Below are 56,497 nucleotides of genomic sequence, written 5' to 3'. Positions count from 1 at the left end.
GACCGCGTCCCGCTTATTCGTTGGGAATACGAGCGAGACGCACACAGCAAGCCGTGTGCTCATATACAGGTGCACGCTCACCGTGGTGCGCTGTCGCACATGTTGTCGATGGCTGGGCACGCGACGCCGCACAGTATGGAGTCGCTGCATCTCCCTGTGGGTGGTGCACGATTCAGGCCGTGTCTCGAAGACATCGTTGAGTTCCTGATTCGTGACTGCAAGCTGCACGCCAAGGAAGGTTGGCGCGATGCAGTTCTGCAGGGGCGTGAACGGTGGAGGCGTTACCAAGCGCGAACCGTCGTTCGGGATATGGCGTTAGATGCTGCCGAGGTACTGCGAGGCTTGGGCTACACCGTTATCCCACCTGAAGGTGGCGATCGGCCGGATTCGATAAAGGCTTTGCAGGGCTGGTGACTGGGATTTTCTAGCTGCGAACAAGGCGAAGATCTGGCCGGGTAGAAATCGACGTCTCGCCGCCGCCAGACATCCCAACTGGGATCAGTCCGAACACGTAGCCGTTGAGTTCTTCCGGGAAGATGTCCATATGCTTCGCAATGTCTGCTCCTGATAGACCTTGCGTGCGCAGTGCTTCAAATACTTTAGCTAGCAACTTGCTGCTCTCTCGCACCATGGATGAGTTCGGCTCGCCTGACCTGTAGCCCATTTGTGCAAGCTGCTTTGCTGTTTGGTTGTAGCGCCACTCCGAGAGCAGTCCAAGGCTCCGCAGTCGATAAGTTAGCGCAATTGCTGAAACGCCCCAGCGCCTCTTTGCGCTTAAAATTCGCTCTACCGATGCATTATTGAGCTTTTGCGCAAAGATGCCTGCCTTTGGCATCAAGAACGCAGAAGCAAACCTGTTTGCCTCTGCTTCGGAGTCAGGGCCGTGGGGAATTCTGTGTTCGCAATGTAGAACTAGATGGCCAAGCTCGTGAGCGCCGTCGAAACGCCCACGCTCACCACTCTTTCGGGTATTGAGGAATATGTACGGAGTGCCTGAAGTGATCGTGGAGAAGGCGTCCGCTTCTAGACAATCTGGAGCCAGCGAAAAAACCCTGACTCCGTTAGCTTCTAGTAGGTGCACAATATTAGGTGCGGGATCCTCGCCCAAGCCCCAGAGTGCTCGAACCCGCTCAGCCGCTTCCTCTGGTGAAAGATGCGGGTACGTTGGCACATTGGGCCGCGGCAGCTTGAATCGTGCCTCCATCCAGGAGTTGAGCAGCGCGGCTACTGAGCCGGAGCTCAGTGTGCTGTCGCGCTCTAGTGCACTCATCTTGGACGGTGCCCGGAAGCTCACCGCGTCCGGCTGCATCTCGACGGGTTTGGGAGCTTGGAAAAAGGTGACCGGAAAATTGAGTGCATCTGCGAGAGATGCGATCGACTCCCCGGAAGGAACCTTTCGATGGTTCTCGAAAGCGGTGATGCTTTGTGCCGATACACCCGATTTTCGAGCAAGAGCCGCTAGAGTCATCCTTCTGCGCTTGCGCGCCAAAACTAGTCGCTCCGGCGTGAACACCTACCGCTCCCCACTTTTTGGTTGAAGTTATTCTACCCTTCCAGGAATTCTACCGTAACCTCCGGGTCGGTAATGTCCAGCGGGTCGTCAAGCAGCGCGATTCCTGCGCCAGGATCGCCAAGGTCGGGCAGAGGTAGAGGGATGCGTTCCTGCCACTCGTCGATGAACTTTCCATTCATCTTTACTGGAAGTGAAAGCTCCGCGACTACCGTTCCCTTTTCGCGCTTGTACAGGAGGCACCAGGTAGGGATGTCTTCGAGCTGCTTTCCGTAAATCGCCTCATCAGACGTGAACAGCACGAACTGCCCGTTCTTCTCAACCAGGCGGGCCATCGCGGCGCCCTTGGGGTTCTTCGACCTCACCTTGGAGTCGAGATCCCCGACTCCGCCCTGAGCGCTGATGGCGGTGATCGCGTGGCTTCGCGTCGGGTGGATCATGCGGAGGATGCTGTCGCGCGACGTGTGCGCCCACTTTCGAGGGTGAAGCGCTTCCGCCAGGTACCGGTTCGCGCGGCTCCAGAACATGGTGCCGCGCATGCCGGGCGCGTCGAAGTCGGTGCAGCCGCGGACGTCTGCGACCGTCACGGCTAGCACCTCGTGGAAGAGGTCGACCGAGAAGTCGAGTTCGGCGAGGCGCTCGACGTGCTCCCGAGGGGTCTTGTGCTGCACGGTCCCTCCAGTCATCTAGGTTTCAAAAATCCTACCTCATCTGAGGTCTGGTTTATGAAACCCGGGGCCCATCTCGCACACGTGTTCGACGATGCGCCAGCGTAACCCGATCTTGCTCACCGCGCACGGGTCGATCGCTCGACTCCAGTAGGTGAGGTCAGAACGCAAGGCGCCGTCGTGTTCTCCGGTGCGGGACAGTCACGGGACGCGACACAGCTCGTTGGGTGTGCTCGCAGGTCACTGGGCGTGAAGGCCGAGCCTCCAAACGCCGCATGATGGAGCTCGCCGTCAGGTGCCCAGTTCTGTCTGAACTGCCACCAGGATCGCTAGGCCGTTAGTGGATCTCGCTTGGCGGATGTGCGTGGCACGTTGTCGGTGGTCACGTCGGCGCTGTATGACGCTGGCATGCGACTCCGCCGCCGTCCTAACGACCGTGCCCGGTCCCGCATGTCGTTGGGGCTCAATATCGTGTTGGTTCTTGGTGTGGCGGTTGCTGCTACCGCCGTGTTCGGCGCCGGGTTGTGGCTGGTGTTGGGCCGTCCGCCGATCCGCCAGGTAAGCGGCTGGACCACCGCGAACAGCTTCGAGTTCGCCAAGGTTGTGCTCGCACTCGTCGGTGGAGCGGGTGCCGTGGTGGCGCTCGTTGTCGCCTACCGGAAACAACGGTTAGGCGAAGTCGCCGATCAGCGCGAGGACATCAAGCTGTTCGCCGAGCGATTCACCAAAGCCGCAGACCAGCTCGGATCAGACAAAGCGCCGGTCCGGCTTGCCGGCATGTACGCATTGAAAGACCTCGGCCAGGGCACACCCAGCCAACGACAGACCATCGTCAACGTGCTCTGCGCCTACCTAAGGATGCCGTACCTACCTCCGGTTCCGCGGGACCTGATTGGTACGGGCGATGTGTCCGGTGAGTCTGAGACACCTTCAAGCGCTGGTGATCAGGTGTTTGTAGCTGCCATGCCGACGTCACCTGTGGATCGACCGGAGAACGAACGCCGTCACCAGGAGCGTCAGGTTCGTTTGACAGCCCAACGCATCCTGGCCGCACATCTACGCCCTGGAGAGGTACCGGAGCATCCCGTAGATACGTATTGGAAGGGTATCGACCTCGACTTAACCGGTGCGACGCTGCTTGAGTTTGATCTCAGCAAGTGTCAGATTCAGGCGGCCCGGTTCGGCCAGGCCGAGTTCGGCGGGAACGCCAGACTCGACGGCGCCGTCTTTTTCGGGGACGTTGGGCTCGACAGGGCCGTATTTGGTGAGGACGTCTCGTTCAACGGAGCCGTGTTCGGCGGGCTCGCCTTGTGCGACGGAGCCGAGTTCGGCGGTTCCGCCTCGTTCGACGGGGCCACGTTCAAAGGCGACGTCAAGCTCGACGCGGCTGGGTTCGGCGGCGAGGTCAGGTTTGACCGGGCCGTGTTCGGCGGGGATGTCTCGTTCGACGCGGTCGCGTTCGGTGGGTTCGTCTCGTTCGACGGAGCCGAGTTCGGCGGTTCCGCCTCGTTCGACGGGGCCACGTTCAACGGTGATATCAGGTTTGGCCGTGCCGTGTTCGGCGGGGATGTCTCGTTCGACGGAGCCGAGTTCGGTGGATTTGCTTTATTCGGTGAGGCCAAATTCGATGAGTTTGCATCCTTTGAGGGGACGGGGTTTAACGGGGACGCCAAATTCGACGGAGCGGAGTTCGGCGGGTTTGCTTTGTTCGGCGGAATCAGGCTTGGCGGAGCTAGGTTCGGCGGGAATGTCTCGTTCGCTGAAGCCAAATTCCAGGATGCCTCGTTTGATGGGGTACGCGTTCGCCTGGACATACGCCCACGACACGAACAGGTCTGGCCTGAGGGTCTGGGTGTCGTTGAACCGCCCGCCGGAGACGTGGGTCAGCTACCGGATCGAGAAGGTAGATGGGGTTACCTGACAAGCACGAACACCAGCGAGGATTCGCCGACCGCCGAGCCGGAGGCATAGCGCCTTTCAGGGCGTTGCCGTACAGTAAAATAGAACAACCGTCCCGACCGGAAATGACCGTGACCGGCCTGTATCGACCGTCTGACCTTCGCGAAAGATCGAAGATTATCTCGCCGCCGGTAGCACGCATCGAGAAGGTCAGCAGTGTTCAGGAGGCTTCGTTGCTCGCGGGTGACGGAATGGTGATCTCCATCGGTAGAACCCAAGGAGAGTGGTCTTTTCTAGTGCACGTCAACGTAAGTCGGACCGGTTGGTCGGCGTATTGCTGGCGCCAGAAGTCCTGGCTGGGCACCCAGTGCGGGGTAAGGCTCAGTTCGAGCGTCCGGTAAAGGACCTCGCCGCGGTCGAGAGGCACGGCAGGTGTACAACGCCCCATTCGATCCGCACGATCAACGCCAGGCCGAAGCCGGTAAGGGCTCCAGATGACTGACGCTATGTCCTCAGCAGTCGGAGGCCCCGCGGTCACGGGGCGACGATCTGGGCGATCGTTGCGTACGGCCACTTCGACGCTGTCCAGCCGATCCAGGCCGAGAGGACCAACGAAGGCGAGGCAGAGCGTGACGACATCCGAACTTCCAGAGCGTCGGTAGGTGATGTCGAATTGGGGAGTGAGTTCGTCGTGCCGACGCTGCTGTTCGAGGGCTTCGTTCGGTGACTGCGGCGGTTCCGACTGGCGGATGCGGCGTACGGCCAGGGCGGCAACAACCGCCGAAACCAGAAGTAGTGCGGGCCAAGCCACCTGCGGTTCCGTTAGAGGCTCGGGCAACAGGCCGCTCGTTACGTTGATCAGCAAGCCGACCGCGACGACGCCGGCAATCACGTCAGCAACGGCCCAGAGCACTAGTGACGCCTTGCGCCCCATGGCTTCTCCCGTCGACGAGGATCGCAAGTTATCAGGCTAACCGTGTTCGGTACGTGTCCCCTTGCCTGCGCCCACCCGTGTCGAGATCCAAGAACGACGCCGCTGGTTCGCATCGAATGTCAGGGGGTGAGGCTAGCGTCGCAGTGTGACACTTGCTGCCCTCACGCGAGAGCGTGTGCTCGCTGCCATCGCCGAGTTCGATGAACTGGGCAGGCAAGCGTTCCTCAAGAAGTACAAGTTCAGCAAGGCCAAGTCGTACTACCTGGAGTACAACGAGCGGCTCTACGACTCGAAAGCGATCGTTGGATGCGCACTCGGCCTAGCAGCCAAGGACTTCACCGGTGGCGACAAGTCGGTAGCCCACCGGCTTGAGCAGCCTGATCTTGGCTTTACGGTCCGGTACTTCCCCGTACTGGATTGGACGCGAGACGAGATCGTGCTGGCGTGCGCTGTCGTAGAGGCGAACGGATGGCGGCAGCCCACACGTCACGAGCATGACTGGCAGGTCATCGAACTCTCTGAGCTGCTGCAAGCACCGCTGTTCTACCCGCTGGATCAGCACGGTCCTGACTTTCGAAGCCCAGCCAGCGTCGGACGCAAGACGGCCGACATTGCGACGAGCCACCCCGACTACCGGGGAACAAAGACCAGGGGTGGTGAGCTCACGGTCGAGGTAGTCCGCGACTTTCTCGCCAGGCCCGACGAGATGCGAGCCGAAGCGGTTCGGGTGCGCGCGAAGCTCCTCGGTCACGAACCGGCCATCGCGACGGTCGAGCCTGGCCCGGCTGCAGCTGGTGACCCGAAGGTGTTCGACGTTCCTGTCGAGGCGCATCGTGCGGTGAGCTTCATGACGAGGCCGCGAGCCGATGAGCGGACCGCCGTCCGGCGGGAAGCCCAACTGATGGAGCGATACAGGAAGTGGCGGCGCAAGGACGGATGCGAGGTCACCGGCAAGGTGATCGTCCTGCCCGAGCGCACCATCCAGCTTCGCATCGACCTGTTCGATCTCGATCGAGCTGAACTCATCGAGGCCAAGGGTTCCGCGGGACGTGACTACGTGCGGACTGCCCTGGGGCAGGTCCTCGACTACGGCCGCTACGTCGACCACAAGAGACTCGCCGTGATGTTGCCCGAGCATCCCGGCAGCGACATGGTCGAGCTGCTGTTGAGCTGCCGGATCGGTTGCATCTATGAAACGTCGAAGGGCAAGTTCGAGCGGGTTGAGCCGCCGGCCGAGGTCTGAGGCACAGATTGTGGAACATGTGTGGAACGCCGACAGCTGATCAAGGTCGGTTGAAGCCTCCACCGCAGATCAGAACCACGTCTTCGCGGATGTGGAAGCTCCGCACGATGGAACTCCGGGGCTAAATAGTCACTCTGGGTAGTTCTTGATCTGCGCTGGTAGAGGCTCGAAACGGGCCTTCACCCGCGAAGACACGTGTTCGAGGTCGAGCGAGTCTCCGTCACTGTCCGGCACTGAATGGCGGGTCTTGTCACGCTCCACGGGACAGTCACGGGACAAGAAGGACCCCCGGCGTGATCACCGAGGGTCCTTTGACCTGCAAGAACACTATACCGCTACTCATCCAACGTGCCGTCGATCTTGTCGTTCGAGCTGCCACGCTGACCATCGAGCACCTTCGCGTAAACCTTCAACAGGACGTCGACCGTGTGGCCTGCCCGTTCGGCAACCTCGGCAGCAGGCACGCCTGCGGTCAGCCAGGTGGAGACGGCAGCGTGCCGGAGGTCATAGGGGTCCTCACCGAGCGGGGAGGAGTACTGCACCGGGCTCAGGCCGAGCTTGCGCGCCCGGTCCCAAGCGTCGGTGTAGACCGTGGCGTTGATCGGCCCGCCGCTGATCGTTCCCCGGAACAGCCGCCCGTCCTCGGTGACGCCGAACCGCTCGATGCGCGCCCGGAGGATCGCCACCAGCGACGGCGGGATCGGCACCGAGCGGATCGAGCCCTCGGCACGCCGCTTGAGGTTGCGCACCTCCCAGGTCTCCCCTGAGTCGGTGTAGCGGGCGTTCGCGCGTGAGGCCGACTTCTCCAACAGCAGCTCGCCCCAACCGGCGTCAGGCAACTTGCAGTCTTGCTCCCGCAGGCGGTTGACCTCGGCAGGCCGCAACGCGCCGTAGTACATGGTCGCGAAGAACGCGTAGAGGTAGTCGTACTGGCCGGTGATCGTGCCTGCGTAGGTCAACGCGGCGAGCATCTGCCGGGCCTGCTTCGGGTTGAGCACCACGCGCGGGTCAACCTCGCTGTTGCCGCGTTCCACGGCCACCTTCGTGCGGGAGACGAGGTTGATGTCGAGTGCCCCAGTGTCGAGCGCGAAATCAAGGCGGCCCCTGCGGGGCCGCTCGGTCGCACTGGCTCATCCCGTCCGGCAGGTGCTTAACGGCCCCGCCCCTGTGTCGCTCGGGCAAGCGGGCGGGGCCCGGCCTTCGGCCACCCACCCGCGCCCGGCGACGGGAGGTAGGGCCTACACCGACCGGACGGGACAGCGACCGACCGACCCCACAGGAACCGCGAACAGGTGGAAATCGGCCTGGCATAGCTCCGGGACGGGACAGCCGAGGTGGGCTCCCCCGCCACCCTTATGCCGGCCATCGTTTAACACCAGGAGACCTGCACCAAGAGCGCTTCGCGTCGCTACGCGATGGCCTACGGCCACTCTTGACACAGGTCTCCTGGAGCTAAGCGCAGCAGGGACGAGAGGGACGGGGGAGATGTGGTCGGCTCCGTAGATGAGTCACATCGCCCTTTCCTCGATACCCGCGCACCCTCCTGACAGCTCGACGACGCCTTACCCTTTGGCGCTGTCGGGACCTGCGACGTTTCCCGTTGCGCACGGTCGAAGGAAACCGGAAACCCTATTCGTTGCCGCGGATCGCCAGCGCGACGAGGGCACCTCCGGCGTTCAGGAAACCGTCAGTCAGTCTGGCCAATGTCGCCGTCGGTGGCAGGCGTCCATTCTCCACCTTGGACAGGTATCCCTTCGAGTAATGCACCACGTTCGCCATTCGGCCCAGCGACACCCCTGCCTCCACCCGCCTCCTGCGCAGCTCAGCGCCGAACTCAGCGCCCGGACCTGCGAGGTTGTCCCACGCCTGCCGATCCTGGACAGTCCGGCGACCGCCGACGACTTCTGCTTCACAGTCATCGCGACGTGCCATCCAGTACGGCAAATCCCGCTCGACGTCGGGTGACCACGCGCGCACGATCGCGGCGATCGTCTGCCTCGAAGGAAGCACTTTCCCGCGCATTGCCGCGAAGATCGCGGCACGGCTCACACCGCTCCTCCCGACCATGGCATCGACCGAGTGCGGCCGCCCTGGTGGAGCACTGCTGCGCAACCGCCGGAGGTCCAACGCGAGGCGCGCAATTGCTCCGTCGCTGGTGGCGAGGGGTGCACGTCGCGCCGGCAACATAGCCTCCCGGTCTGATGTCTTTTCTAGTATCAGCATGTCTATCCGGGTTGCCGCAGGTCAAGCCCATATTGTTGGATAGAAACACCTCGACTCAGGAAACCTTGTCCCCATCCGGACAGGCCCGAGGAGCGTGGACAGATCGATCGTACAGGTACGCCGCCGCCAGCCCGGCCAGAGCACAACGGCGGCGCACCCGAATCAGCCCCCGAAAGGACCTGCAGTGAAGAGTAGTTCCCCTGGGCCGCTCAGTCGGCTCGCGGCAGTGCAGCACGCGGCGCGGGACGCGCTCAGCGTCGTCGGCTTGGCGCTGTTCGTGATCCTTGCCTGCGTTGTGACCAAGACGAGTGCTGCTGTCATCTACGCCCTCGCCGTGCTGCTCGGCGTCGCTGTGTTGCTGATCATCGTCGCGTGCTGCCTCGTTTCCCCTCGCCTGGACGAGAGGCCGCGCCAGAACGGGAAGAAGCTTCCCTAGCTGTCGACGCGGGACAGTCACGGGACGAGAAACCGGTCGTTGGGCGTAACCGCAGGTCACCGGCCTGACTGCCCGATCTCCAAACGCCGCACGATGGAACTGCGCGGCTGACCTCGCCCACGCAGTCTGCTTCGAAGGCCCCCGTCAACGACGCCGGGGGTCTTCGTCGTCGTAGCTCTTGTTGCTCCGCACCTAGGATTCCGTCATGAGTGACGCCTTGCCGCCCTGCCCGAAATGCGCGAGCGAGTACACCTACGAGCTCGACCCGCTCTTGGTGTGTCCTGAGTGCGCACATGAGTGGGCGCCCCAGGAGGCTGCCGACATCACGGTGATCAAGGATGCGGTGGGCAACCCGCTGTCCGACGGCGACACGGTGACCGTGGTGAAGGACCTGAAGATCAAGGGTTCGTCGCTGGTGGTGAAGGTCGGCACGAAGGTACGTAACATCCGGTTGGTCGACGGCGTGGGCGATCACGACATCGACTGCAAGATCGACGGCATCGGGGCGATGCAGCTCAAGTCCAGCGTGGTCAAGAAGGTCTGAGGCTCGTCAACAACGCCGGGGTCGTCTCAGACCTCCAGCGCCCACCGCGCGTATCGCATCGTCGCCGTGAAGCCGGCCTTCTCGAAGATCCCGAACGCACCGGAGGGGTTCGCCGAGTCCACGTTCAGCAGAGCGCGGTCGTAATCCTGGGCCGCGGCGGCCAGAAGCGCGTGCCTGATGAGCGCGCTCGCCACGCCTTGGTTCCGGTGGCCGGGGAGCGTTCCGATGATCATGAAGTGCGCGTCGCGGATGCCGGTGGCCTCCGTGTCGGCCTCCCAGTTCATCGTCACGAGCATGCCCGCCGCAGCGCCGCTCGTGTCCCGCAGCAGGAAGCTGACCGAGGGTCGGAACGTCTGGTTGGTGACCTTGTTCTGCCAGAGCTCCGCGGGCATCGGCGTCGAGCCCCAGTTGTCCCGGAACGACTCGTTTCGCACGAACCGGAACTCCTCGTCGTTCTCCTCTGACCACGGCTCGATCCGCAGCCCGTCGGGGATCACCACGTCGATGTCCTGAAGCGAGTGCTCCATGCGCTGGTAGTAGCGGATCGGCACGAAGCTCTGGGACCGGACCAGTTCGTCCAGTCCCGCGATCTGCTCGGGCCGGTGGACGTCGATCGCGAGTTTCAGCGTCGGGTGATGCAGCGCGTGCAGCGTTCTCGCCGACTCGATTCCGGCCCGCACGAGCCTCGTGCCGACGCCCTGGCGGCGGTAGCCGGGGTGGACGCCGCCGTCCAGGAAGACGCGGTGCACTTCCGCGGCGGACGGCCGGTAGCGGATCTTCATGTAGCCGACCATGAGGTCGCCGTCGAAGGCCGCGAGGCTTCCACGCTCCAGGTCCGCGTAAGGGTCGACGAGTTCCGTGTAGGTGTCTTCCGCGGTGTAGTTCTCGCCGATCCTGTCGACGGTCTCCATGGCGTTGAGGAGGTCGGCTGACGCCTTGGCGTCCTCGCGGGTGAGTGGCCGCCACGTGAGTTCGAGCATGCGGCGGACGCTATCGGCGCGCCCGACGGGCTGTCGTCCGTGTTTCGGACGGGAACGTGGCTCAGCGGCGGATCTCCGCAGTAGCTTCGAGAGAGTGACCAACGTTCTCGCGATCGGCTTCGATCCGCACACCATTCCCGACTTCGATCCCGCCCCCGTGGCAGCCGGCATCGAGCAAGGCAGCAAGGCGTTCGCCGAGCTTGGCCTCGCAGAGGATCTCTTGCTGATCGACTTCGCCGAGCTGGACGGCCGTGCGCAGGCCAAGATCGTCGAACGGCTTCAGCAGAGGCAGTACGACTGCGTCCTGATCGGTGGAGGTGTCCGCAAGCCGCCTGCTCTGCTGGAGCTCTTCCAAACCGTGGTCAACCTGGTGCACTGGCACCAGCCGGACGCCGCGATCGCGTTCAACGAAAGCCCGTCCGACAGCCCCGACTGGGTGCTCAAGGCGCTGGAGCAGCGGCGCAACCGCTAGGACCGCTGGAACGGACGGCCTCCACAACGGCGCTGAAGCAGCGCTCCACGATCACCCACAACAACGGGTGAACCGCTGACGGCTGCCTTCCGTACCCCTCTTCGAAGTACAGAAAACGCTGTCCAGCGATCAAGTCCGCGCAGGTCAGCCTCATACACCCACCCGCAACTACGAAGCGTGACAGCATCACTCGATCGCGTGGTCGTTGACGTAACCCATAACGAGAGCTGAGCTCACACCGAACTAACAGACAGCTTCGCCAGTTCGTCAGGAGGCAACGATGAACTTATGCATGGAGCAATCGGCTCGTTGACTGTCTGTCAGCAACGGATAGCCCAACTCATCGGAAACGTGACGAGAGTCACCCAACGAGCGCTCAAGCTTGCCTGCGCTCGTGACGCGAGGTTACGTTCTCGCCCGCCGATAACGGTTTGGTCACCGGCAGGACACAGGAGCCACAGCACCTAGGGTCCAATGTCCGCCCAGAGTCCCCCGCCTGGGTTTGCCGGAGGCCAAGCTCCCCGACGCAGGAGGCTCCCCCTTGGCCCGGCACAGCAAGGCCGATGGCCGAACCGTGTACACGGTCGTGCCCAGACAAGAAGTGAAACCCGGCGCGCATCGAGTCGAGGACGACAAGGTCCCGCTCGCTCACCGCGTGAGCGCCATCGTCGTCGCAGCGGGTGTCGCGGCCGGCACCGCCGCCATCGCCAACGCCGCGACCAGCGGTTCCTCGACGGAACTCGCCGCGGGCGCGGCCGAGCTGGGCGCTCTTCCCGACCAGCAGGCGAAGACGATCCAGACCGTCCACGACGTCAACCCCGGTGGCGAGGTCGGTCGGCTCCTGCAGTTCCAGCAGATGTACGCGATGCAGACGTTCGAGCAGGCCACCAAGCTCGCGGCGGACACTCACGCCCAGCGTGAGGCCGCTGCCAAGGCGGAGGCCGAGCGTCAGATCGAGATGCGCAAGCCGGCCAAGCAGCGCGAGATCGAGGGCTGGATCAAGGAAGCCATCAAGGTCCTGCAGGCCAACGGCACGAACATCGACAACAACAGCATCGATGAGATCTACACGATCATCATCAAGGAGTCGAACGGCAACCCCAACGCCGTCAACAACTGGGACTCCAACGCGCTGCGCGGCACGCCGTCGAAGGGCCTGATGCAGTGCATCGACCCGACGTTCCGTGCGTACAAGCTGCCCGGCTACGACAACATCCTCGCGCCGGTCGACAACATCATCGCGGGCGTTCGCTACACGTACGCGCGCTACGGCGGCTTCCAGAACCACCCAGGGTTGGTCAGCATGAACCTGGGTGGCGGGTACCGGGGGTACTAAAGGCGCCAATTCCGCCGTGTCGGGGTGCGTAAAACGTATCGGCGAGCGATGCTGTCAAACAGGTTCACCCACAAGCATGGCGGCCCTAGCGGGCACACGCCCGGTAGTGCTCCCATCGAAGCGATCCCCGAACGCAGGGAGTGGCCGATGAACGAGCAACAGGCACGCGACGACGAGCTGGCGAAGATCCGCTCGGAGGCGACGAGCTGGCTGGCCAAGATGGCCAAAGCCCAGCATCGTCCCAAAGTCGAACAGCGGAGGCCTGAGCACGACGCCATGACACCCGCGAAGAAGTAGCAGCAAGGAACAGCGGAAGCGCCCCGGTTACGGCCGGGGCGCTTCTGCTTTGAAGGCCGACCACAGCAGGTTCAACGGGTGATCCGCCGGATGCTTCGCCAGCTCGTCCGTTCGGGCGAAGACGCCCACAAGCCGCTCCAGCGAGTCATCTGAGAGCTCGACGACCCGAAGCCCTCCGCCTTCACGGAGCTCGTTGTTCGACGCCACCACGCCCAATCCAGACGTCACGATCATGGCTCCCTGGACGAGGTTCGAGCGCAGCAGCGAGATGCCGTACTGGATCTCGTCGATCTCGGCCGCGATGTCGAGCCCCTGCCGGTAGTCGGGCCCGAACCAGCCGCGCAGGAACTCCGCGATCAACCCGGCCCCCGGCACCACCAACGGCACCGACCGCAACGCCGGCACGCGCACGCGCTCGCCCACGACCGTCTCCGGCAGGTTCGTCAGCAACGCGAGCCCGCCGCGCCGCCACTCGATCACCTCGAACTCGGGGCGGTCCCAGCCGGCGCCGGACCTCGTCACGACGCTGCCGCACACGAGGTCGACCTCCTGCGTCTCGAGCTTCGCCCAGATGTCCTTGGTGCGGATGTGCACGACCTTGAGGTCCACGTCGCGCTCGCGGAACTCGTCGGCGACGTGGTGCCAGGCCTTCGCGAGCGTGTCGAGCATGTATCGCGTGGTGCCGACGGTGACCGTCGTGCCGAGCTTGCGGCGGCACTCGTGAATTCCGTCGAGCCACTCCGCGAGGGTGTCCCGCGCCAATTCGACGAGTGACTCACCAGTCGGCGTGAACAGCACGTCTTTTCCGCGTCCCTGCTTCACCACGAGCGGTTCGCCGCACAGTTGCTGGAAGTTCCTGTTCAACGTGTCCAGCTGCTTCTGCACGCTCGACTGCTCGCGCCCCAACGCCCGTGCCGCCCGTAGCGCCGATCGGGTCTCGTGAACGGTCAACAGGGTCCTGAGCTGGTCCATTGTGGTATCCAGGAGAGCGCCTGGCATGTTCAGCAGACGATGCAACGAGGTGCTGCTGGGAAGCACCAACTGGGACGAGCCGGACATCGAGACCCTCTCTGGTGTTCTACCGATCAGTTGAACTGAACTTGACCGCATTTCGCAGGGAAATTATCTGCAGATTCTGTCGGTTAATCTCTGGACACTTATCGGGCGGTGTACAAAGCTATCCGCGGCGACCACGCGTGGGAGCCGATTCCGGGGGGAATCATTGGGGGGTGGGGGTCCGCCGGGCGCAAGCCGGCGGGCCCCCAAGTATTACCCTCGATGGTTGTGACGGCTTCCGCTCGCCTGGAATGGGGCACCACCTACCAGGTCACCGTGCTCGAACTCGGACTCGCCTGCTGCGGAGTCGAAGTGATGGCAGCTCTCGACCGCCTTCCCGACCTCGGTGTCACGCCCGTCGACGGCGCGGGCGAGGCGCACGTTCTCGTTGTCTCCGGCACCGTCACGGACGTCATGTTGCCCGCTGTGCTTCGCAGTTACGAGGCCATGCCCGAACCCCGCTACGTGATCTCCGTGGGCGCCTGCAGCAACACCGGCGGCCCCTACTGGGACTCCTACAGCGTCACCAAGGGCATCGACCAGGCGCTGCCGGTCCACGTCGCCGTTCCCGGCTGCCCGCCGCGGCCGGAAGCGCTGCTCGAAGGCCTCAAGGCTCTGCACCGGCTGGTGAACGCATGACCGCGAAGACCGCCTTCGGTCAGACCGTCCACCACGTGGAGCTCGCCGACTGGCTCACCACAGCCACGAACCACCACGACGACGGCTACGTCATGTTCGACTGGCTCGGCGTCGAGGACGCGGGCAGGCCAGGTGCCGCCGGCCTTCGTCACGCGGTGTTCCTGCACGTCATCAACCCGCAGACGCGCGAAGGCGTGATGCTGCGGACCGAGATCGCCGAGACCGACTCACTGCCGAGCGTCGCCCACCTCTGGAAGGGCGCGCGGTGGCACGAGCGTGAGGCCGCTGAAATGTTCGGCGTCACCGTCGGCAGCGAGCCCGAGCACCTGCTGCTGCCGGACAGCTTCCAGGGCCACCCGCTGCGCAAGGACTTCGTGCTGGCCTCACGCGTCGTGCGTCCGTGGCCGGGCCGGTTGGAACCGGGCGAGGACAACACGAGCGCCCCGAGCCGCCGCCGCACCGCACCACCTGGCGTGCCCGACCCGTCCTGGGGCCCGCGCCGTGAAGAGGAGCAGCAGTCATGACGAATCTTCCGCCGCGCACGAGGGGCGTCATCGCGCTGTTGGAGGCCAACTGCACGGTCTGCATGATCTGCGCGCGCGAGTGTCCTGACTGGTGCATTCACATCACCTCGCACACCGAGGTCGAGCAACAGCCCGGCTCGGCCCGCCCGCGCAGCCGCAACGTGCTCGACCGGTTCGCGATCGACTACGGCCAATGTCTGTACTGCGGCATCTGCGTCGAGGTCTGCCCGTTCGACGCCCTGCACTGGGCGCCGGAGTTCGGCTATCCGGGAACGGGCTCGATCGAGGGCGAAGGCGCCGTCGCGGAGCTGGTTCACGAACGGGACGTCCTGGCCACGTGGGTGGAGAAGGTGCCGCCTCCGCCGGCGCTCGACCCGGCCGCCGAGGCCGCCCCGGAAACGGCGACCGGAACCGGCAGGCGGCCTGGTTCGTTGAGAGGTCGGACGTAAAACCCGGAGGCGGAACCGTGCACAAGCACTTCAACGGGTTGAAGACGGCCGTGCTGCTCGGCGGGATGAGCGCGCTGATCGTGGTGATCAGCGGGCTGTTCGGCCGGACTGCACTGGTCATCGGCCTGGTGTTGGCCTTGGGCGTGAACGCCTACGCGTACTTCAACTCGGACAAGCTCGCACTACGTGCGATGCGGGCGGTACCCGTGTCGCAGGTCGAACAGCCCGTGCTCTACGCGATCGTGCGGGAGCTGTCGCAGAAAGCGCGCCAGCCCATGCCGAGGCTGTACCTGAGCCCGACGATCGCACCGAACGCGTTCGCGACGGGCCGCAACCCGCGCAACGCGGCCGTGTGCTGCACCACGGGCATCTTGGACCTGCTCGACGAACGCGAGCTGCGCGCCGTGCTCGGCCACGAGCTTTCGCACGTCTACAACCGCGACATCCTGATCAGCTGCGTGGCCGGTGCGCTGGCCGGCGTGATCACGATGCTCGCGAACCTGGCCCTGTTCGCCGGCATCTTCGGTGACGATGACGACGGCCCCGGCCCGCTCGGCCTGCTGCTCATCGCACTGCTCGGCCCGATCGCGGCCACCGTCGTGCGCCTGGCCGTGAGCCGTTCGCGCGAGTTCCAGGCCGACCAGTCCGGCGCCGAGCTCACCGGCGACCCGCTGGCGCTGGCCTCGGCGTTGCGCAAGATCGAGCTGGGGACGCGGGCGGCGCCGCTCGCACCGGAGCCGGAGGTGGTGTCGCAGAGCCACCTGATGATCGCGAACCCGTTCCGCCAGGGGGAACAGTTCGCGAAGTGGTTCTCCACCCACCCGCCGATCGCCGACCGCATCCGCAGGCTCGAGGAGATGGCGCGCCGCTAGTTAGCGGCCGACCTTCGCCACGGCCATGAGGTACTCGCCGTACCCGGACTTGCCGAGCTTCTCGCCGAGCGCGTAGCACTCCTCGGCGGAGATGAAGCCCATGCGCAGCGCGATCTCCTCAGGACACGCGATGCGCACGCCGGTCCGGTGCTCCAGCACCTGCACGAACTGCCCGGCCTCGAGCAGCGAGTCGTGCGTGCCGGTGTCGAGCCACGCGAACCCGCGGCTCAGGTCCACCAGCTGTGCGCGACCCTCCCGCAGGTACGCGAGGTTGACGTCGGTGATCTCCAGCTCGCCGCGCGGCGACGGCTTGAGGTTCCTGGAGATGTCGACCACGCCGTTGTCGTAGAAGTAGAGCCCGGTGATCGCCCGGTTCGACTTCGGCTGCTGCGGCTTCTCCTCGATGGACAGGAGCTTGCCGGTCGCGTCGACCTCGCCCACGCCGTACCGCTCGGGGTCCTTGACCTGGTACCCGAACAGCACACAACCGTCCAAAGAGGACGCGTGATGCTGCAGCGTCGTGGAGAAACCCTGGCCGTAGAAGATGTTGTCGCCCAGCACCAGCGCCACGTCGTCGCCACCGACGAAGTCCGCGCCGATGATGAACGCCTCCGCGAGCCCGTTCGGCGCGGCCTGCTCGGCGTAGGAGAAGCTCATGCCCCACTGGGAACCGTCGCCCAGCAGACGCCGGAACAGCGGTAGGTCCGTCGGCGTGGAGATGATCAGCACTTCCCGGATGCCTGCCAGCATGAGCACCGACAGCGGGTAGTAGATCATCGGCTTGTCGTAGACCGGCAGCAGCTGCTTGGAGACGGCCTGCGTGATCGGGTGCAGGCGCGTCCCGCTGCCACCGGCGAGGACGATGCCCTTCACCGGTAGTTGGTGAACTGGAGGGCGATGCCGAAGTCGGAACCCTTCAGCAGGGCGATGACCTCCTGCAGGTGGTCCTTCTTCTTGCCGGACACCCGCAGCTGGTCGCCCTGGATCTGCGCCTGAACGCCCTTGGGCGCCTCGTCGCGGATCTTCTTGGCGATCTCCTTGGCCTTCTCGGACGTGATGCCCTGCACGAGATTCCCCGTGACCTTGAACACCTTCCCGGACACCGCGGGCTCGCCCACCTCGAACGCCTTCATCGAGATGTTGCGCTTGACCAGTTTCTCCTGGAAGACGTCGATCGCCGCCTTGCAGCGCTCCTCGGTCTCGGAGGTGAAGGTGATCGCCTCCTCGCCGGCCCAGGCCACGGTGGTGTTGGTCCCGCGGAAGTCGAATCGCGTGCTCAGCTCCTTGGCCGCCTGGTTGAGCGCGTTGTCGACCTCCTGCCGGTCCACCTTGCTCACCACGTCGAACGACGGGTCCGCCACGACTTCACTCCTCAACGATCTCGGGGTCACAGCCAGCGTCGATGCTACTGGGGTACCCCGATTTGGGGCCTCCCGAAGGGGTTATGTATTGTTCTGCCCGCACCGTTACGGCGGTGTGGGGCGGGTTGCCCGAGCGGCCAATGGGAGCGGACTGTAAATCCGTCGCGAAAGCTACAGAGGTTCGAATCCTCTACCCGCCACAACAGCAAGATCGATGGGCCTCCGACCTGACTGGTCGGAGGCCCATCGTCGTACGCAGCCGAGGGGGATCTCAGTGCGCACGCAGATGGCAACAGAGGCCGGCAGAACGACGGCGCCCAGCGAGGATCGCGCGCTGGTCGGGCCGAACCTGCTCGCCGTGCTCGACGGCGTGACGGCGAAACCGGAGACCGGTTGCGAGCACGGCGTCGGCTGGTTCGCCGATCAGCTCTCCGCGGAGATCCTGCGGTTCGCGCACCTCTGGCCGGCCGCGGCGTTGAAGGAAGCCATCGCGCAGGCCGCTGAGCTGCACTCCGGCACCTGCGACCTCGACCATCCCGACACGCCCAGCGCCGCGGTCGGGCTGGTGCAGATCAAGGACGACGTGCTGCGTTACCTGGTGCTGGGTGACGCCACCGTGGTGGTCGACACCAAGCGCGAGCTGCTCGTCGTGAGCGACACGCAGACCAACCGCACGGTCGGCGCGAACCCCGCCGACGTCGAGCACGCGCTCATGGGTGAGGTCCCGCTCCAGGACGTGCGGCGCGTTGCGATCCTGTCCGACGGTGCCGCGCGTGCGGTCGACCTGTTCAATCTCTTCGATTGGCCCAAGGCGCTCGAACTGATGGCGGCGAACGGGCCGGACGACCTCATCCGCAAAATGCGTCAGGTCGAAAAAGAAGACGCCAAGGCCATCGATTGGCCGCGCAAGAAGATTTCCGACGACGCGACTGTCGTGTATCTCGACCGGTGACCGCTGAACGCTTCCTCAGTGCCTAGGCGCGGGTTCCACGCCACGACGGCGCGCGATCGCCCGCATGTTGTTCTCGCCCCAGTCGCCCAACGGCAGCAGCGCCTCGTTCAGCCGCATTCCGAGCGGGGTCAGCGAGTACTCGACGCGCGGTGGCACCTCGTGGAACACCTCGCGGTGCACGATCTCGTCCGCTTCCATCTCGCGTAGCACCTGGATGAGCATCTTCTCGCTGATGCCGGACACGGACCGGCGTAGTTCGCCCGTGCGCATCGGGCCGTGGTGCAGCGCCCACAGGATCAGCGCCTTCCAGCGTCCGCCGATCACGTCGATCGCCGCGTCGAGGCCGCACGAGTACTGTCGTGGCTTCATCCAGGATCCTTACCGAAAGGTGGGTACCTGACAAAATAGTAGGTACTTGTCGCCCATGCAGTGGCCGAACGAGCATTGGCCGCATGGGGATCAAGAAAACCGTGAGCGTGCTCGGCCTTGGCCGGATGGGCAGCGCGCTCGCCACCGCCCTCGTCGGCGAGGGCTACGAAGTGACCGTGTGGAACAGGTCTGAGGACAAGCCGACGCCGGCAAACACCACGCGGGTAAAAACGCCGGAAGAAGCGTTCAAGAGCGACGTCGTCGTCACCTGTCTGTCCACATACGACGCGCAACAGCCGTTGCTCACCAATGAGATCAAGACTCTCGTCAACCTGACGTCCGGCACGCCGGAACAGGCACGTGCCACCGCACGGTGGGCGAAGGACAACGGTGTCGAGTACGTCGACGGCGTGATCATGGCCGTGCCGCAGCAGATCGGCACCCCGCAGGCGCGGATCCTGTTCAGCGGCAACGAGAACCACCACGTCCTCGACGCGTTCGGCGAGCCGTTCCACGTCGGCGAGGACGCGGGGCTCGCCGCGCTCTACGACCTGGCCCTGCTCGGCATCATGTGGGCGACCTTCGGCGGCTACCTGCAGGCGGTCGCGTTGATGGGCACCGAAGGCATCGCGCCGGAGCAGTTCACGCCCATGGCCGCGGACTGGCTGAACGAACTCGGCGCCATGCTGCCCGAGATGGGTGCGGAAACCCGGAGCAAGAGCTACGAGACCGACGTGTCCGCGTTGGACATCAACGTGTCGGGACTGCGCATGCTCACCGATGCCAACCGGGAACAAGGCCTCGACACCACGATCCCGCAGGCCCTGCACGACCTGTTCGAACGAGCCCAGCGCAGCGGTCACGGCGCGCACAGCATCGCGAGCGTCATCGAGGAGATCCGGAAGTGAAGCACCTGGGAAAGAAGGCCGTCGTCATCGGCGGCACGCACGGCATGGGTCGTGCGACGGTGGAGATGCTGATCGAGAACGGAGTCGAGGTCGTGCTGACCGGCCGCACGACGGAGAAGGCCGAGGGGATCAAGGCGCACGCCATCGCCTCGAACGCGGCCGACCTCAACGACATCGTCAAGCTCAAAGCCGAGGTCGCGCAACGACTCCAAGACATCGACCTGCTGTTCATCAACGTTGGTTTCTCCACGCTCACGCCGTTCGACGAGGCCTCCGAGGCCGACTACGACCGCACGTTCGACGTGAACACCAAGGGCGCGTTCTTCACCGCCCAGCACCTGGCGCCGCTGATCAAGGAAGGCGGCTCGATCGTCTTCACCACGAGCGTCGCCGTGAACCTGGGTTCGCCAGGCCTGAGCGTCTACGCGGGCGCGAAGGCGGCGGTGCGGGCGTTCTCGCGAGGGCTCGCCGCCGAACTGGCGCCGCGCAACATCCGGGTCAACGTGGTCAGCCCGGGCTTCATCGACACGCCGTCGATGGGTGTCACCGGTGTGCCGCAGGAGGTGCTCGACGAGTTCAAGGAGGAGGGCGACCGGATCACGCCGCTCAAGCGCCACGGCTCGATGCACGAGGTGGCGACCGCGGTGCTCTTCCTGGCGTTCGACGCCACCTTCACAACGGGCGCCGAGCTGGCCGTCGACGGCGGCCTCGGCCAGGGACTCACCGCCTGAGAAAAATCTTCGAAGAACCTGTCACACATCCGTCGCCCGCCGGGTCAACCGGTCAGAAGACGATGAAGACAGGGAGAACGAAGATGAGGATCGCCAACCCGATCATGTCCGTGCCCGGCGCGATGAAGGCGCTGCTGGACCTGTCCGAGGCCGCAGGCAAGACAGGGCTGGACGGGGACTACGTCGAGTTGATCTGCCTGCGGGTCAGCATCATGAACGGCTGCGGCACGTGCATCGACTACCACACCAAGTTGCTGCGCAAGGCGAACGTGGCGGACGAGAAGATCTACGCCGTCGCGGGCTGGAGGGACGTCCCGTACTACACGGAGGCCGAGAAGGCGGGATTCGCGCTCGCCGAGGAGATCACGCGCGTGCACGTCAGTGACGCCGTGTGGGACGAGGCCGCGAAGCACTACAGCGAGGAGGAGCTCGCGGGGCTCGTCATCGCCATCGGAGCGATCAACCTGTGGAACCGGATGAACGTGGCCACGCAGCAGAAGGTCGCCTGACCGAGCCTGAACAAGGTTGAAGCCGGCGCGCAAGAGCTTCCTCTCTCTTGCGTGCCGGCCTCAGCGCGGAGCATACCCCATGTCGAACAGATGTTCGATCATTGGCCGGTCGACACGCCGATCAACACGCGGCGAGTGCCGCCCGCCCGTCGTCGGTCAGTTCCGCGCAGACGCGAAGGCCGAATCTCGTTGGCTGCGTGGGGCGCAGCAGGCCCGCGTGCACGAGATCGTGCGTCGCCATCTGGTCGCAGCAGGGCAGTCCGTCGACGTACAGCTCGGGCTCCACGCCGCCTGTCACCTCGGCACGTCCTGCGGCGACAGCCCGCAGCATCGCCCTCGCTCTTCCGCTGAGTTCCATCTCGACCCCCCAGGAGTGGTGTCCGAATCCGCTAACCCCTTTGTCGAAATAGAGGCCGGATTCGTTCCACAAGTACGGGTTCGTTTGGCTTCTTCGCTTGTGTGAACGGGTAGATCATGTCTCACTAGGCCGTTCGGGTCACGAAGACACGCCGGGAGAAGACCTCAAAGCGGGCCGGCGCACCCACAACGTCCACCGCGGCCGGTAGCCGTGCGAGTACCAGAACGGCGTCGAGCGCGGGTTCGGCAGAGCGTGGTGGAGCAGCGTCGATGCCACGCCCGCACGGTCCAGCACGTCATGAACGTGGGCCACGAGCGCGCTGCCCGCGCCACTGCCGCGTGCGTCAGGCCGCACGCCGAGGTGCCCGAGGTATGCGAACGGCCGGGCCTCGGCGTACTTCTCCATCCACCCCGCATCGGCCGGCATGTCGACGTAAACCATCCCGACGGGCGTGTCGCCGCGGACGGCGAGCCACATCGCCTCGTGGTCGCGATCGAGCACCCCTGACAGCGCGGCGCGCATGTGCGCGGCGCTGTTCGCGCGTTCGGTGACCATGCCGAACGCCTCGTCGTACTTGACGGTGTGCATGTCCAGTTCGACCGCCACGTCCAGATCCGCGTGCGTTGCGGGCCGGACGCGCACATCGGACGGCCGGCGTGGGGTGTCGCGGCCCGCGGTTCGTTCGGCGATGACCGTCAGCGGCGCGAAGCCGTGGTGGATCAGCGTCAGCGTGTCCGACGTCTGGTGGCTCGGCAGCGTCACGATCGCCGCGGTGTCCGGGTCGTCCAGGCCGGTGAGCCGGGGTTCCCACTCGGCGAGCAGCGCGGGCAGGTCCCAGCCGGGCTGCCAGCTCAGGCCGTGCGTGCGCAGTGCGCCCCAGGTCGGCAGGAATGAATCCGGATCGCTCTCGCGGTACGAGAAAATCTCAGCCACGCTCCATCAGAGCATGGCAATGTCGGTCAGGTGGAGATCTACGTCGTGGATTCGTTCACCGGCCGGCCCTTCGCGGGCAACCCGGCCGGCGTCGTGCTGCTGACCGAACCGCGCGACGACGCCTGGATGCAGAACGTCGCCGCTGAGATGAAGCACGCCGAAACGGCCTTCGTCACCCCGGACAACCACCTCCGCTGGTTCACGCCGGAGGTCGAGGTCGACCTCTGCGGGCACGCCACGCTCGCCACGGCGCACGTGCTGGGCGGAGAGCAGAAGTTCACCACGCGTAGTGGCGTCCTCACATGCGTGAACGACGATGGGTGGATCCGCATGGACTTCCCGGCGGACCCGTCAGAGTTGATTGACCCGCCAATCGGACTAGCGGAAGCGCTGCCACATGCGACGATCAAGTCCGTCTCGCGCGGGCGCTTCGACTACCTGATCGAGTTGGAAAGCGCGGCGGAAGTCCGTTCCTTGCGACCTGATGTCCAAGGACTGGCACAGATCTCGTCACGCGGAGTGATCGTGACGGCGGCCGGAGATGGCGAGGCGGACGTCGTGAGTCGATGTTTCTACCCGGCTGTCGGCATCCCGGAGGATCCCGTCACCGGTTCGGCCCACTGCACGCTCGCGTCCTATTGGGTGCCTCGGCTCCAGCGCGCTGACCTGCTGGCGGAGCAGGCGTCGCCGCGCGGAGGGTTCGTGCGGGCGACCCTCGCTCAAGATCGCGTACTGCTCTCGGGGCAGGCCGTGACAGTGCTCCGAGGGCACCTGAGCGTGTAACCACGTCTGGGTGAATCGACGTCACTAGGGGTGCTCGACCTGCCATTTCGTCCCCCGAGCGGGGTACATTGGTGCCCCTGGAGGGGTCCTGATCGCCAAGTGCGGGACCCCTCAGTCACGCCTAGAGGTCCCCCTCACCCCAGGCCGACGAGGAGGCTGGATGTCCGACCGAGCGTCGGCCCCCGTGTCGGACTCGGCCGCCTGGTCGGCCAAGTCGACCAACCGCGCGTTCAGCGCGTTCGCCATCACTCTCCTGGTGGCCGGCGTCGTCTGCGCGGGCATGGTCGCGGCCTGGCTACCGGAGAAGGAGAACACCTCCCTCTTCTGGATCGGCCCACTGCTCGTCGTCGGCTTCTTGCTGGCGGAGCAGCTCGCGATCAACGTCGACGTCCGCAGCGGCGTCGCGTGGACGATCTCCTTCACCGAGATCCCGCTGGTGCTGGGGCTCTTGGTGGCCCCGTTCGAGATCGTGCTCGCCGCGCACGTGGTCGCCGGCGTGGGCACGTTGCTCGGCAGGCGGATCCTGGACCGCGCCGTGTACAACGCGGGCCTCATGTTCATGGAGATCTCCGTGGCGTTCGCGGCCGCCGAGGCCGTGAACAGGATGATCGGTGCGGGCGGGCCGTTCTGGGCGGGAGCGTTCATCGGCACGATCACCGTGCCGCTGCTCGCGAGCGTGCTGGGCCTTTGCGCGTTGCGGCTCATGGGCAAGTCGATGCGCGTCGGCAACAGCGTCCGTCTTGTGCTGCAGACGCTCGTGGTCGCGTTGCTGAACACGTCCGCCGGTCTCGTCGGCTACCAGATCGTCGCCACCACCGAGTGGGGCGGCGTCCTGATCATCCTGGTGCTCGCGGGCATCGTGGCCACCTACCTCGCCTACTCCGGGCTGCTGCGCGAACAGCGCGACCTGGAGGCGTTGAGCGAGGTCAGCCTCCGTGTCGCGAGGTCGGGACAGCACGGCACCGGTCCGCGCCAGCCCGACGACGACCTCACGACGGGCGTCGAAGAGGACGAGTGGCAGCTCATCGCGGAACGCATCCGCGAGCAGCTCAACGCCAACCGGGTCGTGCTGCGCCTGCGCACCGACCCGCAGGAAGCCATGATCACCCTCGTCGCCGGCGAACCGCTGCCCGACGAGATGACCGCGACCGACCCGCGGGCCGTGCGCGAGGACCCGGTTCTGCAGCTGCCCGGCACGCACGTCCGTTACTACCGCGTGGCCGACGCGACCGAGGACGTCACCGAGGCCCTGTTGCGCCGCGACGCGCAGGAGGCGCTGGTCGTCCCGTTGCGCGGCGCGACCCAGCTGCTCGGCGCCGTCGAGGCGCACGACCGGTTGTCCCGCTGGCGCGGTTTCGGCAAGGCTGACATCCAGCTGCTGCGCACCCTGGCCTCGCACCTCGCGACGGCCGTGGACAACCGCCGCCTGCTGGCTCGTCTGCGTCACGACGCCTATCACGACCCGCTGACCGGACTGCTGAACCGGCCCGGCTTCCGCGAGGCGTGCGCTGAGCCGTTGCGCGACTCCCAGAAGGGAGTGGTGCTGCGAATCGACCTCGACATCCTGTCGACGGTCTCCGATGCGCTGGGCCAGGCCTGGGGAAATCGGATGGTCGTCGCGGCCGGTCGCCGGCTGCGTGACGCTCTCGGTGCCGACGTGCCACTGGCGCGGTTGGAGGGTGGCGCGTTCGCCGCGTACCTCGACGACTCGCGCGCTGCCACGGCGCACGAGACAGCGGAACGGCTGCGCACCGGCCTTTCCGTGCCGTATCCCGTCGACCGGCTCACCGTCGAGGCTTCCGCGGTCGTGGGTTACGCGTCCAAGGCGGACTCCGAGACCGAGGACCCGGACCCCGACGCGTTGCTGCAGCGGGCAGACGTCGCCGTTCGCGCGACGTCGGAAGGCACGCCCGTGAAGGCCTACGCGCCGAGCATGGGCCATCTCTTCCTGCGCCGCTTCCAGCTCGTGACGCAGTTCCGTCAGGCCGTCGAGACCGGCCAGATCTCCGTGCACTACCAGCCGAAGGTGGCGCTGCCGTCACGTCAGGTCGTGGGCGCGGAAGCGTTGGTGCGCTGGACACATCCGGAGTTCGGCCGCGTCGACCCCGACGAGTTCGTGCCCGCCGTCGAGGCCACCGGTCTCGTGGACGTGCTGACGGACTTCGTGATGGACAGGGCCTTGGAACGCGTGCGCCGCTGGCTCGACCGCGGGCTGCGGATGTCCATCGCGGTGAACCTGTCCGTGCGGACGCTGGGCGACGAGGACTTCCCCAACCGCGTGTCGGCGGCCTTGGAGCGCCACGACGTGCCGTCGGGGCTGCTGACCTTCGAGCTCACCGAGTCCGGCGTCATGGCCGATCCTGAGCGCGCCCTGCCGGTGCTGCGGCGCCTGCACGCGATCGGCGTCGTGCTGGCGGTCGACGACTTCGGCACCGGCTACTCGTCACTGGCGTACCTGCGGCAGCTGCCGGTGGACGAGGTGAAGATCGACAAGTCGTTCGTGCTCGGGATGGGCACGGATCTCGGTGACATGGCCGTGGTCCGGTCGATCGTGGAGCTCGGGCACTCGCTCGGCCTCGTGGTCGTCGCGGAGGGCGTCGAGGACGACGCCGCGCGCGACCAGTTGGTCGGGATGGGATGCGATGTGGCGCAGGGCTACCTGATCTCGCGGCCGCTCTCCGAAGATCGCTTCGAGGCGTGGTTGCGGGCGCGAACTGTGCAGGTCAGGGGTGCTCGCGATGAGACGGTGCTCACGCTGGTGCACTAGAGGCACCCCCGGATTTCGTTCTTGGTAGCGCGGTGTTGTAGAGTTCTCCTCGCTCGGCAAGAACGAAGAGCAAGCCCCTTTAGCTCAGTCGGCAGAGCGTCTCCATGGTAAGGAGAAGGTCTACGGTTCGATTCCGTAAAGGGGCTCCACTACTGGCCGCAGTGCTGAGCGCTGCGGCTGTAGTTGTGTAAAGCGGTGTAGCTCAGTTGGTAGAGCAAGCGGCTCATAATCGCTGTGTCGCCGGTTCAAGTCCGGCCACCGCTACTCAGCAAGATCCCCGCCGGGCGGTAAGCCCGCACCGGGCCGCCTCTTTCGAGGCCGGGGCAAGTGTGCTCTCAGGAAGGCAAGGACCGTGGCTGCAACCGACGTACGCCCGAAGATCACCCTCGCGTGCGAGGAGTGCAAGCACCGGAACTACATCACCAGGAAGAACCGGCGCAACGACCCGGACCGCCTGGAGATCAAGAAGTTCTGCCCGAACTGCAAGACGCACCGCGCGCACAAGGAAACCCGCTGAGCGCGTAGCGAATCTTCGACGAGGCCCGTCCCGGATAAGGGGCGGGCCTCGTCGCATGTGAGGGCGTATAGGCTGCTCAGGTGCCTCTCGACCCCGCCTTCACCGGACGTAGTTATCCGCCGTCGCAGCCGTACGACGTGAGCCGCGAGAAGATCCGCGAGTTCGCCGACGCCATTGGCGCGACCAGCCCGGCCTACCGCGACACCGAAGCCGCGAAGGCGCTGGGGCACAGGGACGTCATCGCACCGCCGACGTTCGCGATCGTGGTGTCGATGAAGACGAACGAGACGGTCATGTTCGACCCGGAGCTGGAGCTCGACTACAGCCGCGTTGTGCACGGCGACCAGAACTTCACGCACCACCGGCCCATCACCGCGGGCGACCAGCTCGTGTGTGTGGCGCACATCGACGCCATCACGTCCCGCATGGGCAACGACATGGTGACCGTGCGGACCGAGATCAGCACGGTGGACGGCGAGCCCGTCACCACCGCCAAGTCGATGCTGGTCGTGAGGGGAGAGGACGCGTGAGCGTGGAAATCGGCACGGAGCTGCCGGCGTTGTCGGTGCGCCTCAAGCGCGACGACCTGGTGCGCTACGCGGGCGCCTCGCTGGACTTCAACCCCATCCACTGGAACGAGAAGACCGCGAAGGACGTCGGCCTCCCGGACGTGATCGCGCACGGCATGCTGACCATGGCCGTGGCCTCGCGGATCGTCGCGGAGTGGATCGGCGACCCCGGCGCGATCGTCGAGTACGGCTGCCGGTTCGGCCGGCCGGTCGTGGTGCCCAACGACGACGAGGGCGCGCTGGTCGAGGTGACCGCGAAGGTCACCAAGGACTTCGAAGACGGAACTGTGAAGGTCAACATCAACGCGGCTTTTGACGGCAAGTCGGTGTTGACGGGCGCGTTCGCCCGCGTGCGCGTCGGGTGATCATGTGATTAAGCACACCGCCGGGCAACTGTGCCCGGTGGTGTTTGCAGTGCTCACGGGAGATTTGCGGCCGGGTCGGGGTGCGGTTGCCCGACCCTGATTCGTGTTCTCGGCTCCCGTGTGGGTAGGCTGTGCGACAGGCCGCTCGGTGAATGCATGAGCGGTCTGGTTGGAGTGGACGGGCGAGGCTGACGTACACTTCCGACTTTGTAGCCAGGGGGTCTCTCGTGGGTCCCAAAGGGGTGTAGCTCAACTGGCAGAGCAGCGGTCTCCAAAACCGCAGGTTGCAGGTTCAAGTCCTGTCGCCCCTGCTTTTCGAAGCGTCATGGGTGGAGTGGAGGACGGCATGAGCGAGGGCCGCGAGCAGGACCAGCCGGAGGAGCGCGAAGGCGCTGTCCGGCCGTCCACTGCTGCGGCGCGACGTGAACGTCGTGCCTCCACCCGCCCGGCCGCCCGCAAGGACGGCAGCAGCGCTGAGTCGAAGAAGAGCGTCGTCAAGTCCGACGAGTCGGACGAGGACGCGAAGAAGGGTCGCCCGACTAAGGCCCGTGACGGACAGGAGAAGCGTCCCTCGCTGATCGGGCGGTTCTTCCGCTACATCCGCGAGGTCATCGGCGAACTCCGCAAGGTGATCTGGCCGACGCGCAAGCAGCTCGTCACCTACACCGGCGTCGTACTGGTGTTCGTGGTCTTCATGGTTGCGCTGGTGTGGGCTCTCGACCTCGGCTTCGGCGCGGCTGTTTTCGAGCTGTTCGGCTGAGCCGGACAGCTGCCGCTGCAATCAGGAAGCGAGATCCACAGTGACCTCCGATAACGGCGTCGACGCCCAGGAGCTGACCGACCTCACCAACGACGAGGTGTCCGAGGACACCGCGGTCGACGAGACGGTCGAGTCGGATGCTGTGGAGTCGGAGGAGCTGGACACCGCCGCCGCGGACGAGACCGTCGCGGCCGAGGACGTCGACGTTCTCGCGATCGACGAGACGCCGATCGACGAAGAGATCGCGGACCCCGCCGAAGAGCTGCGTCAGGCCCTGCGCCACGCGCCCGGCGACTGGTACGTCGTGCACTCGTACGCCGGTTACGAGAACAAGGTCAAGGCAAACCTCGAGACTCGTATCCACACGCTCGACATGGAGGACTACATCTTCCAGGTCGAGGTGCCGACCGAAGAGGTCACCGAGATCAAGAACGGCCAGCGCAAGCTGGTGCAGCGCAAGGTGCTGCCCGGCTACATCCTGGTCCGCATGGAGCTCACCGACGCGTCCTGGAGCGCCGTCCGCAACACGCCGGGCGTGACCGGGTTCGTCGGAGCCACCTCGAAGCCCTCGCCGCTCACCATCGACGAGGTGCTGAAGTTCCTGCTCCCGCAGCAGGAGCAGAAGCCCGCCGAGGGCAAGAAGACCGCCTCCTCCAGTGCACCGAAGCCGACCATCGAGGTCGACTTCGAGGTCGGCGAGTCGGTCACCGTCATGGACGGACCGTTCGCCACGCTGCCCGCCACGATCAGCGAGGTCAACGCGGACGGCCAGAAGCTGAAGGTCCTGGTGTCGATCTTCGGCCGGGAGACGCCGGTCGAGCTGTCGTTCAGCCAGGTCTCCAAGATCTGACGATCTCCCCTCGGGAGGTCGATCGGCCACGCTGCGGCTGGCAGGGCCGCGCGCGGACACCGCAATAACAGGAAGTACGGACAATGCCACCCAAGAAGAAGAAGCTGTCAGCGATCATCAAGCTGCAGATCAAGGCTGGTGCCGCCAACCCGGCGCCGCCCGTTGGTCCCGCGCTTGGTCAGCACGGCGTCAACATCATGGAGTTCTGCAAGGCCTACAACGCCGCGACCGAGTCGCAGCGCGGTCAGGTCGTGCCGGTTGAGATCTCCGTGTACGAGGACCGTTCGTTCGACTTCAAGCTCAAGACCCCGCCGGCCGCGCGCCTTCTGCTCGCCGCCGCTGGTGTCGACAAGGGCTCGGGCGAGCCGCACCGCGTCAAGGTCGCCAAGGTGACCATGGAGCAGGTGCGCCAGATCGCCACGGTCAAGATGGTCGACCTGAACGCGAACGACGTCGACCAGGCCGCGAAGATCATCGCCGGCACCGCCCGTTCCATGGGCATCACGGTCGAAGGCTGATCACACCCTTTAGCAAGCGTGGGAGAGCCGAGCGCGGCTCATTCACCACGAACTGATCCACGGTAAGGAACAGAGTTATGAAGCGCAGCAAGGCCTACAAGGCCGCCGCCGAGCTGGTGGACCGGGAGCGGCTGTACTCGCCGCTGGAGGCCGCCAAGCTCGCCAAGGAAACGTCCAAGGTGAAGCTGGACGCCACCGTCGAGGTCGCTATCCGCCTCGGCGTCGACCCTCGCAAGGCCGACCAGATGGTCCGCGGCACCGTGAACCTGCCGCACGGTACGGGCAAGACCGCCCGCGTGATCGTCTTCGCAACCGGTGACAAGGCCGCTGAGGCCGAGGCCGCCGGTGCGGACGCCGTTGGCTCCGAGGACCTGATCGAGCGCATCCAGGGTGGCTGGCTCGACTTCGACGCCGCGATCGCGACCCCCGACCAGATGGCGAAGGTCGGCCGCATCGCCCGCATCCTGGGCCCGCGTGGCCTGATGCCGAACCCCAAGACCGGCACCGTGACCCCCGAGGTCGCCAAGGCCGTGAACGACATCAAGGGCGGAAAGATCAACTTCCGCGTTGACAAGCAGGCCAACCTGCACTTCGTCATCGGCAAGGTGTCGTTCGACTCCGAGAAGCTGGTCGAGAACTACGCCGCCGCGCTGGACGAGGTGCTCCGCGCCAAGCCGTCCGCGGCCAAGGGCCGGTACGTCAAGAAGGTCACCGTCTCCACGACGATGGGCCCTGGCATCCCGGTCGACCCGAACCGCACCCGCAACCTGCTGGTGGACGAGGCCTGAGCCTCCCGGTTCTAGCTAGCTCCTGAAAGGCCTCCGGTTCGCCGGGGGCCTTTCTGCTGTCTCAGCGCTGGTGGCGGGGGAAGGACTGCCGGTAGTCGCTGGGCGAGATCCCGACCTGCTTCAGGAAGTGGTGCCGGAGGTTGTTCGCCGTGCCGATCCCGCTCAGTGCCGCGATCTTCTCCACCGAGAGACCGGTGGACTCCAGCAAGGTCTGCGCTCGGGCGAGGCGTTCGTTGAGCAGCCACTGGAGCGGTGTCGTGCCGGTGGCCGCGTGGAGCCGCCGGTAGAAGGTGCGTGGGCTCATGGCGGCGCGTCTGGCCATGTCCTCGATCGTCAGGGGCTCGTCGAGCCTGGCGCGGACCCAGTCCAGCACCGGTACCAGGCCCTGCTCGTCGGTCGCGGGGACGGAGAGGTCGACGAACTGGCTGCCGCTGCCGGGCCGGTGCGCGGGCACCACCATCCGGCGGGCGAGCTGGTTGGCGACATGCGCACCCAGGTCGCGACGCACGAGGTGCAGGCAGAGGTCCAGGCTGGCGGTCATGCCGGCACTGGTCAGCACGTCACCGTCGTCCACGTAGAGCGCCGAGTCGTCCACCTGCACCTTCGGGTAGCGCTCGGCGAGCAGCGCGGTGCACATCCAGTGCGTGATGACCCTGCGTCCGTCCAGCAGACCGGCCTCGGCCAGCGCGAAGGCTCCGCCGCACAGCGACACGATGCGCGCGCCCGCTTCATGAGCGCGGCGAAGCGCGGAGACCAGGTCGGGCGGCACGGGGGCGTTCTCCTCGATCACCTCTTCCGGAACCCAGGGCACGATGACGGTGCCGGCGGTGACGATGTCGTCGAGGCCGTGCTCGCTGTGCAGGGTGAATCCGGGGGCGGCGCGGGTGCGGGTGTCCACCTTGCACAGTCGCAGCTCGTACCAGGGATCGGCCAGATCTGGTTGTGGTGTCCCGAAAACGGCGGCGGGGATGCTCAGCTCGTACAGATCGATCACACCGAGGTCGGCGGGCACGACCAGGGCGACGGAGCCTGTGCTCATGACGATCAGCCTATGGCAGGAATTTGGTGAACGGGGTCATTCCGGTCACTGGTCGAGTTGATCTCGGGTGGCGAAGCTGGACCCATGACATCTGAAGCGATCACCGTTCTCGGCCTCGGCAACCTCGGACGCGCGCTGGCGGAGACGTTCTTGCGGGGCGGCCACCCGACGACGGTGTGGAACCGTTCTGCGGCAAAGGTTTTCGATCTCGCCACGAGCGGAGCGACAGCGGCCTCGACCGTGGCGGAGGCGGTCGAGGCCAGTGAGCTCGTGATCCTCGTCGTGCTCGACCACCAAGCGGCACAACAGGTTCTGAGCGGTGTGGACGTGCGCGGACGTGCGCTGGTGAACCTCACCTCCGGCACTCCCGACGAGGCGCGGGAGCTGGCTCGCTGGGCGGAGGACAACGGGGCGGAGTACCTGCACGGCGCCGTGTACGCGGTGCCGCAGACGATCGGCACCGCCGAATCCTCGATCAACTACAGCGGTTCCTCCGCCGTGCACGAACGGTGGCAGAAGCAGTTGGCACTGCTCGGGAAGGTCACGTTCCTGGGAGAGGACGCCGGTCGTGCCTCCGGATTCGACGTGGCGATCCTCTCCGGCATGTACGGCCTGATCGGCGGCTTCCTGCACGCCGCCGCAGTTGCCAGGGCAGGCGGGATCAGCGCCACCGAGCTCACGCCGTTGTTGTTGTCCTGGCTGACGGACATGCACCCGGCGTTGTCCACGTTCGCCGAGGAGATCGACAGCGGAAGCTACGCTGCCGGTGAGTCGAGCCTGGCCATGAACCAGGCCGGGCTCGCCATGCTCCAGCGGGCCGTTGAAGTGCAGGGTGTGCCCTTCGCCGGTCTCGACTCGCTCAAGGCAATGGTCGACCTGCAGGTTGACCAGGGCCACGGGGAGGAGAGCCTCGCCCGTACCGTCGAGTCGTTCAGCGCCGTTGCCTCACAACGGTTTGCGGGCTGACAGCAGGAACATCAGCGGTGCCGCCAGGAAATCGCCGGTCCGCAGTTCCGCCAGCCACCGTTCGCCGTCCGCGCGGTCGATGGCGCCCGCACGGATCGCTCGTTCCGTGTTGCGGGTGAAGGCGAAGATCTCGTCCGCTGCGGCGAAGTCGCGGAACACCGGCGCGGCGGTGCGGACGCCCTCGACCTCGAAGCCCGCGGTGCGCGCCAGCCGTGCAAGCTGACGGCCGATCGTGGCGTTGCGGACCATGGTCGAGCAGACGAACCGGTTGAAGGCCCTGTTCATCTCCAGGTCTCCGTCGACGCTCAGCGCGTCCCAGTCCGGTTCGCCGATCCGCAGCAGGCCACCCGGCTTGAGCACGCGCAGGAGTTCGGACAGGACGGTGGCGGGCTCTGCGACGTGCTGCAGCGCGCGGTCCATCCTCGCCCTGTCGAACGTGGCGTCCTCGAACGGCAACGTGTGGCCGTCCGCGAGGTGGATCTCGATCTGCGGGTGGTCGCGGAACCGCTCGTTCGCCGTGTCCACCATCCGCGGGTCGATGTCGACGCCGGTCACACGACCGGACGGCGCCACCGCGTCGGCCATCGCCGCGAGGTCGGCGCCGGGGCCGCACCCCAGGTCGAGAACTGTGAGGCCCGGCCTCAGTTCAAGCAGGCCGAGCAGTTGCTGTTTGTACTCGGCCGCGGAAGAGGCCACGTTGTCCATGTACGCGGCCTTGTCGGGGCTGGGCACCCCCAGTGCGTTCGCCATGCACCCCAATCAACCACAGGTGCTGGGGGACCAGTCGGTGATGACCCAGCCGGCGTTGACCTTCTCCACCACGAACGTGCCCAGGCGCGGGCCACCTTCGACGGTCAGGGCGCAGGAGTCGATGGTGACCTTCGTGGTGGTCGGGGTCTTGAGCATCTCCGGCGGGAACATGACCTGCTGGTACTTGTCGACGCTGGTCACCTGGGTCTTCAGGGTCTTGACCGCGGCTGCGCAATCGCTTGCCCCGTATGCGTTGGCGAACTGCTGGCGGGTGTCGTCGCGGAGGAAGAGCGTGCAGGCGCGGGTCGTGTCGGCGAACGAGACGTGCTTGTAGAACATGCCGACGGTGCCCTGGAGCCCGGCGGGCGCGGAGAGACCCTGGGCAGGGCCGGTCACGCCACCGCTGTCCTGGGCGATGTCGCCGGGCTCGTCGCCGCCGAAGTAGTGGTTGTAGGCCCAGAGGCCGGCGATGACGATGGCGAGGAAGAAGAGCGCCCGCCAGAAGATGCGGCTGCCGAGCACGACGAGCCACCAGCGCTTGCCGCCAGGCTGCTTGGGAGGCTGAGGCGCCTGGCCCGTGGCCTCCTGGTAGCGCTGGTACTCCTGGAAGCGCTGGAACTCCTGGAACTGCCGAAGCTGCTCCGGGTCCACCTCAGGGACAGGAGGCTGCGGCTGGCGGGGCGCGAGGTCCTTGCCGGGCTCGTCGGTCACAGGTCACATCATGCCGATTTGGTCGGGCGGTACACAGTCGAGTACTGTTTTGCCTGGTTCTACCGAAGACCGCTGGTTTTCTCCGCGAGGAGAACGAAGGCCCCGTTGCAACACGGGCGACCCGCGCAGGGAGGACGAGGTCAGTCTTGCGACGCCCCGTGCTGCTTTGCGCGAGGGCGTTTTTGTTGTTTCGGAGCCTTCTCATCGGCGGTCTAACCCAGCCCAGAGAGGAGGCGATCATGGCGAAGCCCACGAAGGTTACGGCGGTCGCTGAGCTCGCGGACCAGTTCCGCAGCAGCTCGGCAGCGGTTGTCACCGAGTACCGTGGCCTCTCCATGGCGCAGCTCACCACGCTGCGTCGCGCTCTCGGCGCGGGCACCAAGTACACCGTCGCGAAGAACACGCTGGTCAAGTTGGCCGCTGCGGACGCCGGCGTCGAGGGCCTCGAGGCCCTCCTGTCCGGCCCCACCGCCATCGCGTTCGTCGAGGGCGAGCCCGTCGACGCCGCCAAGGCGATCCGCGACTTCGCGAAGGACAACAAGGCCCTGGTCATCAAGGGCGGCTACATGGATGGCCGCCCGCTCTCGGTCGACGAGGTCACCGCTATCGCGGACCTCGAGAGCCGTGAGGTGCTGCTCGCGAAGCTCGCGGGCGCGATGAAGGGCAACCTGGCCAAGGCCGCGGGTCTGTTCAACGCCCCGGCTTCCCAGGTCGCTCGCCTGGCTGCTGCCCTGCAGGAGAAGAAGGCCGCTGCCGCGGCCGACGCTCCCGCCGAAAGCTGATCACCCGAAGACACACCCGACGCTTTCGCGCGGGAGATTAGAAAGGACCGCCGATCATGGCGAAGCTCAGCACCGAAGAGCTGCTCGACGCGTTCAAGGAGATGACCCTCCTCGAGCTGTCGGAGTTCGTGAAGCAGTTCGAGGAGACCTTCGAGGTCACCGCCGCGGCGCCCGTCGCCGTTGCCGCTGTCGCCGGCCCCGCCGGTGGCGGCGCTGCCGAGGTCGAGGAGCAGACGGACTTCAACGTCATCCTCGAGTCGGCCGGCGACAAGAAGATCCAGGTCATCAAGGTCGTCCGCGAGGTCGTCTCTGGCCTGGGCCTGAAGGAGGCCAAGGAGCTGGTCGAGTCCGCTCCGAAGGCCATCCTCGAGAACGTGGCGAAGGACGTTGCCGACGCCGCCAAGGAGAAGCTCGAGGCCGCTGGCGCCAAGATCACCCTCAAGTGATCTGAGCCCCTTTGGGGGTTGCCCCGTGAGGGGTTGCCCCGCGAGGGGTTGGCGTTTGTGCCTTGTAGTGCCTGAGACGGGCGTGCACCTTTCAACGGGGGTGCACGCCCGTTTTTGTTGTTTCTGATCTTGTCGGGGGTGCTGAGTAGGTTGAGATGTAGGGGTTCCCGGATCAGGGGGACGCCTGCGTTAGCGTGCGGTTTTTGGGTTCTTGCGGGTTCGCGCCTGTGCCGTAGGTGGTTGTGTTGCGTTGGCGGGTTGCGGTTGCGTGCTTTCCCTGGGGGCTCTGCCCCCAGACCCCCGGCAATCTGATCGGGGGTCCCGCGCCGTCAGCGGGTTGATGGCACGCCTGTTGCTTGGGGCGGCTGCCTGTTGGGTTGGTGGGTTGCGTTTGGGGTGGGGTGGTCCCGTCACGAGTCGCACCAGAGGCAGCCGCGCCTGCGACTCGTGACGGGACTACCCCACCCGCGTTGTGTGTGAAGGACTGCTCGGCTGCGCCTTCGCGAGGACTGCTCGGCTGTGCCATCGCTAGGACTGCTCGGCTGTGCCATCGCATGAGGGGTGCTCGGCTTCGCCTTTGCGTCGGTATGCGCTCCGTCATTTGGCGGTGTGCTTGCGCTCACACCGAGGTCCGGATTTCCCGGTTGTCAGGCAGTGGTCTACGGGCTGCTGACCGTTTTGCGAGGTCACGCTGCGTGGCGTTATCTGAACGCAACCGCCGTTAGGCCAACTGGTGAGTAACCTGCCGCGAACGAACTCGTTGCCCAGGTGTGACGCCGATCGCCGCGGCGTCTTGGGCGTGTGCGGAGGTGCGGATGGGCGTCGAGGTGGTCGTCGAGGGTCTGACGAAGTCCTTCGGCAAGCAGACCATCTGGCAGGACGTCACGCTCACGCTGCCGCCAGGTGAGGTCAGCGTGATGCTCGGGCCGTCTGGTACCGGCAAGAGCGTGTTCCTGAAGTCGCTGGTGGGTCTGCTCAAGCCGGAGCAGGGCAAGATCGTCATCAACGGCACGGATCTCGTGCGGTGCTCTGAGCACAAGCTTTACGAGATTCGGAAGATGTTCGGCGTGCTGTTCCAGGACGGCGCGTTGTTCGGGTCGATGGACCTGTACGACAACATCGCCTTCCCGTTGCGGGAGCACACCCGCAAGACCGAGGCCGAGGTCAGGCGCATCGTCCTCGAGAAGATGGAGATGGTCGGTCTTGTCGGGGCCGAGAGGAAGCTGCCCGGTGAGATCTCGGGCGGTATGCGCAAGCGGGCTGGTCTTGCCCGTGCGCTGGTGCTCGATCCCGAGATCATCCTGTGCGACGAGCCGGACTCCGGGCTCGACCCGGTGCGCACGGCGTACCTGAGCCAGCTGTTGATCGACCTGAACGCGCAGATCGACGCGACGATCCTCATCGTCACGCACAACATCAACATTGCTCGCACCGTGCCGGACAACCTCGGGATGTTGTTCCGGCGGGAGCTTGTGATGTTCGGGCCTCGCGAAGTGCTGCTGACCAGCGATGAGCCGGTTGTCGAGCAGTTCCTCAACGGGCGACGGCTCGGACCGATCGGCATGTCCGAGGAGAAGGACCAGGCCACGATGGCCGCCGAGCAGGCGCACGCGGACGCCGGGCACTCCGACGGATCGTTGGACGAGGACGTGCGCGGTGTCGTGCCGCAGCTGGAGCCGACGCCTGGGCTGCCGTTCCGGGACGCTGTCAGGCGGCGCAAGGACCGGGTCATGTCGATCATTCACCACCTGCCGTACGAGGCGCAGCAAGGGATCATCGCCAGCCTCACGCCGGAGGAGCAGGCGCGCTACAACGTGCACGCGACGGCTCCCACTCCGAGTCCCTGGCCGCGTCAGGGCGGTGTGCTGTGACTGCGCAGACGACTTTCCCCGGCGCTGGTGCGCTGCGGGAGACCGGGAAGCTGTGCCAGCTCGGCATCGACGTCGTGCGGACGTCGTTCCGCAGGCCCTTCCAGCTCCGGGAGTTCATCCAGCAGAGCTGGTTCATCGTCAGCGTGACGGTGTTGCCGACGGCGCTGGTCTCCATTCCGTTCGGTGCGGTCATCGCGCTGCAGCTCGGCAGTCTTACGAGGCAGATCGGCGCGCAGTCGTTCACGGGTGCGGCCAGCGTGCTCGCGATCATCCAGCAGGCCAGTCCGATCGTGACGGCACTGCTGATCGCGGGTGCCGGCGGCAGTGCGATCTGTGCTGATCTCGGCTCTCGCAAGATCCGCGAAGAGATCGACGCCATGGAAGTCCTCGGCGTCAGTCCGATCCATCGTCTTGTGGTGCCGCGGGTGCTTGCCGCGATGCTGGTGTCCGTGCTGCTCAACGGCATGGTGAGCGTCGTCGGTGTGCTCGGCGGCTACTTCTTCAACGTGATCATGCAGGACGGCACGCCGGGCGCTTACCTCGCGAGCTTCTCCGCGTTGGCGCAGCTGCCCGACCTGTGGATCAGCGAGATCAAGGCGCTCATCTTCGGGTTCATCGCGGGCATCGTGGCCGCGTACCGGGGGCTCAACCCGGCCGGTGGGCCGAAGGGCGTCGGTGACGCGGTGAACCAGGCCGTGGTCATCACCTTCCTGCTGCTGTTCTTCGTCAACTTCGTCCTCACCACGATCTACCTGACGGTCGTGCCCGCGAAGGGGAGCTGATGGCGAACAAGGCGATGTCCACTCTGGACGGCTTCGGCGACCAGCTGGCGTTCTACATCAAGGCGCTGGCCTGGACCCCGCGCGCGCTCAAGCGGTACGGCAAGGAAACGATGCGGCTGCTGGCCGAGGTCAGCTTCGGCAGTGGTGCGCTCGCGGTCATCGGCGGCACGATCGGCGTGATGGTCGGGCTGAGCGTCTTCACCGGCACCGTTGTCGGTCTTCAGGGCTTCACCGCGCTCAACCAGATCGGCACGAGTGCGTTCGCCGGCTTCGTCAGCGCCTACTTCAACACCCGCGAGATCGCGCCGCTCGTGGCGGGCCTTGCCCTTTCAGCCACCGTTGGATCAGGGTTCACGGCCCAGCTCGGTGCGATGCGGATCTCCGAGGAGATCGACGCGCTGGAGGTCATGGGCATCCCCAGCCTGCCGTTCCTGGTCACCACGCGGATCATCGCCGGCTTCGTCGCGATCATCCCGCTGTACGTGATCGGGTTGCTGACGAGTTACCTGGCCGCCAGGACGATCACCGTCGAGTTCTACGGGCAGTCGGCCGGCACGTACGACCACTACTTCAACCTGTTCCTACCCCCGATCGACGTGTTGTGGTCGTTCGGCAAGGTGCTGGTCTTCGCGGTCGTGATCATCATGACCCACTGCTACTACGGCTACCGCGCGAGCGGCGGGCCGGCGGGCGTCGGTGTGGCGGTCGGACGTGCGGTGCGGACCGCGATCGTCACGACGGCGCTGCTCGACTTCTTCCTGAGCCTCGCGATCTGGGGAGCCACGACCACAGTGAGGATCGCCGGATGAAGAAACGCGTGCTGGGCATCGCCTTTCTTCTCGCGATCGCCATGTTCCTGTCACTCACGGTGGCGCTGTACAAGGACGTCTTCAGCGACTACGTGAAGGTCACGCTCAAGACCGACCACATCGGCAACCAGTTGCAGACGGCGAGCGACGTCAAGGTGCGCGGCCTCATCGTCGGCTCGGTGAAGGCCATCCGCACCAGCGGGGACGGCGCCGAGCTGGAGCTGGCCCTGTTGCCGGACAAGGTCGAGCAGATCCCCGGCAACGTCAGCGCGCGGCTGCTGCCCAAGACGCTGTTCGGCGAGCGGTACGTGAACCTCGTGCTGCCGCAGCAGAAGAGCGGCGCGATCAAGGAAGGCGCGGTCATCGAGCAGGACCGCACCAGCAGCGCGATCGAGCTCGAACGCGTGCTCGACAACCTGATGCCGGTGCTGCAGGCGATCCAGCCGGAGAAGCTCGCCACCACGCTGACCGCGCTGTCACAGGCCCTCGACGGCCGCGGCAAGCCGCTCGGCGAAACGCTGGTGTCGCTCGACAAGTACCTCGGTGAGCTCAACCCGCAGCTGCCCGCGTTGAAGGAGAACATCTCCAAGCTCGCGGACGTCTCGAACGTCTACGCGGACGCCGCGCCGGACCTGCTGCAGGCGCTCAACGACATGACCACGACGACCAAGACCGTCGTCGAGCAGCGGGACAACCTGCTCGCGCTGTACGGGTCGATGACCACGACCTCGCAGGACCTCACGAGCTTCCTCACGGTCAACAAGAACAACATCATCGGGCTCGCCGACACCGGCCGCCCGACGCTGGAGCTGCTGGCCAAGTACGCGCCCGAGTACCCGTGCCTGCTCAAGGGGCTCGCGGAGTTCGAGCCGATCATCAGCAAGGCGTTCGGCGAGGGCACGAACGAGCCCGGCCTGCACATCACGCTGGAGATCACGCAGAACCGCGGCAAGTACAAGCCGAACCTCGACGAGCCGGAGTACAAGGACAAGCGCGGACCTCGCTGCTACGACATCGTGCCGAGGCCGAACCCGTTCCCGCAGTACCCGCCGGAGGGCCCGGTGCAGGACGGTTCCAGCTCGCCGCCGCCCGCCCGCGTGGCCAACGACGGGATCCTGCCGCCCGCCAACGCCGGCAACGTGACGGTGCCGCAGTCCGCGGACGTGTTGCGGCTCGCCAACTCGCCGGAGGAGGCCAGGTTGATCGCGGCGCTCTTCGGACCGCGGATCGGCGTCGACCCGCAGGACATGCCCGGCTGGTCGAGCCTGCTGCTCGGGCCGCTCGTCCGTGGAACGGAGGTGACCGTCAAGTGAAGGGTGTGCTCGCCCCGCTGATCAAGCTGATCGCCTTCGCGGTGGTCACGATCCTCGCCACGACGCTGCTCGCGGTGACCATCGCCAACGTGAACCTGGCCGATGCCACGGACTACAAAGCGCAGTTCACCGACGTGACCGCGTTGAACGAGGGTGACGACATCCGCATCGCCGGTGTCCGCGTCGGGCAGGTCGACGAGATCAAGGTCGTCGACCGCAAGACCGCCGAGGTCGCGTTCTCGATCGACGGCGACCGCAAGCTGCCGGAGTCGGTCACCGCGACGATCAAGTACCGCAACCTGGTGGGACAGCGGTACATCGCGCTCGAGGCCGGCACCGGTGACACCAGGGCGGTGCTGCCAGAAGGCGGCACCATCCCGCTGGACCGCACCAAGGCCGCGCTCGACCTCACCGTGCTGTTCAACGGCTTCAAGCCGCTCTTCCAGGCGCTGTCGCCGGAGGACGTGAACAAGCTGTCGTTCGAGATCATCCAGGTGCTGCAGGGAGAAGGCAGCACGATCGACAGCCTGCTCCAGCACACGGCGTCGCTGACCAGCACTTTGGCCGGCAAGGACAAGGTGATCGGCGAGGTCGTCGACAACCTCAACACCGCGCTGGACACCGTGAACTCACGCGACGAGGACTTCAACAACCTCGTGGTCACGTTGCAGACGCTGGTGTCCGGACTCGCGCAGGACCGTCAGCCGATCGGCGACGCGATCACCGCGCTCGGCGACCTGACCAACGCCACCTCCGGTCTGCTGGAGCAGGGGCGAGAGCCGTTGAAGAACGACATCGCGCAGCTCGGCATCGTCTCGAAGACGCTGGGGGACAACGAGGTGCTTGTCGACCGCATGTTGCAGGGACTTCCGAACAAGCTGGAGACGATCACGAGGACCGCGACGTACGGCTCGTGGTTCAACTTCTTCCTGTGCGAGGGAACCGGTCAGATCGCGGTTCCGCCGGTCATCAAGGACCCCGTTCCGATCACGGCGTTGCCGGTGACACAACAGAGGTGCCGCCGATGAAGGAACGCAACCCGATCCGGACTGGCGCGGTCAGCCTGACACTGATCGTCCTGCTGTTGCTGGCCGCGTTCTACTCGGACGACCTGCCGATCATCGGCGGTGGCACGAGCTACGCCGCGGACTTCAGCGAGGCGGCGGGACTGGTGCCGGGCAACGAGGTCCGCGTCGCCGGCGTGAAGGTCGGCAAGGTCACCAAGGTCAAGCTGAACGGCGACCGCGTGCGGGTGACGTTCAAGGTCAAGGACGCCTGGGTGGGCGACAGGACGACCGCGATGATCCGCATCAAGACGTTGCTGGGCCAGAAGTTCCTCTCGCTCGACCCGCAGGGGAGCGCGCCGCTGAGCCCTGGCAACCCGATCCCGAAGGAACGCACGCTCGCGCCGTACGACGTGAACGAGGCGTTCAACGGACTCGCGACGACCGTCGGCCAGATCGACACCAAGCAGCTCGCGGACAGCTTCACGGTGCTGTCCGACACCTTCAAGAACTCGCCGGAGCACGTCAGGGGCGCGCTGGACGGTCTGTCCGCGCTGTCGAAGACGATCTCCTCGCGGGACGAGCAACTGGCCAAGCTCCTGGACAACACCAGGCAGCTGACCAAGACGCTGGCCGACCGCAACGCAGAGTTCGAGAAGCTGCTCTCGGACGGCAACCTGCTGCTCGGTGAGCTGCGCAAGCGCCGCGAGTCGATCAGCGCACTGCTGACCGGCACCCGCGACCTGGCCCGTGAGCTGAGCGGTCTGGTGAACGACAACCAGAACCAGCTCAAGCCCGCGCTGGAGCAGCTCGGCAGGGTCACCACGATCCTGCAGCGCAACCAGGACAACCTCGACCGCAGCCTCGCGTTGATGGCGCCGTTCTACCGGGTGTTCGCGAACACCCTGGGCAACGGCCGTTGGTTCGACACTTACATCTGTGGCCTGCTGCCGCCCGCGGTGAACCTCGGAGTCGTCGGGTTCAACGAAGAAGGCTGCCTGCCTCCGGGGGTGCAGCGATGACGACCTCGAACACCAAAGCAGGGCGCGACATGGCGCGGTTCATCGCGATCGCGTGCGTGCTCGCACTGGTCGTGACCGCGGGCATGTGGTGGGTCTTCGCCGGCATGAACGGGCGCAAGGTCACCGCGCACTTCGCCGCGGCCGTCGGCGTCTACCCCGGCGGTGACGTGCGGGTGCTGGGCGTGAAGGTCGGCACCATCGACGAGGTCACGCCGGAGGGCAAGACCGTGAAGGTCGTCTTCACCGTCGACCGCGACGTGCGGATCCCGGAGAACGCGCAGGCCGTCGTGGTCTCGCCGAGCGTCGTCAGCGACCGGTACGTCCAGCTCGCCCCCGCCTACACCGGTGGGCCGACGCTGGGCGACAACGCCGTGATCCCGCGCGAGCGCACCGCGACGCCGGTCGAGCTGGACGAGCTGTACCAGTCGCTCGACAAGCTCACGACCGCGTTGGGTCCCAACGGTGCGAACGCGGACGGCGCGCTGGCGGACCTGCTGAACTCCGCCGCGAAGAACCTCGAGGGCAACGGCCAGGCGCTCAACGACACGTTGAAGAACCTCGGCCAGGCCACGCGCACGCTGTCCGGGTCCAAAGAGGACCTGTTTGCCACGGTCGACAACCTGCAGAAGTTCACCGCGATGCTGGCCGCGAACGACAGCCAGGTGCGCGACTTCAACAAGCAGCTCGCCGACGTGTCGAAGATGCTCGCCGACGAACGCGGTGACCTCGGTGCAGCGCTCAACGAGCTGGCGACCGCGCTGGGGCAGGTGCAGGGCTTCATCAAGGACAACCGCGAGGTGCTCAAGTCCAACGTGGACAAGCTCGCCTCGATCACGCAGGTGCTGGTGAACCAGCGGGCCGCCCTGGCGGAGACTCTCGACGTCGCCCCGCTGGCGCTGGGCAACCTGCAGAACTCCTACAACGCGGCGTCCGGCACGCTCGACACCCGCGCGAACATCAACGAGCTCAACCAGCCGCCGATCGTGCTGATCTGCAAGCTGGTCCAGCAGGCGACGCCGAACAACGTGCCGCCGGTGCTCGCACAGACGTGCAAGCAGCTGGAGCCGGTCCTGACCGGCGCGGTTCCGCTGAAGTCGCCGGCCGAGGTGCTCAGCGACATGAACGCGGGCAAGCTGCCGCTGCCCCTGCCGCTCGCGGGGGTGCCCCAGTGAGGAAGCTCGCGATCGCGCTGACAGCGCTGGTTCTCGCCGGTTGTGGTTCCGGTGGGTTCGACGGCGTCTACAACCTGCCGCTGCCGGGTGGTGCCGACGTCGGTGATCACCCCTACCGGGTCAAGGCGCAGTTCAAGGACGTGCTGGACCTGGTGCCGCAGGCGGGCGTGAAGGTCAACGACGTGCCGGTCGGCAGGGTCGAGAAGATCGATCTGGCGCAGGACGGCTGGACCGCCGAGGTCACCATGCTGGTCAACGGCGACGTGCAGCTGCCAGCGAACGCGTTCGCCAACCTGCGCCAGTCGGCCTTGCTCGGTGAGAAGTTCGTCGAGCTGGGCAAGCCCAAGGACGCCGTGGGCGAGCTCGCCGACAACGCCGTGATCCCGCTGACGAAGACCAACCGCAACCCCGAGGTCGAAGAGGTCTTCGGCGCGTTGTCGATGCTGCTCAACGGTGGTGGTGTCGCTCAGCTGCAGCACATCACCAAGGAGCTCAACGCCGCGATGGAGGGCAACGAGCAGGAGATCCGCTCGTTGCTGGGCAACCTGAACACCTTCGTCGGGGAGCTGGACAAGCACAAGGCGGAGATCGTCCGCGCGCTCGACTCGATCAACCGGCTCGCCGGCACGCTGGCGCAGCAGCGCGAGAAGATCGCGGTGGCGCTGACCGACCTGGAGCCCGGCCTGAAGGTGCTGGCCGAGCAGCGCACGCAGCTCGTGACGCTGCTGCAGTCGTTGAACAAGCTCTCCGACGTCGCGGTGGACACGGTCAACAGGAGCCGTGACGACATCGTGGCCGACCTGAAGGCGCTGCAGCCGACGTTGACGAAGCTCGCGGAGTCGGGGCAGAACCTGCCGAAGTCGCTGGAGCTGCTGCTGACCTACCCGTTCCCGGACGAGGCGGTCGACGGCATCAAGGGCGACTACACGAACCTCTACGCCGACCTGGACCTGAACCTCGGCACGATCCTCGACAACCTCGGGCGGTCGCGGCAGTCCCCGCTGGACTCGCTGGTGCCGAGCCAGGGCACGCCGTTGCCGATGCCGAACATCCCGCTGCCGGACCTCGGGCAGGGCACCGGGTCCGGGCTGGGCGACCTGCTCGGCGGCCTGCTGGGAGGTGGTCGCAAGTGATCACGCGGGGGACGAAGCTCAAGATCGGCGCGTTCGTGCTGGTCGCGTTGCTGGGCGTGTCGTACGTCAGCGCGACGTACGTCGGTCTGTTCAAGTCGTCGACGACCACGGTGACGATGCAACTCGCCGACTCCGGCGGCATCTTCACCAACGCCGAGGTCACCTACCGCGGCGTCACGATCGGCAGGGTCGGGCAGCTGCGGCTCACCTCCGACGGCATCGAGGTCGACCTGGAGCTGGACGCGGACGCACCGCGCGTGCCGGCGTCGACCGAGGCCGTCGTGGCGAACCGGTCGGCCGTCGGTGAGCAGTACGTGGACCTGCGGCCGAAGAGCGACGGGGCCCCGTACCTGGAGGCCGGGTCGGTCATTCCGCGCTCGGCGACCAAGACACCGCCGCCGGTCGACGGACTGTTGTCGAACCTGGACGCGTTCGCGTCGTCGGTGCCGACGGACTCCTTGAAGACCGTCGTCGACGAGCTGCACAACGCGTTCAGCGGCACCGGCGGCGACCTGCAGGTGCTGATCGACAACACCTCCGCGTTCACCAGGGCCGCCTCCGAGCACCTGCCGCAGACGACGCAGCTGCTGAAGGACGGCCGGATCGTGCTGGCCACGCAGGCTTCGCAGGGCGGTGCCATCCGCTCGTTCAGCGGCGACCTGCGGTTGATCGCGGAGCAGCTGAAGGCGTCCGACGGCGACCTGCGGCGGTTGATCGTCGCGGTGCCGCCGGCGTCCGAGCAGGTCTCTGCGTTGCTCAAGGAGAGCGGGCCGAACCTCGGTGTGGTCTTCGCGAACCTGCTGACCACGTCGCACATCCTCGTGACCAGGCGCGATGGTCTGGAGCAGATCGCCGTGACGTACCCCATCGCCGTCGGTGGTGGTTTCTCGGTGGCGCCGGGCGACGGCACGGCGCACTTCGGGCTCGCGCTCAACGCGTTCGACCCGATGCCGTGCACCGTCGGCTACGAGGGCACGACCATCCGTACTGGCAACGACACCTCTGCCGCACCGCTGAACACGCAGGCCTACTGCGCTCTGGCCCGCGGCAGCGCGACCTCGGTGCGAGGCTCGCAGAATGCGCCGTACGGTGGAACGCCGACGACACCGGTCGGCAACGCGACGACGCAGCCGGGTCAGGAACCCGCGCAGGCTGCTCCCGAGCGGCCGCTGCTGACGTCGCTGGGCCAGCTGCTGGGCTTGCCAGAGGAGAAGAAGTAGTGCGGATCTTCACCACCAATGTGATCTTGAGTGTCGCCGCGGTCCTGGCGGTGCTGACGTTCGGGTACGCCGCGTACTTCGGCGTGGCCTGGTACGCGGCGTCGCACTCGTCGGAATCGGAGTACGCCTCGCACCGCGACGAGGCGTTGCGGTCGGGCCAGGTCGCCATCACGAACTTCACGACCCTCGACTACAAGAAGGTCGACGAGGACCTGCAGCGCTGGCTCAACTCGTCGACCGGCGAACTGCGCGCCCAGATCGACTCCGAAAAGGACAAGCGCAAGAAGCAGCTGGTCGACGCCAAGTCGGTGACCGAGTCGAAGGTGCTGGACGCCGCGCTCACCGAGCTGGACGACCGCACCGGCAAGGCCAAGATGATCGCCGTCGTGGAGTACTCCGTGACCCCAGAGGGCGGCCAGAAGGCCACCAAGATCGACCGGTTTCTCACCGAGCTCACCCGCACCGAGGACGGCTGGAAGCTGAGCCAGCTGGGCCAGATGCGGGTGGGCATCTGATTCGGCCAGAGTTGATTGGACGAGTGCACGTGCCCCCATCTCGCCGCCGCCCCATCCCCGCTCCGCCGGCCGGAGGCCGCCCCAAGGTCGCCGGCCTGAGCCGCCGCGCGTCCTCCGAGCCCGTTGCTCCGGAGGTCGCGCCGGACGAACTCGTGGACGCGCCGGAGGCCGAGGAGCTCAAGGCACCGGAGGCGGTCGAGTGGACGCCACCGGCCGTGAAGCAGCCGGCCGCGGAGAAGAAGAGCCCGGAGAAGAAGGCCGAGCAGGAGAAGACCAAGCCCGTCGCCGAGAAGACGGACGCTGAGCCTGTCGCATCGGGACGTTCCGGCTGGGTGCTGCCGTCGGCGTTGCTGCTGGTCGCGGTGCTGCTGGGCGGCCTCGGCACGTTCTTCATGGTCAAGTCCCGCTCGGTGACCTACGACGCCGCGCTGGTCGACTCCGCGACCACCTCGGCGGTGAACGGCCAGATCCGCTCGGCCGTGGAGAAGTCGTTCTCGTACAACTTCGCGGACGTGGAGGCCACCGAGAAGGCGGCCAAGGAGCTGCTCACCGGCAAGGCGCTGTGCCAGTACAACGCCGTGTTCGGCCCGGTCAAGGAGATCGCGCCGCAGCAGAAGCTGGTCGTGACCGTCCGTGTGGTGTCCTCCGCCGTGTCGTCGCTGAAGGACGGCCGCGCGACTGTGCTGGTGTTCGCCGACCAGGTCACCACCCGCACCACCGACAACCAGTCCGGTGGCGGCACCGCCATGCTCCGCGTCAGCGCGATCGACGACGGCGGCCGGTGGAAGATCGACAACATGGAGATGTTCGGCGCCAGCGCCGAGCAGAAGCGCGAGCTGCAGGGCTGCTGACGCCCGCCGGTCGTTTGGCCCGGGCCGGTGTCGGCCCAGCGATCATCGTGTCCTAAGATCAACTTCGCTGTGAGGACGTCGGAAGTGCCCTGAAAGCACTGCTCGGACCCCCTCCGCCAGCCCCGACACGCGTGATCTCAGTCACACAATTCTCGTGGCGCTCTGTAAGTTCACTTGAAGCCGCCAACTTCCCACCAAAACGGCCGCACGCGTGTTTGTGCAGGTCAAATGGGTGATGTTCGGCAAATAGCGCTCCATCCAGAGAGTGGATCGCCACGCAACATCTTGACTGCACGCTCATGCAGGGTCACTCTGTCGGTGAGCAAGAGGAGGGTCCTTCCAGGTGCCTCTCGACAGTCGCCGTGCGCGTGGCTAGACTGCCCCTTTGCGCTGCCCATTTTCCGCTTGCCCTTCGCCGAGAGCGTGGATTAGTCGGGCATCGCCGCACCCTTGACAGCCGTGCTAGTTCGCTCTAGCCAGCTACCTGTCCCTGGAAGGACGCATCTTGGCGATCTCTCGCGCGACCAAGGCCACTGCTGCGACCAACTCCACGTCGGGGATCCCTGGAGCGCCGAAGCGCGTCTCGTTCGCAAAGATTCACGAGCCGCTCTCGACGCCCAACCTGCTCGACCTGCAGATCCAGTCGTTCGAATGGCTCACCGGCGACGAGGCGTGGTTCCAGCGTCGCGTCGACGCCGGCGACGAGACCCCGACGGGCGGCCTCGAAGAGGTCCTCAACGAGATCTCGCCGATCGAAGACTTCTCCGGCTCCATGTCACTGTCCTTCTCCGACCCGCGCTTCGACGAGGTCAAGGCCTCGACCGAAGAGTGCAAGGACAAGGACATGACGTACGCGGCACCACTGTTCGTCACGGCGGAGTTCACCAACCACACCACTGGCGAGATCAAGAGCCAGACGGTGTTCATGGGTGACTTCCCGATGATGACGAACAAGGGCACGTTCATCATCAACGGCACCGAGCGCGTGGTTGTCTCGCAGCTCGTGCGTTCGCCTGGTGTCTACTACGACACCGCGGTCGACAAGACGACGGACAAGGACGTCTTCAGCGTCAAGATCATCCCGTCCCGGGGTGCCTGGCTGGAGTTCGACGTCGACAAGCGCGACACCGTTGGTGTCCGCATCGACCGCAAGCGTCGCCAGCCGGTGACGGTGCTGCTGAAGGCTCTGGGCTGGAGCACCGAGCAGATCCGCGAGCGGTTCGCGTTCAGCGAGACGTTGCTGACCACGCTCGAGAAGGACCACACCGCGGGTACCGACGAGGCGTTGCTCGACATCTACCGCAAGCTGCGTCCGGGCGAGCCGCCCACGAAGGAGTCCGCGCAGGCCCTGCTGGAGAACCTGTTCTTCAAGGACAAGCGCTACGACCTGGCGAAGGTTGGCCGCTACAAGGTCAACAAGAAGCTGGGCCTGGACACCGAGATCAACACCGGTGTGCTGACCGAGGACGACATCGTCACGACGATCGAGTACCTCGTCCGCCTGCACGCGGGTGAGACGCAGATGGACGGCGCCAACGGCACCGAGGTTCCCGTCGAGGTCGACGACATCGACCACTTCGGCAACCGTCGTCTGCGCACCGTGGGCGAGCTGATCCAGAACCAGATCCGCGTGGGTCTGTCCCGCATGGAGCGCGTCGTCCGCGAGCGCATGACCACGCAGGACGTCGAGGCCATCACGCCGCAGACCCTGATCAACATCCGTCCCGTCGTGGCGGCGATCAAGGAGTTCTTCGGCACCTCGCAGCTGTCGCAGTTCATGGACCAGACCAACCCGCTTGCGGGTCTGACCCACAAGCGCCGCCTGTCGGCGCTGGGTCCCGGTGGTCTGTCCCGTGAGCGGGCCGGCATGGAGGTCCGCGACGTCCACCCGTCGCACTACGGCCGCATGTGCCCGATCGAGACGCCTGAAGGCCCGAACATCGGTCTGATCGGTTCGCTCTCGTCGTACGCGCGGGTCAACCCGTTCGGCTTCATCGAGACGCCGTACCGCAAGGTCGTCGAGGGCCGGGTCACCGACCAGATCGACTACCTGACCGCGGACGAGGAAGACCGCTTCGTCAAGGCGCAGGCGAACTCGCCGACCGACGACGAGGGCAACTTCACCGACGACCGCGTCCTGGTCCGCAAGAAGGGCGGCGAGGTCGAGTTCATCGACCCGATGGACGTCGACTACATGGACGTCTCGCCGCGCCAGATGGTGTCGGCCGCGACCGCCATGATCCCGTTCCTCGAGCACGACGACGCGAACCGCGCCCTGATGGGTGCGAACATGCAGCGTCAGGCCGTGCCGCTGCTGCGTTCCGAGTCGCCGCTGGTCGGCACCGGCATGGAGCTGCGTGCCGCCGTCGACGCCGGTGACGTCGTCGTCGCGAAGAAGACCGGTGTGGTCGAGGAGGTCTCCGCCGACTACATCACCGTCATGGCCGACGACGGTGCGCGCAACACCTACGCGCTGCACAAGTTCCGTCGCTCGAACCAGGGCACCTGCATCAACCAGAAGCCCATCGTCAACGAGGGCGACCGGGTCGAGGTGGGTCAGGTCCTGGCCGACGGGCCGTGCACCGAGAACGGTGAGATGGCGCTCGGCAAGAACCTGCTCGTGGCGATCATGCCGTGGGAAGGCCACAACTACGAGGACGCGATCATCCTGTCGCAGCGCCTCGTGCAGGACGACGTTCTCACCTCGATCCACATCGAGGAGCACGAGATCGACGCCCGCGACACGAAGCTCGGCGCCGAGGAGATCACCCGGGACATCCCGAACGTCTCCGAAGAGGTCCTGGCAGACCTGGACGAGCGCGGCATCATCCGCATCGGTGCCGAGGTCCAGCCCGGTGACATCCTCGTCGGCAAGGTCACGCCCAAGGGCGAGACCGAGCTGACCCCCGAGGAGCGCCTGCTCCGCGCGATCTTCGGTGAGAAGGCGCGCGAGGTTCGCGACACCTCGCTGAAGGTGCCGCACGGTGAGTACGGCAAGGTCATCGGCATCCGCGTCTTCTCGCGTGAGGACGACGACGAGCTGCCTCCGGGCGTGAACGAGCTCGTCCGCGTCTACGTGGCCCAGAAGCGCAAGATCCAGGACGGTGACAAGCTCGCCGGCCGCCACGGCAACAAGGGCGTCATCGGCAAGATCCTCCCCGCGGAGGACATGCCGTTCCTCGAGGACGGCACGCCGGTCGACATCATCCTGAACACGCACGGTGTGCCGCGTCGTATGAACATCGGCCAGGTGCTGGAGACCCACCTCGGGTGGATCGCCAAGCAGGGCTGGAGCGTCAACGGCGACCCGGACTGGGCGAAGAACCTGCCCGAGGAGCTGTACGACGTCGACCCCGGCACCAAGACCGCCACGCCGGTGTTCGACGGTGCGAAGGAAGAAGAGATCACGGGCCTGCTGGGCTCCACCATCCCGAACCGCGACGGTGAGCGGATGGTCAAGGAGAACGGCAAGGCGCAGCTCTTCGACGGTCGCTCCGGCGAGCCGTACCCGTTCCCGGTGTCGGTCGGCTACATGTACATCCTGAAGCTGCTGCACCTGGTGGACGACAAGATCCACGCGCGTTCGACCGGCCCGTACTCGATGATCACGCAGCAGCCGCTGGGTGGTAAGGCGCAGTTCGGTGGTCAGCGATTCGGTGAGATGGAGTGCTGGGCGATGCAGGCGTACGGCGCCGCATACACCCTGCAGGAGCTGCTCACCATCAAGTCCGACGACGTGCTCGGCCGCGTGAAGGTCTACGAGGCCATCGTCAAGGGCGAGAACATCCCGGAACCCGGTATCCCGGAGTCCTTCAAGGTGCTGCTCAAGGAGCTGCAGTCGCTGTGCCTCAACGTCGAGGTCCTGTCTTCGGACGGTGCCGCGATCGAGATGCGCGACGGCGACGACGAGGACCTGGAGCGCGCGGCCGCGAACCTCGGCATCAACCTGTCGCGGTCCGAGTCGCCCTCCGTGGACGACGTCGTCAACTAGTCACCTCGCCGGTCAGGGAGAGCAATGCCTCCCGCGTAGCTCTCCCTGACCTTCCGACCAGCTCCTTTGCCACCGATCTAAAAAGGGGAAGAGAGTAGACGTGCTCGACGTCAACTTCTTCGATGAGCTCCGTATCGGTCTCGCGACCGCGGACGACATCCGCCAGTGGTCTTTTGGCGAGGTCAAGAAGCCCGAGACCATCAACTACCGCACGCTCAAGCCTGAGAAGGACGGCTTGTTCTGCGAGAAGATCTTCGGTCCCACCAGGGACTGGGAGTGCTACTGCGGCAAGTACAAGCGCGTGCGCTTCAAGGGCATCATCTGTGAGCGCTGCGGCGTCGAGGTGACCCGTGCGAAGGTGCGTCGTGAGCGCATGGGCCACATCGAGCTCGCCGCTCCGGTCACGCACATCTGGTACTTCAAGGGCGTCCCCAGCCGGTTGGGCTACCTGCTCGACCTGGCCCCCAAGGACCTCGAGAAGATCATCTACTTCGCCGCCTACGTGATCGTGGGCGTGAACGCGGAGCTTCGCCACAACGACCTGCCGACGCTCGAGAGCGAGATGCAGGTCGAGCGCAAGCGCGTCGAGAACCGTCGCGACGCCGACGTCGAGGCCCGCGCGCAGAAGCTCGAGGCCGACCTGGCCGAGCTCGAGGCCGAGGGCGCGAAGAGCGACGTGCGCCGCAAGGTCAAGGAGGGTGGCGAACGTGAGATGCGCCAGCTCCGCGACCGCGCCCAGCGCGAGCTGGACCGCCTCGACGAGATCTGGTCGACGTTCACCAAGCTCGAGCGCGCCCAGCTGATCGCGGACGAGCTGCTCTACCGCGAGCTGTACGACCGCTACGGCGACTACTTCACCGGGGCCATGGGCGCCGAGGCCATCCAGAAGCTGCTGGGTGACTACGACGTCGACGCCGAGGCCGACATCCTGCGCGAGACGATCCGCAGCGGTAAGGGCCAGAAGAAGCTGCGTGCGCTCAAGCGCCTCAAGGTCGTTGCCGCCTTCCAGGCGACCCGCAACAACCCGCAGGGCATGGTGCTGGACTGCGTTCCGGTCATCCCGCCGGACCTGCGCCCGATGGTGCAGCTCGACGGTGGCCGCTTCGCGACCTCCGACCTGAACGACCTGTACCGCCGCGTCATCAACCGCAACAACCGGTTGAAGCGACTGATCGACCTCGGCGCGCCCGAGATCATCGTCAACAACGAGAAGCGGATGCTGCAGGAGGCCGTCGACGCGCTGTTCGACAACGGCCGCCGCGGCCGCCCGGTCACCGGTCCCGGTAACCGCCCGCTGAAGTCGCTGTCCGACCTGCTGAAGGGCAAGCAGGGCCGGTTCCGTCAGAACCTGCTCGGCAAGCGCGTCGACTACTCCGGCCGTTCGGTCATCGTGGTCGGCCCGCAGCTCAAGCTGCACCAGTGCGGTCTGCCCAAGCAGATGGCGCTGGAGCTCTTCAAGCCGTTCGTGATGAAGCGGCTGGTCGACCTCAACCACGCGCAGAACATCAAGTCCGCCAAGCGGATGGTCGAGCGTGCGCGCCCGGCCGTGTGGGACGTGCTGGAAGAGGTCATCACCGAGCACCCGGTGCTGCTCAACCGTGCACCTACGCTGCACCGCCTCGGCATCCAGGCCTTCGAGCCGCAGCTGGTCGAGGGCAAGGCCATCCAGCTGCACCCGCTGGTCTGTGAGGCGTTCAACGCCGACTTCGACGGTGACCAGATGGCAGTCCACCTGCCGCTGTCCGCCGAGGCGCAGGCCGAGGCCCGCGTGCTGATGCTGTCGTCGAACAACATCCTGTCCCCGGCGTCCGGCAAGCCGCTGGCCATGCCGCGTCTGGACATGGTGACGGGCCTGTACCACCTGACCCGTCACAAGCCCGGCGACATCGGCGAGGGTCACTTCTACTCGTCGCCCGCCGAGGCCCTGATGGCGTTCGACCGCAAGGTCCTGGGCCTGCAGTCGATGGTGAAGATCCGCGTCTCCGACAAGAACCCGCCCAAGGGGCAGGAGCCGGAGGGCTGGGAGCCCGGTCAGCCGTGGCTCGCGGAGACCACGCTGGGTCGCGTGCTGTTCAACGAGATCCTGCCGCAGGACTACGCCTTCATCAACGAGGTCATGCCCAAGAAGCGGCAGGCCGTGATCATCAACGACCTCGCAGAGCGGTACCCGATGGTCACCGTCGCCCGGACGCTGGACAAGCTGAAGGACGCCGGTTTCCACTGGGCCACCCGTTCCGGCGTGACCGTCGCGATCTCGGACGTCCTCGTGCCCGCCGCGAAGCAGGACATCCTCGAGGAGCACGAGCGCCTCGCGGACGCGGTGGAGAAGCGCTACCAGCGCGGTCAGCTCTCCCACGAGGAGCGCAACTCCGAGCTGGTCAAGGTGTGGACCAAGGCCACCGAGCAGGTCCACGAGATCATGGAAGACAACTTCCCCGAGGACAACTCGATCCGCGTCATCGTGCAGTCCGGCGCCGCCGGCAACATGACGCAGGTCCGTTCGCTCGCGGGTATGCGTGGTCTCGTGACCAACCCGAAGGGTGAGTACATCCCGCGCCCGATCAAGAACTCGTTCCGCGAGGGCTTGTCGGTGCTGGAGTACTTCATCGCGACGCACGGTGCCCGCAAGGGTCTGGCCGACACCGCCCTGCGTACCGCCGACTCGGGTTACCTGACCCGTCGTCTGGTGGACGTCTCGCAGGACGTCATCATCCGCGAGGTCGACTGCGGCACCACCCGTGGTGTGCAGATGACGGTCGGCGAGCAGCTGGGCGACAAGGTCGGCCTGCACGAGTTCGCGCAGACGTCGGTCTACGCCCGCACGGTCGCGGACGACATCACCGACGCGCAGGCAACCTGGTCCTGAGCCGCGGCGACGACCTCGGCGACCCGGCGCTCGCGTCGCTGGTCGAGGCCGGCATCCTCCGCGTGAAGGTGCGCTCGGTGCTGACCTGTGAGTCCGCGGTCGGTGTGTGTGCGTCCTGCTACGGCCGCTCGATGGCGACCGGTCAGCTGGTCGACGTCGGCGAGGCCGTCGGCATCGTCGCCGCCCAGTCGATCGGTGAGCCCGGTACGCAGCTGACGATGCGTACGTTCCACCAGGGCGGTGTGGCCGGTGACGACATCACGACCGGTCTGCCGCGTGTCCAGGAGCTCTTCGAGGCCCGTGTCCCCAAGGGCAAGGCGCCGATCGCCGACGTCGACGGCCGCGTCCGCATCGAGGACGGCGACCGCTTCTGGAAGATCACGCTGATCCCGGACGACGGCTCCGAGGAGATCGTGTTCGAGAAGCTGTCCAAGCGTCAGCGTCTCGCCAACACGGCGACGGGCCCGCTGCAGGACGGCGACCACGTGGCCGTCGGCCAGCAGCTGCTGGAAGGTACGCCCGACCCGCACGAGGTCCTGCGTGTCATGGGCCCGCGCGAGGCCCAGCTGCACCTCGTTCAGGAAGTGCAGAAGGTGTACCGCGCCCAGGGTGTGGCGATCCACGACAAGCACATCGAGGTCATCGTCCGGCAGATGCTCCGCCGGGTCACGATCATCGACTCCGGCGCGACCGAGTTCCTGCCGGGCTCGCTGGTCGAGCGTGCCGACTTCGAGTCGGGCAACCGCGCGGTCGTCGCCGAGGGTGGCGAGCCGGCTGCCGGTCGTCCGGTGCTGATGGGTATCACGAAGGCCTCGCTGGCGACCGACTCGTGGCTGTCCGCCGCGTCGTTCCAGGAGACCACTCGTGTGCTGACCGACGCCGCCATCAACGGGCGTTCGGACAAGCTCATCGGTCTGAAGGAGAACGTGATCATCGGTAAGTTGATCCCGGCTGGTACTGGGATCAACCGCTACCGCAACATCCAGGTTCAGCCGACTGAGGAGGCGCGTGCGGCTGCGTACGCGATTCCTTCCTACGACGACGGGTACTACACGCCCGACGTCTTCGGGACTGGGACTGGTGCTGCGGTGCCGCTGGACGACTACGACTTTGGCCGGGACTACCGGTAGTCGTTGGTGCTGAACGGCCCCTGGAGCTTTGGCTCCGGGGGCCGTTTTGTTTTGGGGCGCTCGGGTTTCGTGGGTGGTCTTGTTGCGTTGGCGGCTGGCGGTTGCGTGCTTTCACCTGGGGGCGCTGCCCCCAGACCCCCGACAACTGATCAAAGACCGGCCAGCGCCGGTCGCGGGCTGATGGCACGCCGGTTGCGTTGGGCGGGGTGCTGTTGCGTTGGTGGGTTGCGTTGGTGTGGGGTGGTCCCGTCACGAGTCGCACCAGAGGCAGCCACACTCGGGATGGGGAGTCAAGGCGAAAGGCGTGCCTTGACTCCCCATCCCGAGCGCGGCAGGGCTTCGCCTGCGACTCGTGACGGGACCACCCCACCCGCGTTGTGTGTGAAGTGCTGCTCGGCTGCGTCGTCGCTTCGGCTCGGGCCTTCGGCCCTCGATCAATTGGCGTCTGCAAGTACCGCCAACTCATGATCGAATCGCCTTTGGGTACCACCAACACGTCAGCGGTTGGCTAGGCCGTCCAGGCGGAGCGTTGTCGACTCGTCTCGGTGGCTGCCGTTGGTGCCTACGTGCTTCGCGCTGATCTCCGGGCCGTTCTTCAGCACGTGGTACAGCGCCATGCCGTGTCCGCGGCCCAGGTCGTAGTCGGTCTTCAGCCATTCCAGGACCACGCCCGCCTTGGTGGTCGCGTCGTAGCCGCGCTCTGCGGCCGCTGCCAGCAGTTCGGCCGGAGTCTTGCCGGTCTTCTTCTCCGCGCCGTCGAGGTAGGCCTGGAAGGACATCGGCGTCTCCGTTCGTCGTTGAACCAGAGCCTAGACAACTATCCCCGTCCTGACAACTTTTCTTGTCGGTGAACCCTGATGTCTGCCCGTGGGGGAGATGTCTCAGCGGCGGCGGGCTCGGGCCAGGGCTCGGGCGCGGATGACGAGGTCGTCCACCAGGTGCTCGTCCACTAGTGGCGGGACGCCGGACTCGTCGGTGCAGCAGCGGGGTTTGGTGCGCTTCTCGGAGAGGCGGGGGCGTACGCCCGCCATCTCGTAGAGGGCCTCGTAGAGGTCGAGGCCTGGGTCGTCGTCGTGCGGTCCGACCAGCAGCACCCACACGACGTCGGGTGACGGGAAGGCGACCACTACGCGGTCGGCGCCGCGCAGGTGTTTTACGCAGAGGCGCGGCAGGGGTTCTGGGCCCGTCACGCGGTAGCCCAGGGTGGCGCAGCCTGAGTGCGCCAGTTCGTCGAGGAAGCGTTCGTAGGCCACGCGGGCGCGGCCGCGAAGGCCGTTGGCCTGGGCGTGCGCTGTGTGGGTTTCTACTACCTGGATCAAGCTGAGCGGACCACGCGTCCTCTGCCACTGCGCATCTCGTCCAGGGACGAGGCCAGGTCGGAGCGGTCCAGCAACGACTGGTCGCTGAGGCGGCGGTGGACTTCGTCGATCAGGCCGCGGGTCTTGCCTGCGCGGCGGAGGTCGGAGACGAGGTGGAGGACCTCGTGGAGGCGCACGGTGTCGAGCAGCATGCGCGGTGCTTGGCTGTGGATGGCCAGCACGCCCTCTCGGGCCCAGGCCTTCACTGTCTTCTCGGTGAGGTCGAGGAGTTCGCCGGCCACCACGGGGCGTACCGGCGGGGCTTGGCGGAGGGTCTTGGCCACCACGCCGTCGAGCTTGCGGCGGCGTTCGTCGTCTTCTGCCAGGGACGACGCCACGGACTCGAGCTCCTCGATCGTTTCGAAGAGATCCCGGATGTGGGCGGCCTCGGTCGCGACAGACATGGCTACTCCTCCCGTTGACTACCGATTATCGCCTGGATTTTCGGTAGTAGTCAACGGCCCCGGAGCAGGGATCCGGGGCCGTCGCACGTCAGGAGGAGAAGAAGAGACCACCGAGGCCGCGGTGCTTGCGGTGCCCGTAGCCGTAGCCGGCGTGACCGCCGTGGTGGTGGTGGACCTGTTGCTGCTGCGCGGCCAGGTCGACAGCGGTCGGCGCGGCCGACCCCGTGCTCACGAGGTTGAGG

At 66.0% G+C, this 56,497-nt stretch carries 57 protein-coding genes, 4 tRNA genes and 2 pseudogenes (1 of these 63 cut by a window edge); 45 read left to right on the top strand and 18 right to left on the bottom strand.

The window, feature by feature from the left end:
• Positions 1–414 carry the 3' portion of a hypothetical protein gene (locus tag FXN61_RS05630; protein WP_167970888.1) on the top strand. It extends 270 nt beyond the left edge of the window, so 414 of the gene's 684 nt are visible here — the last part of the coding sequence; its start codon lies off the left edge, out of view; it ends in the stop codon at positions 412–414.
• A 10-nt stretch (positions 415–424) separates the two neighbouring features.
• Here FXN61_RS05630 and FXN61_RS05625 read toward each other — a convergent pair whose 3' ends face one another.
• Both FXN61_RS05625 and FXN61_RS05620 read right to left on the bottom strand, forming a co-directional pair.
• Positions 425–1,513 (bottom strand): helix-turn-helix domain-containing protein, encoded by a 1,089-nt coding sequence (locus FXN61_RS05625; RefSeq protein ID WP_167970887.1) that lies wholly within the window; start codon positions 1,511–1,513, stop codon positions 425–427.
• Between the two features lie 32 nt (positions 1,514–1,545).
• Positions 1,546–2,181 (bottom strand): hypothetical protein, encoded by a 636-nt coding sequence (locus FXN61_RS05620; RefSeq protein WP_167970886.1) that lies wholly within the window; start codon positions 2,179–2,181, stop codon positions 1,546–1,548.
• A gap of 357 nt (positions 2,182–2,538) precedes the next feature.
• Here FXN61_RS05620 and FXN61_RS05615 point away from each other — a divergent pair, with 357 nt between their 5' ends.
• Complete coding sequence (locus tag FXN61_RS05615; protein ID WP_312877563.1) at positions 2,539–4,149, top strand: pentapeptide repeat-containing protein; 1,611 nt, start codon at positions 2,539–2,541, stop codon at positions 4,147–4,149.
• A 148-nt stretch (positions 4,150–4,297) separates the two neighbouring features.
• Here FXN61_RS05615 and FXN61_RS05610 read toward each other — a convergent pair whose 3' ends face one another.
• Positions 4,298–5,011 carry a hypothetical protein gene (locus FXN61_RS05610; RefSeq protein WP_167970884.1) on the bottom strand — a complete coding sequence of 238 codons (714 nt, stop codon included), beginning with the start codon at positions 5,009–5,011 and terminating at the stop codon, positions 4,298–4,300.
• Positions 5,012–5,156: 145 nt separating this feature from the next.
• Here FXN61_RS05610 and FXN61_RS05605 point away from each other — a divergent pair, with 145 nt between their 5' ends.
• Positions 5,157–6,254 carry a ScoMcrA-related endonuclease gene (locus tag FXN61_RS05605; protein ID WP_512698736.1) on the top strand — a complete coding sequence of 366 codons (1,098 nt, stop codon included), beginning with the start codon at positions 5,157–5,159 and terminating at the stop codon, positions 6,252–6,254.
• A gap of 335 nt (positions 6,255–6,589) precedes the next feature.
• Here FXN61_RS05605 and FXN61_RS05600 read toward each other — a convergent pair whose 3' ends face one another.
• Both FXN61_RS05600 and FXN61_RS54135 read right to left on the bottom strand, forming a co-directional pair.
• On the bottom strand, positions 6,590–7,288 hold the full coding sequence (locus FXN61_RS05600; protein ID WP_167970881.1) for a tyrosine-type recombinase/integrase: 699 nt from the start codon (positions 7,286–7,288) through the stop codon (positions 6,590–6,592).
• A 595-nt stretch (positions 7,289–7,883) separates the two neighbouring features.
• Positions 7,884–8,303: a helix-turn-helix domain-containing protein gene (locus FXN61_RS54135; RefSeq protein WP_312877560.1), complete on the bottom strand. Its 420-nt coding sequence runs from the start codon at positions 8,301–8,303 to the stop codon at positions 7,884–7,886.
• Positions 8,304–8,661: 358 nt separating this feature from the next.
• On the opposite strand from FXN61_RS54135, the gene FXN61_RS05590 reads away from it, so the two are divergent.
• Both FXN61_RS05590 and FXN61_RS05585 read left to right on the top strand, forming a co-directional pair.
• On the top strand, positions 8,662–8,913 hold the full coding sequence (locus FXN61_RS05590; protein ID WP_167970879.1) for a hypothetical protein: 252 nt from the start codon (positions 8,662–8,664) through the stop codon (positions 8,911–8,913).
• Positions 8,914–9,118: 205 nt separating this feature from the next.
• Entirely contained in the window at positions 9,119–9,457 is a 339-nt protein-coding gene (locus FXN61_RS05585) for a zinc ribbon domain-containing protein YjdM (protein WP_167970877.1), read from the top strand.
• A gap of 26 nt (positions 9,458–9,483) precedes the next feature.
• Here FXN61_RS05585 and FXN61_RS05580 read toward each other — a convergent pair whose 3' ends face one another.
• Positions 9,484–10,437: a GNAT family N-acetyltransferase gene (locus tag FXN61_RS05580; protein WP_167970876.1), complete on the bottom strand. Its 954-nt coding sequence runs from the start codon at positions 10,435–10,437 to the stop codon at positions 9,484–9,486.
• Positions 10,438–10,531: 94 nt separating this feature from the next.
• Between FXN61_RS05580 and FXN61_RS05575 the strand changes: the two genes are divergently transcribed.
• From FXN61_RS05575 to FXN61_RS05565, 3 genes and pseudogenes are all read left to right on the top strand, one after another.
• Positions 10,532–10,909, top strand: a complete 378-nt coding sequence (locus tag FXN61_RS05575) for a hypothetical protein (RefSeq protein WP_167970874.1) — start codon at positions 10,532–10,534, stop codon at positions 10,907–10,909.
• A gap of 985 nt (positions 10,910–11,894) precedes the next feature.
• A pseudogene (locus FXN61_RS56180) lies at positions 11,895–12,245 on the top strand (transglycosylase SLT domain-containing protein); the annotation flags it as partial.
• Positions 12,246–12,392: 147 nt separating this feature from the next.
• Positions 12,393–12,542 (top strand): hypothetical protein, encoded by a 150-nt coding sequence (locus FXN61_RS05565; RefSeq protein ID WP_167970872.1) that lies wholly within the window; start codon positions 12,393–12,395, stop codon positions 12,540–12,542.
• 27 nt (positions 12,543–12,569) lie between these two features.
• Here FXN61_RS05565 and FXN61_RS05560 read toward each other — a convergent pair whose 3' ends face one another.
• On the bottom strand, positions 12,570–13,514 hold the full coding sequence (locus FXN61_RS05560) for a LysR family transcriptional regulator (RefSeq protein WP_312877558.1): 945 nt from the start codon (positions 13,512–13,514) through the stop codon (positions 12,570–12,572).
• Between the two features lie 312 nt (positions 13,515–13,826).
• Here FXN61_RS05560 and FXN61_RS05555 point away from each other — a divergent pair, with 312 nt between their 5' ends.
• The 4 genes from FXN61_RS05555 to htpX are packed head-to-tail and all read left to right on the top strand — an operon-like array spanning position 13,827 to position 16,082.
• Complete coding sequence (locus tag FXN61_RS05555; protein ID WP_036015288.1) at positions 13,827–14,237, top strand: NADH-quinone oxidoreductase subunit B; 411 nt, start codon at positions 13,827–13,829, stop codon at positions 14,235–14,237.
• Positions 14,234–14,761 carry an NADH-quinone oxidoreductase subunit C gene (locus tag FXN61_RS05550; RefSeq protein ID WP_167970866.1) on the top strand — a complete coding sequence of 176 codons (528 nt, stop codon included), beginning with the start codon at positions 14,234–14,236 and terminating at the stop codon, positions 14,759–14,761. The genes FXN61_RS05555 and FXN61_RS05550 overlap by 4 nt, the downstream gene beginning before the upstream one ends.
• Entirely contained in the window at positions 14,758–15,210 is a 453-nt protein-coding gene (locus tag FXN61_RS05545; RefSeq protein ID WP_167970864.1) for a 4Fe-4S binding protein, read from the top strand. The genes FXN61_RS05550 and FXN61_RS05545 overlap by 4 nt, the downstream gene beginning before the upstream one ends.
• Positions 15,211–15,227: 17 nt before the next feature.
• Positions 15,228–16,082, top strand: coding sequence for a zinc metalloprotease HtpX (gene htpX, locus FXN61_RS05540; RefSeq protein WP_167970862.1), 855 nt, complete (start codon positions 15,228–15,230; stop codon positions 16,080–16,082).
• On the opposite strand, the gene rfbA is transcribed toward htpX, so the two are convergent.
• A complete protein-coding gene (gene rfbA, locus FXN61_RS05535; RefSeq protein ID WP_167970860.1) occupies positions 16,083–16,955 on the bottom strand; it encodes a glucose-1-phosphate thymidylyltransferase RfbA in 873 nt (290 codons plus the stop codon).
• The gene (locus FXN61_RS05530) at positions 16,952–17,443 is read right to left on the bottom strand and encodes a YajQ family cyclic di-GMP-binding protein (RefSeq protein WP_053733193.1); all 492 of its coding nucleotides are present in this window, start codon (positions 17,441–17,443) and stop codon (positions 16,952–16,954) included. Before FXN61_RS05530 ends, rfbA begins: the two co-directional genes overlap by 4 nt.
• A 119-nt stretch (positions 17,444–17,562) precedes the next feature.
• On the opposite strand from FXN61_RS05530, the gene FXN61_RS05525 reads away from it, so the two are divergent.
• Positions 17,563–17,643, top strand: a tRNA-Tyr gene (locus FXN61_RS05525).
• 74 nt (positions 17,644–17,717) lie between these two features.
• Entirely contained in the window at positions 17,718–18,395 is a 678-nt protein-coding gene (locus tag FXN61_RS05520; protein ID WP_167970858.1) for a protein phosphatase 2C domain-containing protein, read from the top strand.
• A 15-nt stretch (positions 18,396–18,410) separates the two neighbouring features.
• Here FXN61_RS05520 and FXN61_RS05515 read toward each other — a convergent pair whose 3' ends face one another.
• Positions 18,411–18,764 (bottom strand): winged helix-turn-helix transcriptional regulator, encoded by a 354-nt coding sequence (locus tag FXN61_RS05515; protein ID WP_167970856.1) that lies wholly within the window; start codon positions 18,762–18,764, stop codon positions 18,411–18,413.
• Positions 18,765–18,847: 83 nt separating this feature from the next.
• On the opposite strand from FXN61_RS05515, the gene FXN61_RS05510 reads away from it, so the two are divergent.
• The 3 genes from FXN61_RS05510 to FXN61_RS05500 all read left to right on the top strand — a co-directional run bounded on the left by FXN61_RS05510 (position 18,848) and on the right by FXN61_RS05500 (position 20,912).
• Complete coding sequence (locus FXN61_RS05510) at positions 18,848–19,672, top strand: NAD(P)-dependent oxidoreductase (protein WP_188134709.1); 825 nt, start codon at positions 18,848–18,850, stop codon at positions 19,670–19,672.
• Complete coding sequence (locus FXN61_RS05505; protein WP_167970854.1) at positions 19,669–20,403, top strand: SDR family NAD(P)-dependent oxidoreductase; 735 nt, start codon at positions 19,669–19,671, stop codon at positions 20,401–20,403. The genes FXN61_RS05510 and FXN61_RS05505 overlap by 4 nt, the downstream gene beginning before the upstream one ends.
• A gap of 83 nt (positions 20,404–20,486) precedes the next feature.
• Positions 20,487–20,912, top strand: coding sequence for a carboxymuconolactone decarboxylase family protein (locus FXN61_RS05500; RefSeq protein ID WP_246290766.1), 426 nt, complete (start codon positions 20,487–20,489; stop codon positions 20,910–20,912).
• 121 nt (positions 20,913–21,033) lie between these two features.
• On the opposite strand, the gene FXN61_RS05495 is transcribed toward FXN61_RS05500, so the two are convergent.
• Together FXN61_RS05495 and FXN61_RS55095 are read right to left on the bottom strand one after the other, a co-directional pair.
• Complete coding sequence (locus FXN61_RS05495; RefSeq protein ID WP_246290764.1) at positions 21,034–21,243, bottom strand: hypothetical protein; 210 nt, start codon at positions 21,241–21,243, stop codon at positions 21,034–21,036.
• Positions 21,244–21,408: 165 nt separating this feature from the next.
• The gene (locus tag FXN61_RS55095) at positions 21,409–22,203 is read right to left on the bottom strand and encodes a GNAT family N-acetyltransferase (RefSeq protein WP_167970848.1); all 795 of its coding nucleotides are present in this window, start codon (positions 22,201–22,203) and stop codon (positions 21,409–21,411) included.
• Between the two features lie 30 nt (positions 22,204–22,233).
• On the opposite strand from FXN61_RS55095, the gene FXN61_RS05485 reads away from it, so the two are divergent.
• The 12 genes from FXN61_RS05485 to rplA all read left to right on the top strand — a co-directional run bounded on the left by FXN61_RS05485 (position 22,234) and on the right by rplA (position 30,120).
• A complete protein-coding gene (locus FXN61_RS05485) occupies positions 22,234–22,986 on the top strand; it encodes a PhzF family protein (RefSeq protein ID WP_167970846.1) in 753 nt (250 codons plus the stop codon).
• 160 nt (positions 22,987–23,146) lie between these two features.
• Complete coding sequence (locus tag FXN61_RS05480; protein WP_167970845.1) at positions 23,147–25,753, top strand: putative bifunctional diguanylate cyclase/phosphodiesterase; 2,607 nt, start codon at positions 23,147–23,149, stop codon at positions 25,751–25,753.
• 73 nt (positions 25,754–25,826) lie between these two features.
• Positions 25,827–25,902 (top strand) — tRNA-Thr (locus FXN61_RS05475).
• A gap of 42 nt (positions 25,903–25,944) precedes the next feature.
• Positions 25,945–26,017, top strand: a tRNA-Met gene (locus FXN61_RS05470).
• An 88-nt stretch (positions 26,018–26,105) separates the two neighbouring features.
• Entirely contained in the window at positions 26,106–26,270 is a 165-nt protein-coding gene (gene rpmG / locus FXN61_RS05465; protein WP_015105301.1) for a 50S ribosomal protein L33, read from the top strand.
• Between the two features lie 80 nt (positions 26,271–26,350).
• A complete protein-coding gene (locus tag FXN61_RS05460; RefSeq protein WP_167970843.1) occupies positions 26,351–26,800 on the top strand; it encodes a MaoC family dehydratase N-terminal domain-containing protein in 450 nt (149 codons plus the stop codon).
• On the top strand, positions 26,797–27,204 hold the full coding sequence (locus FXN61_RS05455) for a MaoC/PaaZ C-terminal domain-containing protein (protein ID WP_167970841.1): 408 nt from the start codon (positions 26,797–26,799) through the stop codon (positions 27,202–27,204). Before FXN61_RS05460 ends, FXN61_RS05455 begins: the two co-directional genes overlap by 4 nt.
• A gap of 238 nt (positions 27,205–27,442) precedes the next feature.
• Positions 27,443–27,515, top strand: a tRNA-Trp gene (locus FXN61_RS05450).
• A 35-nt stretch (positions 27,516–27,550) separates the two neighbouring features.
• Complete coding sequence (gene secE, locus FXN61_RS05445) at positions 27,551–27,964, top strand: preprotein translocase subunit SecE (protein ID WP_167970839.1); 414 nt, start codon at positions 27,551–27,553, stop codon at positions 27,962–27,964.
• A gap of 40 nt (positions 27,965–28,004) precedes the next feature.
• A complete protein-coding gene (gene nusG, locus FXN61_RS05440) occupies positions 28,005–28,814 on the top strand; it encodes a transcription termination/antitermination protein NusG (RefSeq protein WP_167970837.1) in 810 nt (269 codons plus the stop codon).
• Positions 28,815–28,897: 83 nt separating this feature from the next.
• On the top strand, positions 28,898–29,332 hold the full coding sequence (gene rplK / locus FXN61_RS05435) for a 50S ribosomal protein L11 (RefSeq protein WP_167970835.1): 435 nt from the start codon (positions 28,898–28,900) through the stop codon (positions 29,330–29,332).
• 77 nt (positions 29,333–29,409) lie between these two features.
• The gene (gene rplA, locus FXN61_RS05430) at positions 29,410–30,120 is read left to right on the top strand and encodes a 50S ribosomal protein L1 (protein ID WP_167970833.1); all 711 of its coding nucleotides are present in this window, start codon (positions 29,410–29,412) and stop codon (positions 30,118–30,120) included.
• A 61-nt stretch (positions 30,121–30,181) separates the two neighbouring features.
• Here the strand turns inward: rplA and FXN61_RS05425 are convergent, their stop codons facing one another.
• Entirely contained in the window at positions 30,182–31,159 is a 978-nt protein-coding gene (locus FXN61_RS05425; protein ID WP_167970831.1) for a helix-turn-helix domain-containing protein, read from the bottom strand.
• Positions 31,160–31,243: 84 nt separating this feature from the next.
• On the opposite strand from FXN61_RS05425, the gene FXN61_RS05420 reads away from it, so the two are divergent.
• The gene (locus FXN61_RS05420; RefSeq protein WP_167970829.1) at positions 31,244–32,125 is read left to right on the top strand and encodes an NAD(P)-dependent oxidoreductase; all 882 of its coding nucleotides are present in this window, start codon (positions 31,244–31,246) and stop codon (positions 32,123–32,125) included.
• On the opposite strand, the gene FXN61_RS05415 is transcribed toward FXN61_RS05420, so the two are convergent.
• Together FXN61_RS05415 and FXN61_RS05410 are read right to left on the bottom strand one after the other, a co-directional pair.
• Entirely contained in the window at positions 32,105–32,875 is a 771-nt protein-coding gene (locus tag FXN61_RS05415) for a methyltransferase domain-containing protein (protein WP_167970827.1), read from the bottom strand. The two genes, FXN61_RS05420 and FXN61_RS05415, sit on opposite strands and share 21 nt — an antisense overlap.
• A 9-nt stretch (positions 32,876–32,884) precedes the next feature.
• Positions 32,885–33,586 carry a hypothetical protein gene (locus FXN61_RS05410; protein WP_167970825.1) on the bottom strand — a complete coding sequence of 234 codons (702 nt, stop codon included), beginning with the start codon at positions 33,584–33,586 and terminating at the stop codon, positions 32,885–32,887.
• Positions 33,587–33,825: 239 nt separating this feature from the next.
• Here FXN61_RS05410 and rplJ point away from each other — a divergent pair, with 239 nt between their 5' ends.
• The 15 genes and pseudogenes from rplJ to FXN61_RS05335 all read left to right on the top strand — a co-directional run bounded on the left by rplJ (position 33,826) and on the right by FXN61_RS05335 (position 54,493).
• Entirely contained in the window at positions 33,826–34,368 is a 543-nt protein-coding gene (gene rplJ, locus FXN61_RS05405) for a 50S ribosomal protein L10 (RefSeq protein ID WP_167970823.1), read from the top strand.
• A gap of 56 nt (positions 34,369–34,424) precedes the next feature.
• Positions 34,425–34,814: a 50S ribosomal protein L7/L12 gene (gene rplL, locus FXN61_RS05400; RefSeq protein ID WP_167970821.1), complete on the top strand. Its 390-nt coding sequence runs from the start codon at positions 34,425–34,427 to the stop codon at positions 34,812–34,814.
• An 815-nt stretch (positions 34,815–35,629) separates the two neighbouring features.
• Positions 35,630–36,685 (top strand): ABC transporter ATP-binding protein, encoded by a 1,056-nt coding sequence (locus FXN61_RS05395; protein WP_167970819.1) that lies wholly within the window; start codon positions 35,630–35,632, stop codon positions 36,683–36,685.
• A complete protein-coding gene (locus FXN61_RS05390) occupies positions 36,682–37,467 on the top strand; it encodes an MlaE family ABC transporter permease (protein ID WP_167970818.1) in 786 nt (261 codons plus the stop codon). The genes FXN61_RS05395 and FXN61_RS05390 overlap by 4 nt, the downstream gene beginning before the upstream one ends.
• On the top strand, positions 37,467–38,276 hold the full coding sequence (locus tag FXN61_RS05385) for an MlaE family ABC transporter permease (RefSeq protein WP_167970817.1): 810 nt from the start codon (positions 37,467–37,469) through the stop codon (positions 38,274–38,276). The genes FXN61_RS05390 and FXN61_RS05385 overlap by 1 nt, the downstream gene beginning before the upstream one ends.
• Positions 38,273–39,589: an MCE family protein gene (locus FXN61_RS05380; RefSeq protein ID WP_167970816.1), complete on the top strand. Its 1,317-nt coding sequence runs from the start codon at positions 38,273–38,275 to the stop codon at positions 39,587–39,589. Before FXN61_RS05385 ends, FXN61_RS05380 begins: the two co-directional genes overlap by 4 nt.
• Positions 39,586–40,617 carry an MCE family protein gene (locus FXN61_RS05375; RefSeq protein ID WP_167970815.1) on the top strand — a complete coding sequence of 344 codons (1,032 nt, stop codon included), beginning with the start codon at positions 39,586–39,588 and terminating at the stop codon, positions 40,615–40,617. The genes FXN61_RS05380 and FXN61_RS05375 overlap by 4 nt, the downstream gene beginning before the upstream one ends.
• On the top strand, positions 40,614–41,615 hold the full coding sequence (locus FXN61_RS05370; RefSeq protein ID WP_167970814.1) for an MCE family protein: 1,002 nt from the start codon (positions 40,614–40,616) through the stop codon (positions 41,613–41,615). The genes FXN61_RS05375 and FXN61_RS05370 overlap by 4 nt, the downstream gene beginning before the upstream one ends.
• Entirely contained in the window at positions 41,612–42,787 is a 1,176-nt protein-coding gene (locus tag FXN61_RS05365; protein WP_167970813.1) for an MCE family protein, read from the top strand. Before FXN61_RS05370 ends, FXN61_RS05365 begins: the two co-directional genes overlap by 4 nt.
• Positions 42,784–43,920 carry an MCE family protein gene (locus tag FXN61_RS05360; RefSeq protein WP_167970812.1) on the top strand — a complete coding sequence of 379 codons (1,137 nt, stop codon included), beginning with the start codon at positions 42,784–42,786 and terminating at the stop codon, positions 43,918–43,920. Before FXN61_RS05365 ends, FXN61_RS05360 begins: the two co-directional genes overlap by 4 nt.
• Positions 43,917–45,140, top strand: a complete 1,224-nt coding sequence (locus tag FXN61_RS05355; protein ID WP_167970811.1) for an MCE family protein — start codon at positions 43,917–43,919, stop codon at positions 45,138–45,140. The genes FXN61_RS05360 and FXN61_RS05355 overlap by 4 nt, the downstream gene beginning before the upstream one ends.
• Entirely contained in the window at positions 45,140–45,655 is a 516-nt protein-coding gene (locus FXN61_RS05350) for an Rv1363c family protein (RefSeq protein WP_167970809.1), read from the top strand. Before FXN61_RS05355 ends, FXN61_RS05350 begins: the two co-directional genes overlap by 1 nt.
• A gap of 29 nt (positions 45,656–45,684) precedes the next feature.
• Complete coding sequence (locus tag FXN61_RS05345) at positions 45,685–46,506, top strand: hypothetical protein (RefSeq protein WP_167970807.1); 822 nt, start codon at positions 45,685–45,687, stop codon at positions 46,504–46,506.
• A 505-nt stretch (positions 46,507–47,011) separates the two neighbouring features.
• Entirely contained in the window at positions 47,012–50,497 is a 3,486-nt protein-coding gene (gene rpoB / locus FXN61_RS05340) for a DNA-directed RNA polymerase subunit beta (RefSeq protein WP_167970805.1), read from the top strand.
• A gap of 100 nt (positions 50,498–50,597) precedes the next feature.
• Positions 50,598–54,493: pseudogene (locus tag FXN61_RS05335) on the top strand (DNA-directed RNA polymerase subunit beta').
• 497 nt (positions 54,494–54,990) lie between these two features.
• Here the strand turns inward: FXN61_RS05335 and FXN61_RS05330 are convergent.
• From FXN61_RS05330 to FXN61_RS05320, 3 genes are all read right to left on the bottom strand, one after another.
• A complete protein-coding gene (locus FXN61_RS05330) occupies positions 54,991–55,272 on the bottom strand; it encodes a DUF4287 domain-containing protein (RefSeq protein ID WP_167970803.1) in 282 nt (93 codons plus the stop codon).
• A 102-nt stretch (positions 55,273–55,374) separates the two neighbouring features.
• Complete coding sequence (locus FXN61_RS05325) at positions 55,375–55,812, bottom strand: hypothetical protein (RefSeq protein ID WP_167970801.1); 438 nt, start codon at positions 55,810–55,812, stop codon at positions 55,375–55,377.
• Positions 55,809–56,255, bottom strand: a complete 447-nt coding sequence (locus FXN61_RS05320) for a hypothetical protein (RefSeq protein ID WP_167970799.1) — start codon at positions 56,253–56,255, stop codon at positions 55,809–55,811. The genes FXN61_RS05325 and FXN61_RS05320 overlap by 4 nt, the downstream gene beginning before the upstream one ends.
• Positions 56,256–56,497 lie beyond the last annotated feature (242 nt).

The organism is Lentzea indica (assembly GCF_012184385.1).
Lineage (GTDB): Bacteria > Actinomycetota > Actinomycetes > Mycobacteriales > Pseudonocardiaceae > Lentzea > Lentzea indica.
Note: the sequence above shows the minus strand (reverse complement) of the source record. Positions and strands in the feature narration are given on the sequence as shown.

Coding starts and splice junctions, on each gene's coding strand:
- FXN61_RS05610 (WP_167970884.1), bottom strand. CDS start 5,011: ATGGGGCGCAAGGCGTCACTAGTGCTCTGGGCCGTTGCTGACGTGATT.
- FXN61_RS05585 (WP_167970877.1), top strand. CDS start 9,119: ATGAGTGACGCCTTGCCGCCCTGCCCGAAATGCGCGAGCGAGTACACC.
- FXN61_RS05580 (WP_167970876.1), bottom strand. CDS start 10,437: ATGCTCGAACTCACGTGGCGGCCACTCACCCGCGAGGACGCCAAGGCG.
- FXN61_RS05565 (WP_167970872.1), top strand. CDS start 12,393: ATGAACGAGCAACAGGCACGCGACGACGAGCTGGCGAAGATCCGCTCG.
- FXN61_RS05560 (WP_312877558.1), bottom strand. CDS start 13,514: ATGGACCAGCTCAGGACCCTGTTGACCGTTCACGAGACCCGATCGGCG.
- FXN61_RS05550 (WP_167970866.1), top strand. CDS start 14,234: ATGACCGCGAAGACCGCCTTCGGTCAGACCGTCCACCACGTGGAGCTC.
- FXN61_RS05545 (WP_167970864.1), top strand. CDS start 14,758: ATGACGAATCTTCCGCCGCGCACGAGGGGCGTCATCGCGCTGTTGGAG.
- FXN61_RS05515 (WP_167970856.1), bottom strand. CDS start 18,764: ATGAAGCCACGACAGTACTCGTGCGGCCTCGACGCGGCGATCGACGTG.
- FXN61_RS05510 (WP_188134709.1), top strand. CDS start 18,848: ATGGGGATCAAGAAAACCGTGAGCGTGCTCGGCCTTGGCCGGATGGGC.
- FXN61_RS05500 (WP_246290766.1), top strand. CDS start 20,487: ATGAGGATCGCCAACCCGATCATGTCCGTGCCCGGCGCGATGAAGGCG.
- FXN61_RS05495 (WP_246290764.1), bottom strand. CDS start 21,243: ATGCTGCGGGCTGTCGCCGCAGGACGTGCCGAGGTGACAGGCGGCGTG.
- FXN61_RS05480 (WP_167970845.1), top strand. CDS start 23,147: ATGTCCGACCGAGCGTCGGCCCCCGTGTCGGACTCGGCCGCCTGGTCG.
- secE (WP_167970839.1), top strand. CDS start 27,551: ATGAGCGAGGGCCGCGAGCAGGACCAGCCGGAGGAGCGCGAAGGCGCT.
- rplK (WP_167970835.1), top strand. CDS start 28,898: ATGCCACCCAAGAAGAAGAAGCTGTCAGCGATCATCAAGCTGCAGATC.
- rplA (WP_167970833.1), top strand. CDS start 29,410: ATGAAGCGCAGCAAGGCCTACAAGGCCGCCGCCGAGCTGGTGGACCGG.
- FXN61_RS05425 (WP_167970831.1), bottom strand. CDS start 31,159: ATGAGCACAGGCTCCGTCGCCCTGGTCGTGCCCGCCGACCTCGGTGTG.
- FXN61_RS05420 (WP_167970829.1), top strand. CDS start 31,244: ATGACATCTGAAGCGATCACCGTTCTCGGCCTCGGCAACCTCGGACGC.
- FXN61_RS05415 (WP_167970827.1), bottom strand. CDS start 32,875: ATGGCGAACGCACTGGGGGTGCCCAGCCCCGACAAGGCCGCGTACATG.
- rplJ (WP_167970823.1), top strand. CDS start 33,826: ATGGCGAAGCCCACGAAGGTTACGGCGGTCGCTGAGCTCGCGGACCAG.
- rplL (WP_167970821.1), top strand. CDS start 34,425: ATGGCGAAGCTCAGCACCGAAGAGCTGCTCGACGCGTTCAAGGAGATG.
- FXN61_RS05395 (WP_167970819.1), top strand. CDS start 35,630: ATGGGCGTCGAGGTGGTCGTCGAGGGTCTGACGAAGTCCTTCGGCAAG.
- FXN61_RS05385 (WP_167970817.1), top strand. CDS start 37,467: ATGGCGAACAAGGCGATGTCCACTCTGGACGGCTTCGGCGACCAGCTG.
- FXN61_RS05380 (WP_167970816.1), top strand. CDS start 38,273: ATGAAGAAACGCGTGCTGGGCATCGCCTTTCTTCTCGCGATCGCCATG.
- FXN61_RS05370 (WP_167970814.1), top strand. CDS start 40,614: ATGAAGGAACGCAACCCGATCCGGACTGGCGCGGTCAGCCTGACACTG.
- FXN61_RS05365 (WP_167970813.1), top strand. CDS start 41,612: ATGACGACCTCGAACACCAAAGCAGGGCGCGACATGGCGCGGTTCATC.
- FXN61_RS05330 (WP_167970803.1), bottom strand. CDS start 55,272: ATGTCCTTCCAGGCCTACCTCGACGGCGCGGAGAAGAAGACCGGCAAG.
- FXN61_RS05320 (WP_167970799.1), bottom strand. CDS start 56,255: ATGTCTGTCGCGACCGAGGCCGCCCACATCCGGGATCTCTTCGAAACG.